54 protein-coding genes and 1 pseudogene (2 of these 55 only partly in view) are annotated in these 55,330 nt (G+C 70.6%); 30 read left to right on the forward strand and 25 right to left on the reverse strand.

The window, feature by feature from the left end; genetic code table 11:
* From ABFX54_RS00915 to ABFX54_RS00935, 5 genes are all read right to left on the reverse strand, one after another.
* Positions 1–456 carry the 5' portion of an NAD(P)H-binding protein gene (locus ABFX54_RS00915; RefSeq protein WP_346100917.1) on the reverse strand. It extends 363 nt beyond the left edge of the window, so the window shows 456 of its 819 coding nt (coding positions 1–456); its start codon is at positions 454–456; its stop codon lies off the left edge, out of view.
* 29 nt (positions 457–485) lie between these two features.
* Positions 486–1,397, reverse strand: a complete 912-nt coding sequence (locus ABFX54_RS00920; protein ID WP_245956153.1) for a Rieske (2Fe-2S) protein — start codon at positions 1,395–1,397, stop codon at positions 486–488.
* A 30-nt stretch (positions 1,398–1,427) separates the two neighbouring features.
* The gene (locus ABFX54_RS00925; RefSeq protein WP_346100918.1) at positions 1,428–2,039 is read right to left on the reverse strand and encodes an HD domain-containing protein; all 612 of its coding nucleotides are present in this window, start codon (positions 2,037–2,039) and stop codon (positions 1,428–1,430) included.
* 1 nt (position 2,040) lies between these two features.
* Positions 2,041–4,221, reverse strand: a complete 2,181-nt coding sequence (locus tag ABFX54_RS00930; RefSeq protein WP_346100919.1) for a molybdopterin-dependent oxidoreductase — start codon at positions 4,219–4,221, stop codon at positions 2,041–2,043.
* Between the two features lie 133 nt (positions 4,222–4,354).
* Positions 4,355–5,005, reverse strand: a complete 651-nt coding sequence (locus ABFX54_RS00935; RefSeq protein WP_346100920.1) for a hypothetical protein — start codon at positions 5,003–5,005, stop codon at positions 4,355–4,357.
* Positions 5,006–5,872: 867 nt separating this feature from the next.
* Here ABFX54_RS00935 and ABFX54_RS00940 point away from each other — a divergent pair.
* Both ABFX54_RS00940 and ABFX54_RS00945 read left to right on the forward strand, forming a co-directional pair.
* Complete coding sequence (locus ABFX54_RS00940; RefSeq protein WP_346100921.1) at positions 5,873–6,736, forward strand: helix-turn-helix domain-containing protein; 864 nt, start codon at positions 5,873–5,875, stop codon at positions 6,734–6,736.
* Between the two features lie 52 nt (positions 6,737–6,788).
* Positions 6,789–7,013 carry a DUF397 domain-containing protein gene (locus ABFX54_RS00945; RefSeq protein WP_106246091.1) on the forward strand — a complete coding sequence of 75 codons (225 nt, stop codon included), beginning with the start codon at positions 6,789–6,791 and terminating at the stop codon, positions 7,011–7,013.
* Between the two features lie 371 nt (positions 7,014–7,384).
* Here ABFX54_RS00945 and ABFX54_RS00950 read toward each other — a convergent pair whose 3' ends face one another.
* Both ABFX54_RS00950 and ABFX54_RS00955 read right to left on the reverse strand, forming a co-directional pair.
* Positions 7,385–8,830, reverse strand: a complete 1,446-nt coding sequence (locus tag ABFX54_RS00950) for a catalase (protein ID WP_346100922.1) — start codon at positions 8,828–8,830, stop codon at positions 7,385–7,387.
* Positions 8,831–8,974: 144 nt separating this feature from the next.
* A complete protein-coding gene (locus ABFX54_RS00955; RefSeq protein ID WP_346100923.1) occupies positions 8,975–10,384 on the reverse strand; it encodes an MFS transporter in 1,410 nt (469 codons plus the stop codon).
* A gap of 103 nt (positions 10,385–10,487) precedes the next feature.
* On the opposite strand from ABFX54_RS00955, the gene ABFX54_RS00960 reads away from it, so the two are divergent.
* The 4 genes from ABFX54_RS00960 (at position 10,488) to ABFX54_RS00975 (ending at position 14,990) form a co-directional block, all read left to right on the forward strand.
* A complete protein-coding gene (locus ABFX54_RS00960; protein ID WP_346100924.1) occupies positions 10,488–11,315 on the forward strand; it encodes a helix-turn-helix transcriptional regulator in 828 nt (275 codons plus the stop codon).
* 59 nt (positions 11,316–11,374) lie between these two features.
* A complete protein-coding gene (locus ABFX54_RS00965; RefSeq protein ID WP_346100925.1) occupies positions 11,375–12,463 on the forward strand; it encodes a CapA family protein in 1,089 nt (362 codons plus the stop codon).
* A gap of 123 nt (positions 12,464–12,586) precedes the next feature.
* A complete protein-coding gene (locus ABFX54_RS00970; RefSeq protein ID WP_346100926.1) occupies positions 12,587–14,329 on the forward strand; it encodes an SDR family oxidoreductase in 1,743 nt (580 codons plus the stop codon).
* 19 nt (positions 14,330–14,348) lie between these two features.
* The gene (locus tag ABFX54_RS00975) at positions 14,349–14,990 is read left to right on the forward strand and encodes a TetR/AcrR family transcriptional regulator (RefSeq protein WP_428834473.1); all 642 of its coding nucleotides are present in this window, start codon (positions 14,349–14,351) and stop codon (positions 14,988–14,990) included.
* Positions 14,991–15,072: 82 nt separating this feature from the next.
* Here the strand turns inward: ABFX54_RS00975 and ABFX54_RS00980 are convergent, their stop codons facing one another.
* Positions 15,073–15,393 (reverse strand): hypothetical protein, encoded by a 321-nt coding sequence (locus ABFX54_RS00980; RefSeq protein WP_346100928.1) that lies wholly within the window; start codon positions 15,391–15,393, stop codon positions 15,073–15,075.
* Positions 15,394–15,565: 172 nt separating this feature from the next.
* Here ABFX54_RS00980 and ABFX54_RS00985 point away from each other — a divergent pair, with 172 nt between their 5' ends.
* Complete coding sequence (locus ABFX54_RS00985) at positions 15,566–16,096, forward strand: tetratricopeptide repeat protein (RefSeq protein ID WP_346100929.1); 531 nt, start codon at positions 15,566–15,568, stop codon at positions 16,094–16,096.
* 255 nt (positions 16,097–16,351) lie between these two features.
* On the opposite strand, the gene ABFX54_RS00990 is transcribed toward ABFX54_RS00985, so the two are convergent.
* The 8 genes and pseudogenes from ABFX54_RS00990 to ABFX54_RS01025 all read right to left on the reverse strand — a co-directional run bounded on the left by ABFX54_RS00990 (position 16,352) and on the right by ABFX54_RS01025 (position 25,233).
* Entirely contained in the window at positions 16,352–17,065 is a 714-nt protein-coding gene (locus ABFX54_RS00990; RefSeq protein WP_346100930.1) for a hypothetical protein, read from the reverse strand.
* Positions 17,066–17,279: 214 nt separating this feature from the next.
* Complete coding sequence (gene clpB / locus ABFX54_RS00995) at positions 17,280–19,853, reverse strand: ATP-dependent chaperone ClpB (RefSeq protein ID WP_346100931.1); 2,574 nt, start codon at positions 19,851–19,853, stop codon at positions 17,280–17,282.
* 31 nt (positions 19,854–19,884) lie between these two features.
* Positions 19,885–20,208, reverse strand: a pseudogene (locus ABFX54_RS01000) (heat shock protein transcriptional repressor HspR); the annotation flags it as partial.
* Between the two features lie 4 nt (positions 20,209–20,212).
* Positions 20,213–21,394 (reverse strand): molecular chaperone DnaJ, encoded by a 1,182-nt coding sequence (gene dnaJ / locus ABFX54_RS01005; RefSeq protein ID WP_346100932.1) that lies wholly within the window; start codon positions 21,392–21,394, stop codon positions 20,213–20,215.
* Between the two features lie 22 nt (positions 21,395–21,416).
* Positions 21,417–22,007: a nucleotide exchange factor GrpE gene (grpE, locus tag ABFX54_RS01010; protein ID WP_346100933.1), complete on the reverse strand. Its 591-nt coding sequence runs from the start codon at positions 22,005–22,007 to the stop codon at positions 21,417–21,419.
* Entirely contained in the window at positions 22,007–23,881 is a 1,875-nt protein-coding gene (gene dnaK / locus ABFX54_RS01015; RefSeq protein ID WP_346100934.1) for a molecular chaperone DnaK, read from the reverse strand. Before dnaK ends, grpE begins: the two co-directional genes overlap by 1 nt.
* Positions 23,882–24,201: 320 nt before the next feature.
* On the reverse strand, positions 24,202–24,549 hold the full coding sequence (locus ABFX54_RS01020) for a hypothetical protein (protein ID WP_346100935.1): 348 nt from the start codon (positions 24,547–24,549) through the stop codon (positions 24,202–24,204).
* A 240-nt stretch (positions 24,550–24,789) separates the two neighbouring features.
* The gene (locus tag ABFX54_RS01025; RefSeq protein ID WP_346100936.1) at positions 24,790–25,233 is read right to left on the reverse strand and encodes a hypothetical protein; all 444 of its coding nucleotides are present in this window, start codon (positions 25,231–25,233) and stop codon (positions 24,790–24,792) included.
* A 126-nt stretch (positions 25,234–25,359) separates the two neighbouring features.
* On the opposite strand from ABFX54_RS01025, the gene ABFX54_RS01030 reads away from it, so the two are divergent.
* From ABFX54_RS01030 to ABFX54_RS01050, 5 genes are all read left to right on the forward strand, one after another.
* Positions 25,360–26,241, forward strand: a complete 882-nt coding sequence (locus ABFX54_RS01030; protein WP_346101065.1) for a proline dehydrogenase family protein — start codon at positions 25,360–25,362, stop codon at positions 26,239–26,241.
* A 44-nt stretch (positions 26,242–26,285) separates the two neighbouring features.
* Positions 26,286–27,080, forward strand: a complete 795-nt coding sequence (gene proC, locus ABFX54_RS01035) for a pyrroline-5-carboxylate reductase (RefSeq protein WP_346100937.1) — start codon at positions 26,286–26,288, stop codon at positions 27,078–27,080.
* Between the two features lie 180 nt (positions 27,081–27,260).
* On the forward strand, positions 27,261–28,607 hold the full coding sequence (locus ABFX54_RS01040) for an efflux RND transporter periplasmic adaptor subunit (protein WP_346100938.1): 1,347 nt from the start codon (positions 27,261–27,263) through the stop codon (positions 28,605–28,607).
* Positions 28,604–29,332: an ABC transporter ATP-binding protein gene (locus tag ABFX54_RS01045; RefSeq protein ID WP_346100939.1), complete on the forward strand. Its 729-nt coding sequence runs from the start codon at positions 28,604–28,606 to the stop codon at positions 29,330–29,332. The genes ABFX54_RS01040 and ABFX54_RS01045 overlap by 4 nt, the downstream gene beginning before the upstream one ends.
* Entirely contained in the window at positions 29,329–30,513 is a 1,185-nt protein-coding gene (locus ABFX54_RS01050; RefSeq protein ID WP_346100940.1) for an ABC transporter permease, read from the forward strand. Before ABFX54_RS01045 ends, ABFX54_RS01050 begins: the two co-directional genes overlap by 4 nt.
* A 16-nt stretch (positions 30,514–30,529) precedes the next feature.
* On the opposite strand, the gene ABFX54_RS01055 is transcribed toward ABFX54_RS01050, so the two are convergent.
* The 4 genes from ABFX54_RS01055 to ABFX54_RS01070 form a co-directional block, all read right to left on the reverse strand.
* Positions 30,530–31,273 carry an ABC transporter permease gene (locus tag ABFX54_RS01055; protein ID WP_346100941.1) on the reverse strand — a complete coding sequence of 248 codons (744 nt, stop codon included), beginning with the start codon at positions 31,271–31,273 and terminating at the stop codon, positions 30,530–30,532.
* Positions 31,270–32,160 (reverse strand): ABC transporter ATP-binding protein, encoded by an 891-nt coding sequence (locus ABFX54_RS01060; RefSeq protein ID WP_346100942.1) that lies wholly within the window; start codon positions 32,158–32,160, stop codon positions 31,270–31,272. The genes ABFX54_RS01055 and ABFX54_RS01060 overlap by 4 nt, the downstream gene beginning before the upstream one ends.
* 81 nt (positions 32,161–32,241) lie before the next feature.
* A complete protein-coding gene (locus ABFX54_RS01065; protein WP_346100943.1) occupies positions 32,242–32,910 on the reverse strand; it encodes a response regulator in 669 nt (222 codons plus the stop codon).
* Positions 32,907–34,043 (reverse strand): sensor histidine kinase, encoded by a 1,137-nt coding sequence (locus tag ABFX54_RS01070; protein WP_346100944.1) that lies wholly within the window; start codon positions 34,041–34,043, stop codon positions 32,907–32,909. The genes ABFX54_RS01065 and ABFX54_RS01070 overlap by 4 nt, the downstream gene beginning before the upstream one ends.
* 177 nt (positions 34,044–34,220) lie before the next feature.
* Here ABFX54_RS01070 and ABFX54_RS01075 point away from each other — a divergent pair, with 177 nt between their 5' ends.
* From ABFX54_RS01075 to ABFX54_RS01115, 9 genes are all read left to right on the forward strand, one after another.
* Positions 34,221–35,384 carry an acetoin utilization protein AcuC gene (locus ABFX54_RS01075; RefSeq protein ID WP_346100945.1) on the forward strand — a complete coding sequence of 388 codons (1,164 nt, stop codon included), beginning with the start codon at positions 34,221–34,223 and terminating at the stop codon, positions 35,382–35,384.
* A 13-nt stretch (positions 35,385–35,397) separates the two neighbouring features.
* Positions 35,398–36,186: a phosphatase gene (locus tag ABFX54_RS01080; RefSeq protein WP_346100946.1), complete on the forward strand. Its 789-nt coding sequence runs from the start codon at positions 35,398–35,400 to the stop codon at positions 36,184–36,186.
* A gap of 306 nt (positions 36,187–36,492) precedes the next feature.
* The gene (locus ABFX54_RS01085; protein ID WP_043629748.1) at positions 36,493–36,696 is read left to right on the forward strand and encodes a helix-turn-helix domain-containing protein; all 204 of its coding nucleotides are present in this window, start codon (positions 36,493–36,495) and stop codon (positions 36,694–36,696) included.
* Positions 36,697–36,870: 174 nt separating this feature from the next.
* Positions 36,871–36,969, forward strand: a complete 99-nt coding sequence (locus ABFX54_RS01090) for a 30S ribosomal protein bS22 (RefSeq protein WP_018654693.1) — start codon at positions 36,871–36,873, stop codon at positions 36,967–36,969.
* A gap of 22 nt (positions 36,970–36,991) precedes the next feature.
* Positions 36,992–37,987 (forward strand): NAD-dependent epimerase/dehydratase family protein, encoded by a 996-nt coding sequence (locus ABFX54_RS01095; RefSeq protein WP_346100947.1) that lies wholly within the window; start codon positions 36,992–36,994, stop codon positions 37,985–37,987.
* The gene (locus tag ABFX54_RS01100; RefSeq protein ID WP_428834474.1) at positions 37,984–38,883 is read left to right on the forward strand and encodes a lysophospholipid acyltransferase family protein; all 900 of its coding nucleotides are present in this window, start codon (positions 37,984–37,986) and stop codon (positions 38,881–38,883) included. The genes ABFX54_RS01095 and ABFX54_RS01100 overlap by 4 nt, the downstream gene beginning before the upstream one ends.
* A gap of 98 nt (positions 38,884–38,981) precedes the next feature.
* Complete coding sequence (locus tag ABFX54_RS01105; protein WP_346100948.1) at positions 38,982–39,767, forward strand: SDR family NAD(P)-dependent oxidoreductase; 786 nt, start codon at positions 38,982–38,984, stop codon at positions 39,765–39,767.
* 58 nt (positions 39,768–39,825) lie between these two features.
* Complete coding sequence (locus ABFX54_RS01110) at positions 39,826–40,404, forward strand: RNA polymerase sigma factor (protein WP_346100949.1); 579 nt, start codon at positions 39,826–39,828, stop codon at positions 40,402–40,404.
* A 2-nt stretch (positions 40,405–40,406) separates the two neighbouring features.
* Complete coding sequence (locus ABFX54_RS01115; protein ID WP_346100950.1) at positions 40,407–41,408, forward strand: LCP family protein; 1,002 nt, start codon at positions 40,407–40,409, stop codon at positions 41,406–41,408.
* 112 nt (positions 41,409–41,520) lie between these two features.
* Here the strand turns inward: ABFX54_RS01115 and ABFX54_RS01120 are convergent, their stop codons facing one another.
* The 3 genes from ABFX54_RS01120 to ABFX54_RS01130 are packed head-to-tail and all read right to left on the reverse strand — an operon-like array spanning position 41,521 to position 43,754.
* Complete coding sequence (locus ABFX54_RS01120) at positions 41,521–42,393, reverse strand: HAD family hydrolase (RefSeq protein WP_346100951.1); 873 nt, start codon at positions 42,391–42,393, stop codon at positions 41,521–41,523.
* Between the two features lie 30 nt (positions 42,394–42,423).
* Entirely contained in the window at positions 42,424–43,056 is a 633-nt protein-coding gene (locus ABFX54_RS01125) for a DUF5667 domain-containing protein (protein WP_346100952.1), read from the reverse strand.
* A gap of 59 nt (positions 43,057–43,115) precedes the next feature.
* Positions 43,116–43,754, reverse strand: a complete 639-nt coding sequence (locus ABFX54_RS01130) for a sigma-70 family RNA polymerase sigma factor (RefSeq protein ID WP_346100953.1) — start codon at positions 43,752–43,754, stop codon at positions 43,116–43,118.
* 179 nt (positions 43,755–43,933) lie between these two features.
* Between ABFX54_RS01130 and ABFX54_RS01135 the strand changes: the two genes are divergently transcribed.
* A complete protein-coding gene (locus ABFX54_RS01135) occupies positions 43,934–45,481 on the forward strand; it encodes an antibiotic biosynthesis monooxygenase (protein ID WP_346100954.1) in 1,548 nt (515 codons plus the stop codon).
* 83 nt (positions 45,482–45,564) lie between these two features.
* On the opposite strand, the gene ABFX54_RS01140 is transcribed toward ABFX54_RS01135, so the two are convergent.
* Positions 45,565–45,801 carry a glutaredoxin family protein gene (locus ABFX54_RS01140; RefSeq protein WP_346100955.1) on the reverse strand — a complete coding sequence of 79 codons (237 nt, stop codon included), beginning with the start codon at positions 45,799–45,801 and terminating at the stop codon, positions 45,565–45,567.
* Positions 45,802–45,917: 116 nt separating this feature from the next.
* On the opposite strand from ABFX54_RS01140, the gene ABFX54_RS01145 reads away from it, so the two are divergent.
* From ABFX54_RS01145 to hemL, 7 genes are all read left to right on the forward strand, one after another.
* Positions 45,918–46,595: a redox-sensing transcriptional repressor Rex gene (locus tag ABFX54_RS01145; protein ID WP_346100956.1), complete on the forward strand. Its 678-nt coding sequence runs from the start codon at positions 45,918–45,920 to the stop codon at positions 46,593–46,595.
* Positions 46,592–47,848 carry a glutamyl-tRNA reductase gene (locus ABFX54_RS01150; protein WP_346100957.1) on the forward strand — a complete coding sequence of 419 codons (1,257 nt, stop codon included), beginning with the start codon at positions 46,592–46,594 and terminating at the stop codon, positions 47,846–47,848. The genes ABFX54_RS01145 and ABFX54_RS01150 overlap by 4 nt, the downstream gene beginning before the upstream one ends.
* Positions 47,845–48,765, forward strand: a complete 921-nt coding sequence (gene hemC, locus ABFX54_RS01155; RefSeq protein ID WP_346100958.1) for a hydroxymethylbilane synthase — start codon at positions 47,845–47,847, stop codon at positions 48,763–48,765. The genes ABFX54_RS01150 and hemC overlap by 4 nt, the downstream gene beginning before the upstream one ends.
* Positions 48,756–50,306 (forward strand): bifunctional uroporphyrinogen-III C-methyltransferase/uroporphyrinogen-III synthase, encoded by a 1,551-nt coding sequence (locus tag ABFX54_RS01160; protein WP_428834478.1) that lies wholly within the window; start codon positions 48,756–48,758, stop codon positions 50,304–50,306. The genes hemC and ABFX54_RS01160 overlap by 10 nt, the downstream gene beginning before the upstream one ends.
* Positions 50,303–51,289, forward strand: coding sequence for a porphobilinogen synthase (gene hemB, locus ABFX54_RS01165; RefSeq protein WP_346100960.1), 987 nt, complete (start codon positions 50,303–50,305; stop codon positions 51,287–51,289). Before ABFX54_RS01160 ends, hemB begins: the two co-directional genes overlap by 4 nt.
* Positions 51,290–51,419: 130 nt before the next feature.
* On the forward strand, positions 51,420–52,049 hold the full coding sequence (locus tag ABFX54_RS01170; RefSeq protein ID WP_346100961.1) for a bifunctional DNA primase/polymerase: 630 nt from the start codon (positions 51,420–51,422) through the stop codon (positions 52,047–52,049).
* Positions 52,050–52,071: 22 nt separating this feature from the next.
* On the forward strand, positions 52,072–53,361 hold the full coding sequence (hemL, locus tag ABFX54_RS01175; RefSeq protein ID WP_346100962.1) for a glutamate-1-semialdehyde 2,1-aminomutase: 1,290 nt from the start codon (positions 52,072–52,074) through the stop codon (positions 53,359–53,361).
* A gap of 158 nt (positions 53,362–53,519) precedes the next feature.
* Here the strand turns inward: hemL and ABFX54_RS01180 are convergent, their stop codons facing one another.
* Positions 53,520–54,395, reverse strand: coding sequence for an EamA family transporter (locus ABFX54_RS01180; RefSeq protein WP_346100963.1), 876 nt, complete (start codon positions 54,393–54,395; stop codon positions 53,520–53,522).
* Positions 54,396–54,588: 193 nt separating this feature from the next.
* On the opposite strand from ABFX54_RS01180, the gene ABFX54_RS01185 reads away from it, so the two are divergent.
* Positions 54,589–55,330, forward strand: partial view of a LysR family transcriptional regulator gene (locus ABFX54_RS01185; RefSeq protein WP_346100964.1) — the 5' portion only. Its footprint extends 179 nt past the window's final position; only the first 742 of its 921 coding nucleotides appear in the window; the start codon lies at positions 54,589–54,591; its stop codon lies off the right edge, out of view.

Genomic DNA, 55,330 nt, shown 5'->3' on the forward strand with positions numbered 1-55,330 from the left:
GGACGCCTCCCCGTACGGCCAGCGCACCACGCCCTGCCTGACCTGCCCCGCCCAGCCCAGCGTGTTGGCCGCGAACCCGCCCGGCCGCAGGAACGTCCACCCGAGCCCGGAGCGCCTGATCAGCTCCTCGATCTCCGCGTAGTGCGACGGAGCGCCGTCGCCGCCCAGCGCGGACAGGTACACCACCCGGCGCGCGTGCCGCGCGACGGCCGCGACCACCTCGGCGGCGTTGCCGGTCGTGAAGCCTGGCCAGAGCAGGAACACGCTCTCGACGTCCTTCAGCGCGGGCTCCAGCGTCTCGGGCTCGTACAGGTCGCCCTGGACGACCTCCACATCCGCCCGCACCCGCTCGGGGCGCCTGGCGAACGCCCGTACCTCCAGCCCCGCCCCGGCGAGCTGGGACACCACATGACTGCCGACGTTGCCGGTCGCGCCGGTCACCAGAATCTTGCTCATGGCCCCGACCGTAGGACCTCAACCAAACTTCAGGTCAACCCCGGCCGCACCTGGATGGTGCCGTCCCTCCTGATCCGCGTCTCGAACACCGGCGCGGGCGCGGTCGCGGGCCCGTGCCTGACCGATCCGTCGGACAGCCGGAACGTGCTGCTGTGCCACGGGCACACCACACACGCCTCGCCGTCCTCCATCACGAGCCTGCCCTGGTGCAGCGGACCCGCCAGATGTGGGCACCGGTCGGCCAGCACGGTGACGCCCTCGCCCTGGCGCAGCACGAAGAGCTGGATGTAGCCGAGCCGCCTGGCCACGGGCCGGCCGTCGGGCAGGTCCTTGAGCGGGCACAGGTCGTGCCAGCCCAGCGGCACCAGGTGCGTCACCTGCGGCGCGTGGTTGGCGCCCGCCGCCTGGCGATGGGCCAGGTGCCCGCCGAGATAGGCGCCGAGCCCGCCGACGGCGAGCCCCGCGTACGACATCATCCGGCCGGGCCGCTCGTGCCCGCGCAGGCGCGCCAGCAGGGAGGCGGAGAACAGGCCGAGCGCGGCCGCGTTCGCCAGCATGTGGACGAAACCCACCCGCTGCTGCTCGCGGTGGAGCGAGGACCAGTCCGTGAGCCCCGCCGCCGCCGTGGGCAGCGCGTTGATCAGGCCGGTGGCCAGCAGCAGGCGCGAGGCGCGTGGATCGGCGTCGGCCAGGTCCAGCACGGCCGTGGAGAGCCAGCAGCCCAGGGAGACCGTCGCCAGCGGCGGGTGCACGGGCTCCCCGAGGGGTACGCCGTGCAGCACGTCACGCAGCCGGCCCTGGCGCAGCCGCCGGCGCACGGCCTTGGCGAGTCCCCTGATCGGCGAGTCCATGGCCTTCGACTTCTCGAGCCGATCGGCGATGGCGACCGGCCCGGCGAAACCCCGCAACTGCCGACGTCTCGCTCGTACTGTCTCTTTCACGACAAGTCCCCTACCCCGGCCTTGCGGGGGTCACTCGGGCAGGTGCCCCCTGGCCACGGAGAGTTCGACCAGCTCCAGGGCGTACGCGCCCAGCGAGGGCGAGCCCTCCTCGATGATCCGGACCTTCTCCTTCACCTGTGTGGCGGTGACCTTGAACAGCGGCCAGGTGCCGCCCTCGTTGTGGTGGTTGGCCAGGATGGGGGCGAAACGGTCGAGCGCCTTGGCGAATCTCGCCTCCGGCGTCTTCCTGTCCTCGAACTCGGCCCACAGCTCACGCATCAGCGCGCCCTGCTCGGCCGGCAGCAGCCCGAAGATGCGGTCGGCGGCGGCCCGCTCGGCCTCGGCCTGCGCGGCCACCGCCACGGGGTCGTAGATGAAGGTGTCACCGGCGTCGATCTCCACCAGGTCGTGCACCAACAACATGGCCACCACCCGTTGCAGGTCGGTTCCGGGTGGGGCATGCTCGCCGAGGACCATCGCCAGCGTGCCCACGTACCAGGAGTGCTCTGCGGTGTTCTCCCGCCGCGAGCCGTCCATCAGATGGTTGCGGCGGATGACCCGCTTCAACTTGTCGATCTCGATGGCGAAGGCGATCTGGGCGTTCAGGCGGTCCTCTTCTGGCGCGATAGTCACGCGCGACACCCTATTGTGCGGTGATCACCCCGGTTGGTGAAATCGTGACCGGAACTCCGTTGAACACTGCGTTACCACTTGGAACATCAATGGTGGTTTCGTCCGTCAACGCGTTGGCGCTGACGCCCGCGTGCCCGGCCGCCACGCTCTGCGTGCTGCCCGCGTGGCCCCAGCCGTGGGGGAGGCTCACCACGCCGGGCATGATGCTGTCGGTGGGCTCGACGGGCACCGTGACCTGGCCCTTCGCCGAGCGCACCACGGCCTGGCCGGCCAGCCCCAGCCGTTCCGCGTCGGCCGGGTTGATCTGCAGCGTGCACGTGTTGCTGCCACCGACCAGCGGGCCCACGTTGTGCATCCAGCTGTTGTTGGAGCGCAGGTGGCGCCGGCCGATGAGGACCATCTCCGGCGGCTCCTCCTCCAGTCGGCCGCGCAGCCGTTCCACGTCCTGCATGAGCTGTGGCGGGGCCAGCTCGATCAGCCCCGAGGCCGTCCTGAGCACCTCGCCGAGGCGCGGCTCCAGCGCGCCCAGGTCGACGCCGTGCGGGTTGTCGAGCAGCTTGCGCAGCGACAGGTCACCCTTGCCGGCCCACTCGCCGTACGGGCCGAGCCTGAGCATGAGGTCGAGCCGCCGTTCGCCGCCCGACTCGCCGTCCAGCAGCTCCCGCAGCTCCGCCACGTCGCGCCCCTCGACCCCCGAGCCGGGCGTCTGCGTGGCCTTGCGCAGCGTGTCGTCGATGACGAACGCGTCGAGGTCACCTTCCAGCCCCGAGGCGATCACGGCCAGCCTGGCCAGGATCTGCGCCTCCGACGGCCGCTCGTCCAGCGGCAGCAGGGGCGGCGAGTAACGCGCGTAGTTGCGCACGGCGAACCCGAGCAGCGCGAAGTCGAAGTGCCCCGACTGCAGGACGCGGGGCGGGGGCAGGATGACGTGCGCGTGCTTGGTGGTCTCGTTCAGGTACGGGTCCACGCTCACCATGAAGTCGAGCCGCCCGAAGGCCGCGTCCAGCCGATCCCCGTTGGGCGCGGAGAGCACCGGATTGCCCGCCACCGTGAACAGGACCTTGATCTGCCCTTCACCGGGTGTCTCGATCTCATCGGCGAGGGTGGCCACCGGCAGCTCACCGTTCGCCTCGGGCAACTCCCTGACCCGGCTGCTCCACCGCCCGACACCGTACGGCCGTCGCCGCGCGCGCATTTCGGTGGCGGCCTTCGGGAACATCGCGCCACCCGGCCGGTCGAGATTGCCGGTGAGCACGTTGACGACGTCCACCAGCCACTGGGCCAGCGTGCCGAACTCGGTGGTGCAGGTGCCGATCCTGGCGTACACGGCGGCCGTACGCGCCGCCGCCAGCTCCCTGGCCAGCCGCACGATCACCTCGGCGGGCACCCCGGTGCGCCGGGCCACGCTCTCAGGCGGGAAGTGCTTGGCCGCCTCGCGCACCTCAGCCAGCCCGTTGACCTCGGCGAGCGGCCTGGCCAGGTCCTCGGCGAACAGGGTGTGCACGATGCCGAACAGCAGGTAGGCGTCCGTGCCCGGGCGGACGAACAGGTGCTCGTCGGCCAGCGCGGCCGTACGCGTGCGGCGCGGATCCACCACCACGAGCCGCCCCCCGCGCCCCCGCAACGCCTTGAGCCGCCCGGGGAAGTCGGGCGCGGTGCACAGCGAGCCGTTGGACTCCAGCGGGTTGGCGCCCAGCATCAGCAGGTAGTCGGTCCTGTCGAGATCGGGCACGGGGATGGCCAGCGGATGGCCGAACATGAGCCCGCAGGCCACGTGCTTCGGCATCTGGTCGGCGGTGCTGGCGGAGTAGACGTTACGGGTGCCGAGCGACTTGATCAGCGGCGCGCCGTACAGGGCGCCTGCCATGGTGTGGGCGCTCGGGTTGCCCAGGTAGACGGCGACGGAGCGGCGGTCGGAGACCCGGTCCAGCCCCGCCCTGACGGCCTCGAACGCCTCCTCCCAGCCGACCTCGCGCCACAGCTCGCCCTCCCTGATCAGCGGCTTGCGCAACCGGTCGGGATCCTCGTCCAGCCGCCCGAGACTGGCCCCCTTGGGGCAGATGAACCCTTTGCTGAACGGGTCGTCCTTGTCGCCCCTGACGCTGGTCACGTGCCCGCCAGCGTCGAGGGTGAGGGTCAGGCCGCAGACGGCCTCGCACAGGGGGCAGGTCCGGTGGACGGTCGAGGTCATCACGACTCCTGAGTTCGCCAGCTGAACTCATCTTCGCGCGCTCCCCGCCCATGGGGAAGCCCCGGAGCCCCCGCGGTCTCCGGGGCTTCGCCCCCCGGGGAATTTCCCGGATTCCCCAGGTCTCAGGTGGGTCTCATCGGCCCATCAGGGGAAGCGCCAGCTCGGTGCGCAGATCGGGCGGCTCCTCGAGGTCGGGTCTCATGGAGATCCAGGCGCGGCGGCCGTACAGGCGCTCCAGGCCGGGGGAGAGCGCCCCCGGCACCTCGTCACGCCGGACGATCTCCACGATCAGGAGCTGGGCCCGCGTGCGGTGCCGGTAGACGTTGACGCTGCGCGCCCAGCAGGCGGCGGCGATCTCGGCGCTGTAGGCCTCGAACTCCTCGGCGCTGATGCCCGCCCTGACCAGCACCAGCGCCTTCTCGCCGGTGGCTGTAGGCGTGATCCACAGCACCAGCGGGATGCGACCGGCCCTGGTGTGCATGGTGGTCTCCAGGCAGACCCGGTGCAGGCGGTGCCGGGAGATGACGCACCAGACGTGGGCCGTGATCCAGTTGCGGCCCGTCCTGGTGGCGGCGGGCACCGAGACGGCGCCGGCCAGCAGGATGAACGGCATCCAGCGACCCTCCTGGGCGGCGCTCATGAGCGTCAGCGTGAACAGCGCCAGCCCGGCGAGCAGCAGCAGCTCGGCGCGGGCCCGCCAGAGCCTGACCAGCGGCCCGCCGCCCCCGGCGGCCGGGAGGTCCTCGTTGGCGGGGAAGATCTGGTTACGCGGATTCCTCGGCATCGTCAGGACACCTCCTCGGTCACCTTGCGTGGGAGGCGGAGCTGGTCGAAGCGTGGGTCGCGGTAGCGCCGGGAACCGAAACCGGTCCTCGTCACGGTCCAGCCCCTGCGGATTGCGAATTCGTCGGGCTCGACGCAGATTCGGTAGTCGGCCGGCGCCATGAGTTCCTGGATCCAGGACTTGATTCGGCTGAGTCCCTTGGTACCTTGTGAGTACATAGAAGACCCCTTTCGCGGCATTTTAGAGGTGGCTTCTTGGCCGGTCCGACGGCTGATGACCGGTTCTTCCGCAGGGTGGCAGCCCATATGCGGTGAACCGGTGGTCAGCCTCGGTCCGGCTTTTTTGGTGCTCGAATGAGCAGACTCGCGCGGTGTTTTCTAGGCGAATGCGCGATCCTTCCGGCAAGTGGCCTCCCTGGGGTGGAGTTTCGTATCCGGGACGGCGACGTTGCCGGAGAGGCGGCCCCTGCGGGGGCTCGCCAGCGGAAGCGGAAGGCTCGGTGTGGGCGGCCGTGTCGTCATCTCAGGCCTCCTCACCACGTCGAGCTCCCTCCTGGCTCTGATCGTCCCCCGAGGTCGTCGATGCTGCAATACTTTCAGCAAGGGAAGATTTAAGAATCTTGCGGCTTGCCGTGCAACTTGCAGGAGAAGTGTCGGCCACGGGGGCCCCTCGGGAGATCTTTGCCCGTTGTAGACCACTTAGCGGAGCTTGTCTTGCTCCTACGCTCTACCCATGAAAGCCTTCTGGCAAGGCTGTGCGGCAATGTACGTGCAACTTGCAGGGTAAGATTGGCTGGACGGCCCAGAAAGCCGGGCTCCAAACGGTCCCTTCCGGCTACACCTCCATTCCCGAGAAGGAGCGTGGACGGTGCCAACGCAGCAGGGCAGTCCAACAGTACGGCGACTCCGTCTGGGGCAGGAGCTCCGCTTCCTCCGCGAGCGGCGCAAGCTCACCGGAGCCAGGGCGGCCAGGGATCTTGGCTGGTCGGCCAGCAAAGTCAGCCGCATCGAAGCGGCCAAGACCATGCCCAGCGCCGACGACATCAAGGCCATGGCCAAGCTCTATCGCGTTGACGGTGACAAACTTGACGAGCTCGTTGGCCTGTTGCGTGATGCGGAGCAGCGGGGGTGGTGGGAAGATTACGAAGACTCCCTGCCTGAGGAGTACACAAGATTCCTCGGGCTGGAGGCGGAGGCCACCTATCAGCGCAACTGGGAACCCCAGGCTGTGCCCGGCCTCCTGCAGACCGAGGACTACGCGCGAGAGGTCATCCTGGCCACCCGCGGCATCGCGCGCATCACGCACAGCGGTGTCCGCAGCCGGGTGGAGGCCCGACTCGACCGGCAGAAACGCGTCCTGCACAGGAGCGATCCCTGCCGGATGAGCGTGGTGCTCGACGAGGCGGCGCTGATGCGCCGGTTCGGAGAGCCCGCGGTCATGCGTGAGCAGATGGAGCATCTCCTGGAGATATCCCTGCTGCCGCATGTCAGCGTGCACGTCCTGCCGTTGGACGCACTACATCCGGTCAACACCGGTGCGTTTATTCATCTCAAGTTCACGGCATTCGACGATGTCGTGTATTTGGAACAGCTGTACACTGCTCACTTTGTCGACGACCTGGAGCGGGTGGCCGGTTACGAGTTGGCTTTCGACCACATCAGGTCGGAGGCCCTGGACGTGGACGAGTCGCGTGTCCTCATCCAGCGTAAGGCCATGCTCTGGCGGCGTTGACAAGCTACCTCAACAAAGAGGCAACGAAGCCTCTGCACCCTTTGGGGAGACAATGCACAACGACATCACGAAGGCGGCCTGGCGCAAGGCCAGCTACTGCAACGGCGCCACGGCGTGCGTCGAGGTCGCTCCGCTGGCGGACGGCAACGTCGCGCTGCGTGACAGCAAGCAGGAGGACGGGCCCGTCCTCGTGTTCACGCCCGCCGAGTGGACCGCCTTCGTAGCCGGCGTCATGGACAACGAGTTCGACCTGGCCACACTGGTCGCGCGCGCATGACGAACGGCTCTGGCGTGTTGCTGGCACAACCGTCCAGAGCCGTCCTGTAAGAGGCCTGGGGTGCGCCTCTGTCGTTGGGGACACGCCGTCCGGCGTGCCGCAGAAACCCGCATATCGTGGCATCGATGATCTGTGCGCGCAACTCAAGTGATCTTCGCCTGAGAACGCCACGGGCCCCGTCCGCCACACCCGGGTGCCCCCATGCCTCGTCTTGACGATCGTCTTCGGGTCCCGCGATATGGCCATCGAGTGAACAGCCTTTTCGTCGGCGATTCATCAGGGCGCGGAAATGGCCCTTCTCGGGCCCCGCCGCGGGAAATCTCTTATGACGTGGCCGTGGCAAAGAAAGCCGGGACGGTCGAATTCCCGGCTCAGTTCAGGCCGAGGCCCTTGCGGACGCGGGCGCCGAGGTCCTTGTGGATGTTGGTCCAGTAGTCGGCGACGCGCAGCTTCATCGTGGACGTCACCTCGGGGGCCGAGGCGTGGCCGACGATGTTGCGCACCATGTTGGCGCGGTCCCCTTCGGACAACACGTTCTCCCAGAGCGCGCGCGGCTGCACGAAGTCGTCGTCCTCCGCGTGCCTGCGGTACGCCGAGCGCACGATCTCGCCCGTGACGTGGTAACGCTCGCCCTCGTACAGGGACGGGTCGGCGGTGGGGCCGCCCGCGGAGTTGGGGGCGTACACCGGGTCCGAGGGGTTGGCGAAGGTCATCGGCCCGTCGAAGTTGTAGGAGTTGACGGTGCTGCGCGGCTGGTTGATGGGCAACTGCAGGTAGTTGGGCCCGATCCGGTAGCGGTGGGCGTCCGGGTAGGAGAAGAGCCGGCCCTGGAGCATCTTGTCGGGGGAGGCGCCGATGCCGGGCACCAGGTTCGACGGCTCGAAGCCCGCCTGCTCGACCTCGGCGAAGTAGTTCACCGGGTTCTTGGTCAGCGTGAGCCGGCCGATGGTGAGCTCGGGGTAGTCGGCGTGCGGCCACACCTTGGTCAGGTCGAACGGGTTGAACCGGTAGTCGGCCGCGGCCTCGAACGGCATGATCTGCACGTTGACCGTCCACGACGGGTGGTCGCCCTTGGCGATGGCCGTGTGCAGGTCGCGGACGTGGTGGTCGGGGTCGGCGAGCAGCGCGGCGGCCTCGTCGGCCGTGTAGTTCCTGATGCCCTGGTCGGTCTTGAAGTGGTACTTGATCCAGAACCGCTCGCCGGCCGCGTTGTACCAGAGGAACGTGTGCGAGCCGAAGCCGTGCATGTGCCGCCAGGAGGCCGGGATGCCGCGGTCGGTCATGAGGAAGGAGACCTGGTGCGCCGACTCGGGCGACAGCGTCCAGAAGTCCCACTGCATGTTGTTGCAGCGCAGGTGGTTGTCGGCGCGGCGCTTCTGGCTGTGGATGAAGTCGGAGAACTTCGACGGGTCGCGGATGAAGAAGATCGGCGTGTTGTTGCCGACGAGGTCGTAGTTGCCGTCCTCGGTGTAGAACTTGATCGCGAAGCCGCGCGGGTCACGCGCCGTGTCGGGGCTGCCGAGCTCGCCGGCGACGGTGGAGAAGCGCAGGAAGAGCGGGGTCTGGGCGCCCTTCCGGAAGAGCTTGGCCTTGGTGAACTGGCTGACGTCCTCGGTGATCTGCAGGAGGCCGTGGGCGCCGCCGCCCTTGGCGTGCACGACCCGCTCGGGGACGCGTTCCCGGTTGAAGTGGGCCATCTTCTGGATCAGGTGGTGATCCTGCATGAGCAGGGGGCCGTTCGGGCCGACGGAGAGCGAGTGCTCGTCGCTCGGCGCGGGGATGCCCGCGTCGTCGGTGGTGATGGGCCTGTTCGTCATGATCACGCTCCTCCGGTTCGGCGTTGCCGCTGGTGAGACCGGTCTCCCGCGCCCGTCGCGTACGACCGGCGGCGCGGGGGACGGCCGCCGTCACGTCAAGCTACCTCCTTAACTTGAATCATTCAAATTATTGAGTGATCCAAATCAGGCCAGGGCCGGGGTGCGCCGCCGTACCAGCAAGATCGCGCTCAGCCCGGCCAGCGCGGCCAGCCCCGCCATCGCGGACGCGGTCGGCAGCGCGGCCGCCACGGACGCGGACTCCAGGGCCATGAACAGCGTGCCCACCGTGGAGACGCCGATGACCTGGCCGAGCTGCATCACCGTGAGCAGCGCGCCGCTGGCGTCGGCCGCGTACGCCCGGTCCACCTGCTCGGTCACCATGGTGGTCACCGCGATCTGCACGCCGAGGCCCGCTCCGATGAGCGCGCTCATGACCGCGTACGGGACCCCGCCCCCGGCGGCGAGGCCGAGCCCGAGATAGGCCGGCGCGGCCACCAGGTAGCCGACGGGGACGAGCGAGCGCTGCAACCGCTGGGGCAGACGCGGCCAGGCCAGCCCGACCAGGCCGAACGCCAGCGCACACGGCACCAGCATCATGCCGGAGGCCAGCGGCGTCATGTGCAGGTCGCCTTGCAGGTGCAGCGCCGAGGTGAACAGGAACGCCCCCCACGTGGCCGGGCCGAACAGCAGCACCGCCAGCCCCGGCCGCATGCCGGGCGCGCGCAGGACGCGGGCGTCCACCAGCGGACGGCCGCCGCTCGCGGTGACCCACCGCTCGACGCGGACGAACGCGAAGAAGGCCACCACGCTCAGCGCCATCGAGATCCAGCCCCAGACGGGCCAGCCCAGATCCCGCCCGAGCACGAGCGGCACCACGAACAGCAGCGCGGCCGCCGACAGCGTGGCCAGCCCCCACGGGTCGAGCCCGGTCCTGCCGCCGCCCGTGTCGGCGGGCAGCACCCGGATCCCGGCCACCAGCAGCAGCGCCGAGACCGGCACCAGCACCAGGAATACGAGCCGCCAGCCCAGGCCGACGCCCAGCAGGATCCCGCCCAGCGCCTGGCCCACCACGATGCCGCCACTGATCATCAAGGACCACAGGCCCATCGCCCGGCCTCTGGCCGCGCCGTGGTAGTTGCGCTGGAGCAGCGTCAGCACCTGCGGCACCATCATCGCGGCCCCGGCGCCCTGCAGCAGCCGGCTGCCCACCAGCCACCCGGTCGAGGGCGCCAGGCCCGCGGCGAGCGTGGTGAGCGTGAAGACCGCCAGGCCGCCGAGGAACGCCCGGCGATAGCCGAACAGGTCTCCCACCCTGGCGCCGGTGATCAGGAGGACGGCGTAGACAATGGTGTAACCGGCGATGATCATCTGCAGCCCCGCGCCGGACGAGTGCAGGTCGGCCTCGATGGTCGGGGTGGCCACGTTGACGATGTTGACGTTCAGCACGGCCAGGAACTGCCCGACGAGGATGATCGTCAGCAGCAGCCCGCTGGCCTTGGGAGTCTCCTGCGCCTTTGTGCGCGCAGGAGCGGAGAAAGCGGCGGTTTGCGACATGCGGATGAGTCTGCCGCCGATCCAGTACCAGTAACGAGAGCCCATTTATACTGGTACTGGGGATAACTGGCTAAGTGTCGCCCTGTCGCCCCATAGTGGAGGAATGACGGTGGCAGATGAGAGACGTGCCGACCTGTCCGCGTTCCTGCGTTCGCGCCGGGAACGGATCACGCCGGAGATGGTCGACCTCGCGCCCGGCCCGCGCCGGCGCACCCCGGGGCTGCGCCGCGAAGAGGTGGCCCAGCTGGCCGGCGTCGGCGTGACCTGGTACACGTGGCTGGAGCAGGGCCGGCCGATCAACGCCAGCGGCCAGGTGCTCGACGCGGTCGCGCGCACGCTCAGGCTGGACAGCGCCGAGCGCCACCACCTCTACCGGCTGGCCGGGCAGCCCGCCGAGCCGGTCCCCGCCGACTCCGCCCAGGTGGCGCCCGAGCTGCGGGTGATCCTCGACCAGCTCGGCGACCTGGCCGCGTGCGTGACCAACAGCAGGTGCGACGCCCTGGCCTGGAACGACGCCTACGCGGCGCTGTTCCCCGAGATCGTGAACGCGCCCGACGGGGAGCGGAACTCGCTCTGGCAGGCATGCCTCAACCCCTCGCCCACCACGGCCCTGCTCGACCGGGACCAGGATCTGGGCCGTGCCGTGGCCGTCTTCAGAAGCGCCTACAGCCGGCACGCCGACGACCCCTGCTGGCAGGACTTCCTGCGCCGGCTCAGCTCGGAGAGCGCCGAGTTCGCCCGGCTCTGGGCCAGGCAGGAGGTGGCCGAGCCGGGGCCGAGGGTGAAGGCGTTCAAGCACGTCGAGCACGGGATTCTGCGCTTCAGCACGACCAACCTCATGGCCGCGCCCGAGACCCGGCTCGTGGTCTACACGCCCATGGACGACGACACCCGTGAGGTGATGGCAAAGCTCAGGGGGGCTACGCGGTAATACGACCTGCATGGCATGCTCGATCCCTGAAAGTCAGAATTCGAGCGGAAGTGCCGCAGATGAGACTCCCCCATGTCCTCCCGGTGGTCGCCGCCGTCCTGGTGCCGCTGGCCGCGTGCTCGTCCGTGCCGGAACGGGAGCAGTTGCGCAAGCAGGTCGAGCAGCCGGCGACCGCCACACCGTCGAAAACGAAGTCGAAGAAGCCGACGCCGCAGCGCCGGCCGTACACGATCGCGTTCGGCGGGGACGTGCACTTCGAGGGGATGCTGCGCGGACGGCTGAGCAACCCGCGCACCACGCTCGGACCGATCGCCGGCGTGCTGCGCGCGGCCGACTTATCGATGGTCAACCTGGAGACGGCCGTCACCACCGGGGGGACGCCGGCGCCGGGCAAGCAGTTCACGTTCAGGGCGCCGGCCAGCGCGTTCACCGCGCTCAAGGCCGCCGGGGTGGACGTCGCCTCCATGGCGAACAACCACGGCATGGACTACATGGAGACCGGTCTGGCCGACTCGCTGGCGGCGATCAAGCGCAGCAAGTTCCCGGTGGTGGGGATCGGGAAGGACGCGGCGCAGGCGTACCGGCCGTGGCGGACGACCGTGAACGGCAACCGCGTCGCGATCATCGGCGCCACCCAGGTGATGGACGCCGAGTTCATCCAGGCGTGGACGGCCACGGCGGACAAGGGCGGGCTGGCCTCGGCCAAGGACGAGCCGGCCCTGCTGAAGGCCGTACGCCAGGCGCGCAAGAGCTCCGACACCGTGATCGTCCACCTGCACTGGGGCACCGAGCTGCAGAAGTGCCCCAACGAGGCGCAGTTGTCGCTGGCTCCCAAGCTGGTCAAGGCGGGGGCCGACGTGGTGGTCGGCGGGCACGCGCACATCCTGCTGGGCTCCGGCTACCTCGACGACGCCTATGTCAGCTACGGCATGGGCAACTTCGTCTTCTACAACTCCAACCCGGCCACCACCGGCAGGACCGGGGTGCTGACGCTGACGATCAACGGGCGGAAGATCCTCAAGGACACGTGGACGCCGGCCACCATCCAGGGCGGCGTCCCGATCCCGATGACGGGCTCCGCCAAGACCGAGGCCGTGGCGGACTGGAAGGAACTGCGCGGCTGCGCGGGACTGGCCGCGCGTCCCTGACCTGGGAGCTGCGGGGTGGCCGTGCGACCCTGAGGTCGCGGTCGTGCGGGGCTGGCCGCGTGAACGTGATCGATCTATCCTGCGGACAGCCCTGCTGGACGGGGCGTCCAATAGGAGGTCGCGATGCGATGGGTCAAGTCCGGTGACGTACGGCTGGCGGTGCACGAGGAGGGCGACCCCGGCAACCCGGTCGTGCTGCTCCTGCACGGATACCCCGACACGCACCGCGTCTGGGACGAGGTGGCCGCGCTCCTGCGCGACCGCTTCCGCGTGGTGCGGTACGACGTGCGCGGCGCGGGCGCGTCGTCACCGCCCCACGACCGCCGCGACTACGGCTTCGACCGCCTGATCGCCGACCTCGGCGCGGTGATCGACTCCCTGGACGTCCCCCGGGTGCACCTCGTCGGGCACGACTGGGGCTCGCTGCAGGGGTGGGAGGCGCTCGGCAGGGAGGGGGTCGGCGGCCGGCTGGCCTCGTTCACCAGCCTCGGCGGGCCTGGGCTGCGGCAGGCGGGGGACTTCTTCCGGCACGGGCGGCGCCGCGACGTCGCCGCGCAGCGGCTGCGGTCCTGGTACATCGGCGCGTTCCTGCTCCCGGTGCTGCCCGAACTCGCCTGGCGCTCGATCATGCCCCGGCTCGTCTCCCGTACGCTGCGGCGGAGCGAGGGCGTCACGCCGCGGCCCGGGCATCCCGCGGACACCATGGCGGCGGACGGACGCAACGGGCTCTGGCTCTACCGGCGGAACATGCCGGACACGCTCGGCGATCCCGGGCTCGATCCGTGCCTGCCCGCCGTACCGGTGCAACTGATCGAGCCCACGCGCGACCCGTTCGTCACCCCGGCGCTGACGGCCGTGGCCGGGCGGTGGGCTCCTGAGCTGTGGCGGCGGAAGATCGTGGCCGGGCACTGGGTGCAGCGCAGCCATCCCGAGACCGTCGCCGGGATGATCGGCGAGTTCGTCGAGCACGTCGAGGGCGCGCCGGCCGGGCGGGAACTGCGCCGGGCGCGGGCGCGCGGGGCGTTCGGCGGGCGGCTGGTGGTCGTGACCGGCGCCGGGTCCGGGATCGGGCTGGCGACCGCGCGGGCGTTCGCGGCTCACGGGGCCGAGGTGGTGTGTGCGGATATCGACCTTGACGCGGCGAAACAGGCCGTGGATGCCATTGGCCGGGATCTCGGGGGAACGGCACACGCGGTACGGGTCGATGTCGCGAATGCGGATCAGATGGAGAACTTCTCGCGAAATATCATCTCCGAATATGGAGTGCCGGACATTGTGGTGAACAATGCCGGGATCGCGGTCGCCAAGCGGTTCTTCGATCACAGTCTGGACGACTGGCGCAGGACGATCGACGTCAATCTCTGGGGCGTGGTCCACGGCTGCCGGCTCTTCGGCGCCGCCATGGCCGAGCGCGGCCAGGGCGGCCACATCGTCAACGTCGCCTCCCTGGCCGCGTTCGCGCCGTCCAGGGTGCTGCCCGCGTACTCGGCCTCGAAAGCGGCCGTGAAGATGCTCAGCGACTGCCTCAGGGCCGAGCTGGCGGGCCAGGGCATCGGGGTGAGCGCCATCTGTCCCGGTTTCGTGTCGACCGCCATCGCGCGCAACGCCGCGTACCCGACGGAGCGCATGCGCGAGGAGGCTGTCAGAGGGCTCGCGCGGCGCGGGTATCCGCCCGAGCGGGTGGCCGCGCACATTCTCCGGGCGGTGCACGGAAATGAAGCTGTGGTGCCAGTGAATCTGGAGGGAAAAATCGGATATGTCCTGTCACGGGTTTCACCTCGTGCGATGCGGGGCGTTGCCCGATTGAGCGTGGTTGCCGAGAATCGGGAAATCATGGGTAACGATCGCTCATACAGGAGAAGATGAATCCGTGTCTTCGCCGCAAATGGATGATGAGTGCGTCCAACCCCAAGCCCTCAGGCGGCAGCCCGCACAGCGCCGCAGCGCACGACGTGTCGAGCGCATGCTCGACGCCTGCGCCGAACTGCTCGACGAGATCGGGTACGAAGCCCTGTCCACCACCCGCATCGCCGAACGGGCGGGCGTGGCGATCGGATCCGTCTACCAGTTCTTCCCCGACAAGCGGGCCATCACCCAGGAGCTCACCCGGCGCAACGTCGAGGAGTTCGTCCGCAGAGTCGATCGCACCTTCCTGGAGGAGGACTACCGCGGCTGGTGGGAGGCCGTCGACGCGATCATCGACATCTACGTCGACATGCACAGGACGGTCCCCGGCTTCCGGAGCCTGCGCTTCGGCGACGCCGTCGACCTCAATCTGCTCGACTCCGACTCCGACAACAACGCGGTGATCGCGGGGCGGCTGCGCGGGCTGTGCCTGAAGGAGTTCGGGCTGGCCGACAGCGCCGAGCTCGACCTGGCCGTGCTGGTGGCGGTCGAGGCGGGGGACGCCGTGCTCAAGCTGGCCTTCCGGCACGATCCCGGGGGTGAGCCCGAGCTCGTCGAGGCGGCCAAGCAGCTCATCAGGAGCTTCCTTGCCCGCCGGCTCCGCTCCTGGTCACCGCTCTAGCACCGCCGAGCCGCGCGTCCTCGGGGTCGCGCGTCCCGCACCTCGTGCTGGATACCCGGCCTGCCGTACGAGTCAGGCCGGGTCAGTTGTGGCCGCCGCCGACGGCGTCGCTCAGATCCCGAGACGGGCCGGCCAGCCAGCCGGGCACGTCATGGAGCCAGCGTTCGCCCTGTTCGGTGGTGGGGGTCTGTTCCTCACCCGGTGTGCGTACGCACGGGGCTCGATAGGAGGCAGGTCTCGCGTCCCTGGCCTCGCGCACGTTCAGCCTGGCCTCCAGCGCCCGCAGGTTGCTCTCCGCGGCCTCGATCGCCTCCAGGCGGGCCGACAGATAGCCGGCGACGCCTGGGCCGAGGGCCGACAGAACGACGGCACAGGCCAGCGTGAAGGTCATCTGCTTGGACATGCCCATCACAGTCCCTCCGCTCGCATGGCGGCTGAGGACTCGTATATGCCCGATGACCTGCGCTGATAGGCATTCCGTGACCAGGAATGGACAAGTCGTTACCGAATTTGCACGTGACCGGCGATGCGGATTGACCGGGCAAAGGCCAACCAGGGTCGGTAGTCTCGGCGTTGTGGCGCATGTGACCCGTGAGCACCTTGATCGTCTGCTTGAGCAGGCCCTGCTGGCCGACGACCACAGTTCCTTGGCCAGTCGGCTGTACGACGTGGCGCTCGACTACTCCTCCGGTGACGTTTCGAGGGCATCCATCCTGGTCCTCGCCGCCGAGGAGTGGCGAGCGGCGGGCCAGCCCGCCCGCGCGATGGAGTGTTTCCAGCGCGCGGTCGAGGACGGCGGCGAGGCCGGGTTCGATCCGCGTGCCGGCATCGCCGACACGCTCTTCGAGCTGGACCGGCCGGACGAGGCCAGGGAGGTCATCGAGACGATCCGCAAGGAGGGCGACGTCTCCACGGCGACCGCCCATACGATCGCCGAGACCCTCGTCGCCTACGGTGACCTGCGAGGGGGGCTCGAATGGGCCACCCAGGCCGCCCTGCGGTGCGAGGAGAACGATCCTGAGCAGGTGGCGCTGCTGCGCACCCGCTATCGGATCAGGGTCGATCTGGGGCTGCCCGAGGACGAGCTCGACGAGCTCGTCTCCTGACGGCGGAGGCCCCCGCCGGAGCGTCCGTCTCCGGCACGGCTCGCTTCATCATGCCCGCGTACGCGCGTGCGGATGGTGGGAGGGGCCGCGGCGGCTGACCGCGGCCCCTCCGCTGTGGGGAGGTCCGGGCGCGACAGGCACGATCCGCGCCCGGACGGATGGCTCATCGCCCGGAGCGCCCAGTCACGGGCCCAGTCACGGGCCCAGTCACGAGCCCAGCAACAGGCCCGGTCGCAGGCCCGGTCGTGCGCCCGGTCACAGGCCGAGGGCCTGCTTGAGGCCGGTGAAGCCGGTCAGCGCGGTCTCGCCGCCGGGCAGCATCGAGGTGCCCTCGACGCTCTCCACGGCCTTGGGCAGCAGCACGCCGATGACGTCCTCGCCGATCTCGCGTACCGGCTGCTGCAGGTCTGTCGGCGACTGGATCCCGGTGCCCCCGACCGAGTTGTGGTGCGGCGCCTGGGCGCGCCGCGCGTCGCCCTCCAGCGGCGTGCGCGCCAGCGGGGGCAGCTCGGGCAGTGACGGCAGCGAGGGCAGCGCCGGCAGAGGGGGCACGCCCGCCGCCGTCGAGAGGTCCTTCATCGACATCGGCCCCGGCATCACGGGGATCGCCGGCGAGGCCGAGGTCAGCGACGGCATGCCCCACGTGGCGGCCGTCCCGCCCAGGTCGGCCGAGCCCAGCACCGCCCGGCCCGTCGCGAGGCCGGTCAGGCCGAGCCGCCTGGCCAGCTCCCCGGCCGCCATGGCCAGCTTGTTGCTCTCCGACGCGACCATCCGGCTGCTGCCCGAGCCGTTGTCGTTCACGCGGAGCTTCGTGTGCTCGTCGCAGTACGTGGCGACCGAGCGGGGCGACAGCAGCGCGGGCTCGTCGCCCTGGCAGGTCGCGGCCGTGGCGGGACCGGCGACCAGCCAGATGACGCCCGTGGACAGAGCGGCCACCGCGATCATGCTCCGCGTTCTCTGGAATGACACCTGCACGTCTCCCTGATCGACTTCGGTGATCTCGCTGAACGTAGTCACCCGTGCGGCCGGGGAGCGGCGGCTTGTCCGAAGAGTGGGGCGAACCTTACCGAAGACGGGGCCCGATGACCTTGCCATGACACGCCGGAGCCCGGAGATCTGCGGGATCCCCGGGCTCGGATGCGGCCGTTGTCGACAGCGCGCCGGTCGTCAGCGCGCCGGTCGTTCAGGACGCGCGCTGGATGAGCAGCTCGTCGTCGCCCAGCTCCACCTGGACGTGGTCGCCGTCGGAGACCTCGCCAGACAGCACGGCCCTGGCCAGCTTGTCGCCGATGGCGGACTGGACGAGGCGGCGCAGCGGGCGGGCGCCGTACATCGGGTCGTAGCCCGTCAGCGCCAGCCACTCGCGGGCCGCCGGCGTGACGTCCAGCGTCAGCCTGCGGTCGGCCAGGCGCTGCGCCAGCCGCTCGACCTGGAGGTCGACGATCTGCGCCAGCTCCTCGGTGCCGAGCGCGTCGAAGAGGATCACGTCGTCGAGCCGGTTGAGGAACTCCGGCTTGAACGAGCCGCGCACCGCCCCCATGACCGCCTCGCGCTTCGCGCCGTTCTCCAGCTTGGGATCGACGAGGAACTGCGAGCCGATGTTGGAGGTCAGGATCAGGATCGTGTTGCGGAAGTCGACCGTGCGCCCCTGGCCGTCGGTCAGCCGCCCGTCGTCGAGCACCTGCAGCAGGATGTCGAACACCTCGGGATGGGCCTTCTCGACCTCGTCGAGCAGCACCACGGTGTACGGGCGCCGCCTGACGGCCTCGGTGAGCTGGCCGCCCTCCTCGTAGCCGACGTAGCCGGGAGGCGCGCCGACGAGCCTGGCCACGCTGTGCTTCTCGGAGTATTCGCTCATGTCGATGCGGGTCATCGCCCGCTCGTCGTCGAACAGGAACTCCGCCAGCGCCTTGGCCAGCTCGGTCTTGCCCACGCCGGTCGGCCCGAGGAACAGGAACGACCCGGTCGGCCGGTCGGGGTCGGCGATGCCGGCCCGGCTGCGGCGTACGGCGTCGGAGACGGCCTGTACGGCCCGCTGCTGCCCGATCAGGCGCTTGCCCAGCTCCTCCTCCATCCGCAGCAGTTTGCTCGTCTCAGCCTCAAGCAGCCGCCCGGCGGGGATGCCGGTCCACGACGAGATCACCTCGGCGATGTCGTCGGCCCCGACCTCCTCCTTGACCATGGCGTTGTCGGGCGGCGCCGCCTCGGAGGCCGCCTTGAGCGCCTGTTCGAGCCGGGGCACCTCGGCGTACATCAGCCGGGACGCCGCCTCGAAGTCGCCGTCGCGCTGCGCCCGCTCGGCCGCGCCACGCGCCTCGTCGAGCTGCTTCTTCAGCTCGCCGACCTTGTTGAGCCCGGCCTTCTCGTGCTCCCAGCGGCCGACGAGGGCGTTGAGCTCCTCCTGCCGGTCGGCCAGCTCCTGGCGCAGCCGCTCGAGCCGCTGGACGGAGGCCTCGTCGGTCTCCTTCGACAGGGCCAGCTCCTCCATCTTCATCCGGTCGACGTTGCGCTGGAGCTGGTCGATCTCCACCGGGCGGGAGTCGATCTCCATGCGCAGCCGCGAGGCGGCCTCGTCGACCAGGTCGATGGCCTTGTCGGGGAGGAACCTGCTGGTGATGTAGCGGTCGGACAGCGCCGCCGCGGCGACGAGCGCGCTGTCGGCGATCTGCACCTGGTGGTGGGCCTCGTAGCGGCCCTTGAGCCCGCGCAGGATCGCGATCGTGTCCTCGACCGTGGGCTCGCCGACGTAGACCTGCTGGAAGCGGCGCTCCAGCGCGGGGTCCTTCTCGATGCGCTCGCGGTATTCGTCGAGCGTGGTCGCGCCGATCATGCGCAGCTCGCCGCGGGCCAGCATGGGCTTGAGCATGTTGCCGGCGTCCATCGCGCCCTCGGCGGCCCCGGCGCCGACGACGGTGTGCAGCTCGTCGATGAACGTGACGACCTGCCCGTCGCTCTCCTTGATCTCCGAGAGCACGGCCTTGAGCCGCTCTTCGAACTCGCCGCGGTATTTCGCGCCCGCGACCATCGCGCCGAGGTCGAGCGCGATCAGCCGCTTGTTGCGCAGCGACTCGGGCACGTCGCCGGCCACGATGCGCTGGGCCAGGCCCTCGACGACGGCGGTCTTGCCGACGCCGGGCTCGCCGATGAGCACGGGGTTGTTCTTGGTGCGGCGGCTGAGGACCTGGACCACGCGGCGGATCTCGGAGTCGCGGCCGATCACCGGGTCGAGCTTGCCGCCCCGGGCCCGCTCGGTGAGGTCGACGCCGTACTTCTCCAGCGCCTGGTAGGTGTCCTCAGGGGTCTCGCTGGTGACCCGGGCGTTGCCGCGCACCTTCTCGAACGCGTCGAGCAGCGCCTGCGGCGTCGCGCCCTGCGACCTGAGCAGCTCGGCCGACTGGCCCCCGTCGGCGGCCAGGCCGACCAGCAGGTGCTCGGTCGAGACGTAGAGGTCTTCGAGGCGGTTGGCGTGCTGGGCCGCGGTGTTGAGCACCGTCAGCAGCTGGCGCGAGCTGGACGGCGCCCCCACCGTCGAGCCCTGCGCCTTCGGCAGCGTCGCGAGCTGCTCCTCCGTGCGGGCCCGCAGCGTGCGCCAGTCGGCGCCCACGGCTTCGAGCAGCGGCACGGCGGTGCCGCCCGTCTGGGAGAGCAGCGTGGTCAGCAGGTGAGCGGGGGAGATCTCCGGGTTGCCCTCCGCGGCGGCGCGCCGCATGGCACCCGAGAGAGCTTCCTGGCTCTTCTGGGTGAGCTTGTAGTCCATCTTTCTAGGCCCCCGGTGGCAGCTCGTAGCGGATCAGCGCTCTGACCATGCGCATCTCGGCGCGCAGGCGGACGACCTCCTCACGCAGCCGCAGAGCTTCGTTCTCGAGCTCGAGAATCCGCTTGATGCCCGCGAGGTTGATGCCCTCCTCCTGGGAGAGCCGCTGCACCTCGCGGAGCTGGATGATGTCGCGTGTCGAGTAGAGGCGGCCGCGCCCGGCGGTGCGCCCGGGGCTGACCAGCCCGAGGCGGTCGTACTGGCGCAGGGTCTGCGGGTGCAGCCCGGAGAGCTGCGCGGCCACCGAGATCACATAGACAGGGGTGTCATCGGAAAGGTCGAAATAGTTGGCGTCCATCGGCTTACTCGCTTCTGGCTCGCTGAATGAGCTCGGCGCGCGGGTCCTCACTCGCGACCGCGGTGTTGAACTCGTTGAGCAGCTCGCGCGACTTGTCGTCGAGCGTCTTCGGCACGACGACCTCGACGCTGGCGAGCAGGTCGCCCTTCGTTCCGTCCTTGCGGGTGACGCCCCTGCCGCGCACGCGGAACGTGCGCCCGTTGGGTGTGCCCGCGGGAATGCGCAGCGTGACCGGCATCCCCTTGAGTGTCGGGACCTTGATCTCGGCGCCCAGGGCGGCCTCCGAGAACGTCACCGGCACGGTGATCGTCAGGTTGTCGCCCGACCTGCCGAACACGGCGTGCGGCTTGACGTGCGTCAGGATGTAGAGGTCGCCCGCCGGGCCGCCGTTCTCGCCCGGCGCCCCCTTCCCCTTGAGCCTGACCCGCTGGCCGTCGGCCACCCCCGCGGGGATGCGCGCCTGGATGGTGCGGGTGCTCTTGGCCCGGCCGCTGCCCTCGCACACGGGGCAGGGGACGTCCACGATCAGCCCGCGCCCCTTGCAGTCGCGGCAGGGCTCGGAGAAGGCGAAGTTGCCCAGGTTGCGGCTGGCCGCGCCGGTGCCCTCACAGGTGGGGCAGACCCTGGGGGTCGTGCCCGCCTTGGCGCCGGTGCCGCTGCACGAGGTGCAGGCGGCGGAGCTGGTCAGCCTGAGGGACACGGTGGTGCCCTCGACCGCTTCCGTGAAGGTCAGCGTGACCTCGGACTCGATGTCCTGGCCACGCCGCGGCCTGGACGTGGTCGTGGTGCGGGTCGCCCCGCCCCGGTTGAACAGCCCGCCGAACAGGTCGCCGAGCCGCTCGCCCGCGCCCCCGCCCTGGGCGCCGCCCTGCTGGGCGGTGCCGCCGAACAGGTCGCCGAAGTCGAACGGGAAACCGCCACCGCCAGGCCGCTGGCCGCCCACCCCTGACCCGAACAGCGTGCGCGCCTCGTCGTACTCCTTGCGCCGCTTGGTGTCGGACAGGACGTCATAAGCCTCGGAGACCTCCTTGAACTTGGTCTCCTTGGCCGAGTCGCCCTGGTTGGTGTCGGGGTGGTACTGCCTGGCCAGCTTGCGGTACGCCTTCTTGATCTCGTCGGCGGTGGCGGTCTTGGGCACACCAAGGACGGCGTAGTAGTCCTTTTCCAGGTAGTCCTTGGTGCTCATCTACGGCCCTTCGTCCTTGTGATCAGTTGTCGTCGTCATTGGACGCGGCTGGAGCGTCCTCGGGTTCGGCGACGGCCACCCGCGCCGGGCGCAGCACCCTGTCGCCGATGCGGTATCCGAGCTGCAGCACCTCGACGGCGGTCGGCTCGCTCACCTCGGTCGAGTAGCTGTGCATCAGCGCCTCGTGGACCGTCGGGTCGAACGGGTCGCCCTTCTGCCCGAAGGAGCTGAGGCCCAGCTTGGTGAGCGCCGACTCCAGCGACTCCGCCACCTTCGCGAAGCCGCCGGTCAGCTCGCCGTGGTCGCGGGCCCGGCCGATGTCGTCGAGCACGGGAAGGAGCTCCGACAGGGCCCCCGCGACGGCCTGCTCGCGGACCGCGACCCGGTCACGCTCGACCCTGCGGCGGTAGTTGGTGTACTCCGCCTGAAGTCGCTGCAGGTCGGCGGTCCGCTCGGCGAGCTGGGCCGCCAGCTCGCCATCCTGCGACTCCAGCACGTCGCCCGGCACCTCCTGTGGCGCCACGGGCGCCTGTCGAACCTGGCCCGTCTCCGGGTCGATCTTGCGGTTGTCGCGGATCACCGGCTCCTCGTGCCCGTTTTCACGCGCTGGCATCACTGGTCCTTCTTCGGCTGGTCGTCGTCGACGATCTCGGCCTCGACCACGTCGTCGTCGGCCTTCTGGTCACCCTGGCCGGCGGTGGCGTCCTGCGGAGCGCCCTCGGGACCGGCCTGCTGACCCTGACTCTGAGCGTAGATCGCCGAACCCATCTTCTGGCTGACGGTGGCGAGCTTCTCGGCCGAGGTGCGGATGACGTCGGTGTCGGTGCCCTCCAGAGCCTTCTTCAGCTCGGCCAGGGCGTCGTTGACCTCGGTCTTGATCTCGCCGGGGACCTTGTCGTCGTTTTCGCGGAGGAACTTCTCCGTCTGGTAGGCCAGACCGTCCGCGTTGTTGCGGACCTCGGCCTCCTCGCGGCGCTTCTTGTCCTCCTCGGCGTACGACTCGGCCTCGCGCATCATCCGCTCGATGTCGTCCTTCGGCAGCGCGGAGCCGCCGGTGATCGTCATCGTCTGCTCCTTGCCCGTGCCCAGGTCCTTGGCGGAGACGTTGACGATGCCGTTGGCGTCGATGTCGAAGGTGACCTCGATCTGCGGGATGCCGCGCGGCGCCGGCGCGATGCCGGTCAGCTCGAACGTGGCCAGCTTCTTGTTGTAGGACGCGATCTCGCGCTCGCCCTGGTAGACCTGGATCTGCACCGACGGCTGGTTGTCCTCGGCCGTGGTGAAGACCTCGGAGCGCTTGGTCGGGATCGTCGTGTTGCGCTCGATGATCTTGGTGAAGATGCCGCCCTTGGTCTCGATGCCCAGCGACAGCGGGGTCACGTCGAGCAGCAGGACGTCCTTGACCTCACCCTTGAGCACGCCGGCCTGGAGCGCGGCGCCGATGGCCACGACCTCGTCGGGGTTGACGCCCTTGTTGGGCTCCTTGCCGCCGGTCAGCTCCTTGACGAGCTCGGAGACGGCGGGCATGCGGGTCGAGCCGCCGACGAGCACCACGTGGGCGATGTCGGAGACCTTGATGCCGGCGTCCTTGATGACCTGGTGGAACGGGCCCTTGGTGCGCTCGAGCAGGTCGGCGGTGAGCCGCTGGAACTCGGAGCGGGTCAGCTTCTCGTCGAGGTGCAGCGGGCCCTCGGACGAGGCCGTGATGTAGGGCAGGTTGATGTTGGTCTCGGACTGGCTGGACAGCTCGATCTTGGCCTTCTCGGCCGCCTCGCGCAGGCGCTGGAGCGCCATCTTGTCCTTGGCCAGGTCGACGCCGTGGGCGTTCTGGAAGCGCTTGACGAGCTCGTCGACGACGCGCTGGTCCCAGTCGTCGCCGCCCAGGTGGTTGTCACCGGAGGTGGCCTTGACCTCGACGAAGCCGTGGCCGTCCTCCTGGCCGACGTCGAGCAGGGACACGTCGAAGGTGCCGCCGCCGAGGTCGAAGACCAGGATCGTCTGGTCCTGCTCCTTGTCGAGCCCGTAGGCGAGCGCCGCCGCGGTCGGCTCGTTGATGATGCGCAGCACGTTGAGCCCCGCGACCGTGCCGGCCTCCTTGGTGGCCTGGCGCTGGGCGTCGTTGAAGTAGGCGGGGACGGTGACCACCGCGTCGGTGATCTTCTCGCCCAGGTAGGCCTCCGCGTCCTGCTTCAGCTTCTGCAGCACGAACGCGCTGATCTGCTGCGGGGAGAACTTCTTGCCGTCGATCTCCTGGGACCAGTTGGTGCCCATCTCCCGCTTGACGGAGCGGATCGTCCGGTCCACGTTGGTGACGGCCTGCCGCTTGGCGACCTCACCGACCAGGACCTCGCCGTTCTTCGCGAAGGCGACCACGGACGGCGTGGTCCGCGAGCCCTGCGCGTTGGCGATGACGGTGGGCTCACCGCCCTCGAGGATCGAGACGACGGAGTTGGTCGTCCCAAGGTCGATACCTACCGCACGTGCCATGAGTACGTCCTTGTAGTCAAAGTTGAGTCTGTTGGACTCAACCTATGGATGCGTGTCGTCTTTGTCAAACGACTTGAGCCTACCCGACTCAACCCTCGTGAGCGTGAAAGCATTCCCGAATTCCCCGGGCAAGAACGGGCATGACGGTGCACAACTCACGTAACGGACCCGCGCGATCAGGGGTTCCACCTGATCTCTTCGGCGCCCACTTCGCGAGATCCACCGCTACATCGCGCGCGGGCCCACCGCGGCCGACGCCGCCGCGATGGGCGCGGTCAGACCATGGTTGTACGGGATCGCGACCAACCTGGTGGCACGGCTCAGCGGGCCGTGCTCATCCGCCTGCCGGCCGCCTCGCCCCACGTCAAGGTCGTGGGAGAGGTGGCGGGACCCCTGGGAGGAAAGGGGCCGGCGCTGGGCTTCGGGGAGCTCGACCACGTCTTCGACGGGAGGCTGACCCGGGCGAAGTTCCCCTGCCGGCGGCGGATCGTCGACCTGTCCACGGGCCGGTGGCTCGCCGGCGTCTCCTGCCGGGGCCGCGCGATCGGCGGCGTGGCCAAGGGGACGCCGCCGATGTTCGCCGTCCGCCACGTGAGCACCGGCTGGGCCGAGGGGCCGCCCGTCCCGCCGAACAGACATGGGCGGACCCCGGCGCGGTGGGCGCGCACCGGGGTCCGCGTAGGAGATGGCTCACGTGACCCGGGCGTTCACGCCCTCCATCGGAGCGGGATCTCACCGGCGGAGGGCCCGGCGGCGGGGTGTTCTGATCGATGTATCGCAACAAATCGATCATTTGTCACTACGGTTGTCCGTAAGTGGACAAATGAGGAAGTGGGCATATCAGGACTTGACGCCGCCACCGGGCACCGCCCTGTCACGCCGCCCTGTCACGCCGCCCTGTCACGCCGTCACTTCGCGCCGTCCACGAGCTTCCGCTTGCCGAGGGCCTTCTTCAGGGTGACCGTCGTGGTCTTCTCGATCGCGATCATGATGCAGGACACGTTCTTCGCCTTGCTGCCGGTGCCCTCGTACAGGGTGACGGTGACCCGCTTGGACGTCTCCTTCACCTTGACCCGGTCGAGCACCGTGCACGGCTCCACCCCCGACCACCAGGTGAGCTGGATCTTGCGGCCCTTCGAGACCGGCTTGGCCTTGGTCCAGCGGACCTTGTGGACGTTGATGGCGTCACCCGTCGGCTTGACCGTCTCGGGCGGCTTCGTGGGAGAGGTGGTGACCGGCTCCGACACGACGGGAGGCTTCTCCGGGGTCGAGGACGAGGCCCGCTCGACCGGCGGGGTCGTGCCGCAGCCCGCGGCGAACACCAGGCATCCGGTCAGGAGAGTCGCTGTCATTGTCCGCATACCCCTACGACGGACCGCGCCCGCCGCCGGTTCAACTCCCCGGCCGGATCCTGGTCAGGGCAGGAGTCGCGAGGTGGCGGCGCACGATCGGCAGGCCGACTGATTAGTGTGGATCGTGTGCTCCGTCAGGCCATGCTCGCCCTCTCCAAGAGCCCCCGAGCCGAGCGGCTCGTCACCACCTCACCGCTGACCGCGGACGTGGTCAGGCGCTACGTCGCGAGCGACATCGGCGCCGTCGTCGACCGGCTGACCCGCCAGGGGCTGCTCGTCAGCGTCGACCACCTCGGCGAGGAGGTGACGGACGAGGCCCAGGCCGAGGCCGCCGTTGACACCTACGTGTCGCTGCTCGACCTGCTGCCCGCCGGCGCCGACGTGTCGGTCAAGCTCACCGCGCTCGGGCTGCGGCTGTCCCAGCGGCTCGCCACCGCCAACGCCGCGGCCATCTGCGCGGCGGCCGAGGCGAAGGGCGTCACGGTCACGCTCGACGCGGAGGAGCACGACACGATCGCCGGGCTGCACGCCGTGCACGCGGCGCTGCGCAGGGAGCATCCCGAGGTGGGCGTGGTGGTGCAGGCCTACCTGCCCGACTCGCTCGACCGCTGCGAGAAGATCGGGTCCGCCCGCGTACGGCTGTGCAAGGGGGCCTACACCGCCCCCGGCGGTTACCGCAGGGCCCGCGACATCGACCGCTCGTTCGTACGGTGCCTGAAGGTCCTCATGGCCGGCCCCGGCTACCCCATGGTCGCCACGCACGACCCCAGGCTGCTGCGCATCGCCTCCACGCTGGCCGTCCTCGACGGCCGCGACCCGACGGGCTACGAATACCAGATGTTGTACGGCGTGCGCCCAGAGGAGCAGACCCGCCTGGCCGGGCTCGGCTCCCGGGTGCGCGTCTACGTCCCCTACGGCGCCGACTGGTACGCCTACCTCATGCGCCGCCTGGCGGAGCGCCCCCGCAACCTGGCCTTCTTCCTGCGTTCCCTGGTCTCCCGGCGGTAGCGGATAGGCTGCCAGACCAGCGTTCCATTCATCGAGGGGCCGAAATGATCGCGATTCTGGGCACGGGCAAGATGGGCGAGGCCCTGCTGTCCGGGTTGCTGCGCGCCGGGCTCAAGCCGGGCGACATCATGGCGACCACCCGCAGGGCCGAGCGCGCGCAGGCGCTGCGCGACGCGTACGGCGTGCGCATCGTCTCCAACGCCGAGGCGGCCCAGTCCGCCGACACCCTCGTCCTCGCGGTCAAACCGCAGGACATGGCGACGCTGCTGGCCGAGATCGCCCCCTACGTGCCCGCCGGGCGGCTGGTGATCAGCGCCGCGGCCGGCATCACCACCTCGTTCGTCGAGCAGCGGCTCGGCGTCCAGGTGCCGGTGGTGCGGGTGATGTCCAACACGCCGATCAGGTTCGACGAGGCGATGAGCGTGATCTCGGCGGGGGCGCACGCCACCGAGGAGCACCTCAAGCTGACCGAGGGCCTGCTTGAGCCGGTCGGCAAGGTGCTGCGCATCCCCGAGTCGCAGCAGGACGCCGCGACGGCGCTGTCCGGCAGCGGCCCCGCCTACTTCTTCTACCTGGTCGAGGCCATGGTCGACGCGGGCATCCTGCTCGGCATGCCGCGCGCCGCCGCGCTCGACATGGTCACCCAGTCCATCGTGGGGGCCGCGGTGATGCTGCGTGACTCCGGCGAGCATCCGGTGATCCTGCGCGAGGCCGTCACGTCGCCCGGCGGCACGACGATCGCGGCCATCGCCGAGCTCGAACGCCACAGCGTGCGCGCCGCCTTCCTGGCCGCCATCGAGGCCGCCCGCGACCGCGGCCGCGAGCTCGCCTCCGGCTGACCACCCGGCCTCCGGCCGACACCCGCGTCCGGCCGGCCACCCGACCTTCGGCCGACATCCGCCTCGGCCGGCCGCCTGGCCTTCGGCCGACCTCCGCGCCCGGCCTGTGGCTGAGCACCCGGCAGCGGTGGCCGAGCGGGCGCTTGTGAGGGCGGCGGGCCCGGCTCCTACGATGGGGCGGTGACGGTCCGACGCGGGCTGGCCCCGCTGCTCGTCCTGTTAGCTCTGACCGGCTGCACGTCCGAGGAGCCCCCGGCCGTCCAGCTCGCCGAGGTCCGGCGCGCCCCGGTCACCGAGGTCGTCGAGGCGCCCGCCACCATCGGCGCGCGCGCCTCCGCGACACTGCGCTCTCCCGCCCAGGGCACGATCGCCAAGCTGTACGTCAGCGAGGGCGACCGCGTCCGCAAGGGCCAGATCCTGGCCAGGATCCGCTCGCCCCAGGCGGAGGACCAGCTCAGCCAGGCCCGCCGCGCGTCCAGGATGCCGGCCCCGGCGAGCTTCGGCGCGAACGTCCGCCTCCCGTCCCTCGACACCGGCGCGTTCGACCGCAAGGTGGCCGCCCACTTCGCCAAGGCCAGGAAAGAGGCGAAGAAGATCGAGGACCGGCAGGCCCGCAGGCAACTGCTCACCGCGATCGAGCTGGCCCAGACCCAGCACCGGGCCCAGACGAAGGCGCTGGCCTCGATCACCGCCCAGCTCAACCGCTCGATCAACGGCGTGCTATCCGGCGTGACCAGCGGCCTGTCCAGCTCCATGGCCTCGCTCCAGGCCGCCTCGCGCACCCAGGCGAAGGCCGCGGTGAAGGCGGCAGAGAGCACGGTGAAGTCACTGACGATCAAAGCACCGTTCTCCGGCGTCGTCAGCCTGGGCCGGGTGTCGGGCGGCGGCGCGGCGGGCGGGGTCGAGAGCCTGCTCGGACGGCTGCCCGGCGGCGGGCAGCAGCTCCCGTCCGTGCCCTCGGGCGGATCCGCCTCTGGCGCTCCCGTCGCGATCGGCGTCCCGGTCTCGCCCGGCGACTCCATCGTCACCGTGACCGACGTGTCCAGGCTCACCCTGGACGCCGACGTGGACGAGACGGACGTCCTGCTGGTACGCGAGGGCGTCGAGGCCGCCGTCGAGCTGGACGCGGTGCCCGGCGCCACGTACACCGCCGTGGTCACCGGCATCGGCGTCAACCCCATGGAGGGCACCACGGGCGGCGTCAGCTACCCCGTACGCCTCAGGCTCGGCCCGGGCGCGTTCGACGACGGCGCCAAGGCGCCCGCCCCCAAGCCGGGCATGAGCGCCGTCACCAGGCTGACCGTGCGCGAGTCGCCGTCGGCCGTCGCGGTGCCGGCCTCGGCCATCGTCTCCAGCGGGCGCGAGAGCGTGGTCTGGGCGGTGGCGGACGGCGTGGCGCGGCGGCGCGTGGTCAAGCTCGGCGCCCAGGGCGACGCCGTGGTGGAGGTGCTGAACGGGGTGTCCGTGGGCGAGCGGGTCGTGGTCAAGGGTGCGGACTCCGTACGGGAGGGGCAGCGGCTGCCATGAGCGCTCCCGCCATCGAGGCGGTGGACCTCACCCGCCGCTACCAGCTCGACGGCGTGGCCGTCGAGGCGCTGAGAGGCGTCTCGCTCCGGATCGACCAGGGCGAGTTCGCCGCCGTCGTGGGCCCGTCGGGGTCGGGCAAGTCCACGCTCATGCACCTGCTGGGCTGTCTCGACCGGCCCTCTTCCGGCGTGCTGCGGATCAACGGGGTGGACATCTCCCGGCTGTCCGACGGCGCGCTGGCCGAGCTGCGCAACCGGACGATCGGCTTCGTCTTCCAGTCCTTCCACCTGCTGGCCAGGACCACGGCGCTGGACAACGTGGCGCTGCCGCTGGTCTACCGGGGGCTGAGGCGGGCCGAGCGGCGCGCCAGGGCCCGCGCGGCGTTGGAGTCGGTGGGGCTGGGGCACCGGATGGACCACCGGCCCTCGCAGATGTCCGGCGGGGAGCAGCAGCGGGTGGCCATCGCCAGGGCGCTGGTCGGCGAGCCGAAGGTGCTGCTGGCCGACGAGCCCACCGGCAACCTCGACACCGCGAACGGGGCCGAGGTGATGGCCATACTCGACCGGCTCAACGCGGGCGGCGGCGTCGCCGTGGTGCTCGTCACGCACGAGGCCGAGGTCGCGGCCCACGCCAGGCGCCAGATCCACGTACGGGACGGCCTGATCGAACGGATCGACGTACGGGACGGATCGACCGGGCGGACCGACGGACAGGACGGGCGATGAACGCGACCGAGGCGCTGGTCATGGCGATGGAGGCGCTGCGGGTCAACCGGCTGCGCAGCGTGCTGACCATGCTCGGCGTCATCATCGGCGTGCTGGCCGTGGTGATCCTGGTGGCGATCGGCACCGGCGCCAAGGACGAGATCGAGCAGCAGATCTCCGGCCTCGGCACGAACATCATCCTCGTCGTCCCCGGCCGGATCAGCCTGGGAGCGGCGCCGACGCAGAGCAAGCTCGGCCTGGCCGACGTGGCCTACGTGCGGCGGGTGGTGGGCGACCCGGCGAAGGTGACGGTCTCGCTGCAGTCGGGCGAGACCGTGCGCGTGGGCAGGACCGAGGTGTTCGTCACGGTGATCGGCACCGATCAGAACCTGGTCAACATCTTCGAGCGGCCCGTCGGCAAGGGCCGCCCGCTGAGCGAGACGGACGTGGACACCCGCCGCCGGGTCGCGGTGCTCGGCTCGGAGGTGGCCGACCGGCTGTTCGGCGACCTGGACCCGATCGGGCGGCAGGTGACGGTGGCGGGGGCCAGGTTCAGGGTGGTCGGCGTGTACGCGACGGTGGGGCAGACGTTCGGGCTGTCGCGCGACCAGGAGATCCACGTCCCGGTGACGACGGCGCAGCGGCTGCTCGGGATCGAGCGGATCAACGGGCTCGCGGTCGGCGCCTCGGGCCCGGACGAGATCGACCCGCTGTCGGACCGGGTGACGGCGGCGCTGCGCGACCGATATCCGGGCGAGCAGTTCTCCGCCGTCACGCAGACCGCGCTGCTCGGCACGATCGGCAGCGTGCTGGGCATGCTCACCGGCGTGCTCGCGGCCATCGCCGGCATCTCGCTGCTGGTCGGAGGCGTCGGGGTGTCGAACATCATGCTGGTCAGCGTGCGCGAGCGCACCCGCGAGATCGGGCTGCGCAAGGCGCTGGGGGCCAGGCAGCGCGACATCCTGGCCCAGTTCCTCATCGAGGCGGTGCTGCTGACCACGATCGGCGGGCTCATCGGGATCCTGCTCGGGGTGGGCGGCGCGCTGGCCATCGAGGCGTTCACCGAGGTACCGGCCTCGATCACCTGGTGGTCGATCGCGCTGGCTTTCGGGGTGTCGGCGGCGGTCGGAATGTTCTTCGGCGTGGCGCCGGCGCGCAGAGCGGGCCGGCTGGATCCGGTGATCGCCCTGCGCGCCGAATGATGGGAAGAACGCCCTGTCAGGCGTCGCGGCGCTGCAGCAGCACGGCGCCCGCGGCGACGGTGACGGCGATCCACACCAGGTAGACGCCGAACCCGCTCCACGGCCCCAGCGCGCCCTCGCCCCGGACGGGCATCACGATCAGCATGCCGGCGTTGGTGGTGAAGTAGTCGGCCACGGTCCTGCCCCACTGCCCGGGCAACTGGTACATCAGCTGCGGCAGCACCAGCATCAGCGCGATGGCCGACACGATGGCCCCTGGCGTGTGCCGGATCAGGACGCCGAGCCCCAGCCCGAACAGACCGCAGGCGGTCAGGTAGAGCGCGGACCCGAGCGCCGCCCCCGCGACCGCGCCCGGATCGACCGACGTCGGCTGAGCGATGAGCACGCCCACCAGGATCGCGACGGCCGACGCGGCCGCCGAGACGACCAGCGCCAGCGCCGTGAAGACGACGATCTTGCCGGTGAGCAGCCGCAGCCGCCTGGGCACGGCCATGAGCGAGGTGCGGATGCCTCCCGTGCGATATTCGCTGGAGATCACCAGCACGCCCAGCGTGGCCATGGCCAGTGAGGCGAACATGTTGCCCACCAGGCTCAGCTGGATCGCGTCCTGGCCGGTGATCGGCCCGTCGGCGCTGCCCTTCTGCGCGGTGACGATGAGCGCGCCGAGGCCGATCAGCAGGATCGCGGTGGCGACCAGCGTCCAGACCGTCGAGCGCACAGAGCGGATCTTGGTCCATTCGGACCTGAGGATGTCGGTCATGAGGAGAACTCCAGGCTGTCCTTGGTCAGCTCCATGTACGCCGCTTCGAGCGAGGGACGCACGAACGTCAGCTCCTCCAGCGGAATGCCGGCCCGCGCGGTGAGCGTGCCGATCTCCAGCGTGCTCATCGCGGTGACCCGCAGGTGGTCGGGATGCGGCTCGCCCACTTTCACCAGGTCGGCGACCTCGGCCAGCCGAGGCGAGCGGACCCGTACGTAGCCCTGGGAGCTGCGCCCGATGAACTCGGCCACGCTCGTGTCGGCGATGAGCCGCCCCTTGCCGATCACGATCAGGTGGTCGGCGGTCTGGGCCATCTCGCTCATGAGGTGGCTGGAGACGAACACCGTCCGCCCCTCGGCCGCGAGCTTGCGCATGAACGTGCGGATCCACAGGATGCCGTCGGGGTCGAGCCCGTTGACGGGCTCGTCGAACAGCAGGATCTCCGGGTCGCCGAGCAGCGCCGCGGCGATGCCCAGCCGCTGCGACATGCCCAGCGAGAACCCGCCGACCCGCCGCCCGGCGACCTCGCCCAGGCCCACGGCCTCCAGCACCTCGCCCACCCGGGAGGAGGGGATGCCGTTGCTCTGCGCGATGGCGAGCAGGTGGTTGCGGGCGCTGCGCCCGCCGTGCACGGCCTTGGCGTCCAGCAGCGCGCCGACCTTGCGCAGGGGATGCCTCAGCTCCGCGTACGGCCGCCCGTCCACGAGCACCGAACCGCCCGAGGGCCGGTCGAGGCCGAGGATCATGCGCATCGTGGTCGATTTCCCTGCGCCGTTGGGTCCGAGGAAGCCGGTCACCTGACCCGGCTCGACGTCGAACGACAGATCCGCCACGGCGACGGTGCCGCCGTAGCGCTTGCTCAGGTTCGTTGCCCGGATAGCGGTCATGGTCACAGCGTGCCGTCGTACGGCGCCGGTTTCTTCCTGCCCCGGGACCGTTTCGCGCAGCCGCGATCTAGGACCCTGGTCCTACTCTCCTGGGTGGATCAAGCCCGCCTCGTACGCGACGATCACGGCCTGCGCCCGGTCCCGTACGCCGATCTTGGCGAACAGGCTCGTCACGTGGTTCTTCACGGTCGAGGGGGAGACGGACAGGCCGGCCGCGATCTCCGCGTTCGACCTGCCCCGGGCGATCAGCACGAGGATCTCCCGCTCGCGCTCCGTGAGCCCGGTCAGCGCGGCGGGCGCCTGGCGCGGGGGCGAGGTGCGGACGAAGGTGCCGATGAGCCGGGTCAGCAGGCGCGGCGCGACGGCCGACTCGCCTCGGTGCACCACCCGTACGCCCTCGATCAGCTCCTCGGGGGAGACGTCCTTGGGCAGGAAGCCGTCCGCGCCCGCGCGCAGCGCCGCGACCACGTTCTCGTCCAGGTCGAACGTGCTCAGCGCGAGCACCCGCACGCCGGGCAGTTCGGCGGTGATCAGCTCGGTCGCGCGCACGCCGTCCATGCCCGGCATGTGCAGGTCCATCAGCACCACGTCGGGCCGCAGCCGCCGGCTCAGGTGCACCGCCCGCTCGCCGTCGCCCGCCTCGCCGACCACGCTCAGGTCGGGCTGGGCGTCGAGCATGAGCCTGAAGCCCTTGCGCACCAGCTCGTGATCGTCGACCAGGAGCACTTCGATGGGATCTGCGGCGATCATGTCCCCTCCAGCGGGATGCGGGCGTGCACGCGGAATCCACCCTCCTCGCGCGGGCCGGTGGACAACTGGCCTCCGCACAGGGCCACCCGCTCGGCCATGCCGCCGAGCCCGAACCCCGGCGCGCCCTGGCCCTTCGTCAGGCCGTCGTCGAGCACCTCGACCTCGACGGCGGCGGGCTGGTAGGCGAGCAGGACGCTGGCCCTGGCGCTGACGGCGTGCTTGCGCGTGTTCGTCAGCGCCTCCTGCACGATCCGGTAGACCGCGTGGTCCACGGTGGCGGGCAGCGCGACCGGCTCGCCCGTGACGGTCAGGCTGGCCGGTAATCCCGCCGACCTCGCCTCCTTGATCAGCGCGGGCAACCGCTCGGCGCCGACCCCGGTCGCCGCGTCCGGGCCCTCGTGGCCGTCGGCCCTCAGCACGTCGAGCAGGCGGCGCATCTCCGACATGGCCTGCCTGGCGGTCTGCTCGGCGCTCTCCAGCGCGTTCCTGGTGACCTCCTGCTCCGGCGGCAGCGTCGCCCGCGCGCCGCCGACCAGGGCGTTGATCACCGTGATGTGGTGCGCCACCACGTCGTGCAGCTCCCTGGCGATGCGCCGCCGCTCGGCCCTGACGGCGGCGTCGGCGGCCTCGCGCATGCCCCGCTCCTTGAGCTCGGCCCGCAGCCGGACGAGCTGGCCGAGGCCCACGGCGGCGCCGACGGTGAACAGGGAAACCAGCCAGAGCCCCTGGCCCTCCACTCCCAACGTCATGACGGCGGCGCCGGCGACGCACGCCGCCGCCGAGGCGATCGCGGTGGTCCGGCCGCTGGTGTAGCGGCCCAGGCTGTACAGGGCGACGAGCGTGGGGATGTTGGTGTTGTCCACAGTCCCGCTCAGGATGAACACCGCGTCCACGGCGATGACCAGCGCGACGGTCGGCACCGGGCGGCGGCGGCGCACGAGCAGCAGCGCCGTTCCGAGCAGGTAGTGCAGGGTGGCGGCCTGGAACCACCACTGGCCCTGGACGATCATCAGCAGAGGTCCGATGAGCGCGGGCACGGCCAGCACGATCACCAGCGTCCGGTCGAAGACGACCGGACGTCTGAAGAATCTGGGGATCCGCCCGATCTTCCGAAAGATCCGCGCGATGCGCACGGTAAACACCATAAGTCACGACTTCTGGGTGGAGCTCGGACGTTTCCCACCGTCGGCGGCACCACCGGACCCGCGCCACAGCCCGTCGGCGGCGGCGCCGGACCCGCGCCACAGCAGGAGGGCCGTGGCTGCGGTAACGTCGGCGCCAAGGCGAGGGCAGCGTGTGGAGGGGTTGGCATGAGCCGGTCGGCACGGGTGATCTGGGACGACGCTCTCACCTCCTACGACTTCGGCCCGAGCCATCCGCTCGCCCCCGTGCGCGTCGAGCTGACCATGGCCCTGGCCCGCGAGCTCGGCGTGCTCGACAAGGTCGAGCTGGCCGGCTGTGAGCCGGCGAGTGACGACGATCTGGCCCTGGTCCACGAGCGGCCCTACATCGAGGCCGTCAAGCGCGTGTCCGCCTCGGGCCGGGCCGACCTCGGCGTAGGTCTCGGCACCACCGACAACCCCGCGTTCAAGGGCGTCCACGAGGCGTCCGCGCTGATCGCCGGCGCCACGCTGGCCGCCGCCCGCGCCGTCTGGGAGGGCTCGGCCGAGCACGCGCTCAACATCGCGGGCGGGCTGCACCACGCGATGGCCGCCTCGGCCAGCGGGTTCTGCGTCTACAACGATCCGGCGCTGGCCATCGCCTGGCTGCTGGAGCAGGGCGTGAGCCGGATCGCGTACGTGGACGTCGACGTCCACCACGGCGACGGCGTACAGGCGGCGTTCTACGACGACCCCAGAGTCCTGACGATCAGCCTGCACGAGAGCCCGCGCACGCTGTTCCCCGGCACGGGCTTCCCCCAGGAGACCGGCGCCGAGGGCACGGCCGTCAACGTCGCGCTGCCCGCGGGCTGCGGCGACTCCGGCTGGCTGCGTGCCTTCCACGCGGTCGTGCCGCCGCTGCTGCGCGAGTTCGGGCCGGAGATCCTGGTGACCCAGCACGGCTGCGACAGCCACGCGCTCGACCCCCTGGCCAACCTGATGCTCAGCGTGGACGGCCAGCGGGCCGCGTACGCCGCCCTGCACCGCCTGGCCCACGAGACGGCCGGCGGCCGGTGGCTGGCGACCGGCGGAGGCGGCTACGAGCTGGTCCAGGTGGTGCCGAGGATCTGGACCCATCTCATCGCCGAGGCGGCAGGTCACCCGATCGATCCGGCCACGCCGACGAGCGAGGAATGGCGCCGGTTCGTCCGCGAGCGGACGGGGGAGACGCCACCGCTCACCATGACGGATGGGCGCAAACCGGAATTTCATCACTTCTCTGATGGTTATGATCCTGCGGACCCCATTGACCGTGCGGTCATGGCGACCCGGCACGCGGTGTTCCCCCTGCACGGCCTCGATCCGATGCCCTGACGAGGAAGATGCAGTGCTCAGTCGCGACGAACTCCGTGAACAGCTTGTCCAGACCCGCATCGCGGGTGACGTCGCGACCTCCCGCGAGAACAACCTCGACCACTACAGCAGCCTGGCCAACGGCGACGCCTACTACGCGCTGGGCCTGACGTTCGAGCAGCCGTGGTCCTACCGCGACATCCTGGCGCTGATGGCGAAGTCCGCGGGCGTGGTGGCCGACCCGAGTCACCGCTGGGGCCAGGACACCATCGACCCCGAGCTGACGATCGACGCGATCGACGCGATGGCCGAGCGCATCGCCGCGGTGCTGGCCCGGCCGGGCGCGCGGGTGATGTTCGCCACCGGCCACCCCACGGGCCTGCTGGCCGTGCACCTGCCGCTGGCGGCCCTCTGCGTGGCGAAGGGCGCGCGGCTGCTGACGCCCGGCGAGGGATGGACGTACGCGGGGTCGGGTTTCGGTCGGCCGCGGCGGATCCGCTACCTCCAGGACGTCGCCATGCTCGACGACAAGGGCGCGCTGGTGCACACCCACGACGCCGACCCGATGCGGCACATGCTCGACGAGCTCGCCGGCGACCTTCCCGACCTCGTGATCGCCGACCACGGCTGGGCGGGAGCGGCCGGAGAGGCGGGTGCGCCGACTGTGGCCTTCGCCGACTGCAACGACCCCGGGCTCTTCGTCGGTGAGGCGGAAGGCAAGATTGACGTGGTCGTGCCGCTCGACGACAACGTGCTACCCCGCTACTACGCTCCGTTGACAGAGCGATTGGTCACAAGAGTCTCACAAGCCCTTCCCGTCTAATTCGGTCATCCCCATACCGTCTTTTCGCGCCTGCATTCCAAGAGGCTCGCTGTCCCTTTGCCAACTTTTGACAGGGCTCCGGCGACTCTTATGTGTGGCAACTTGGACAGTTCCAACGTCCGAGTGAGGTGCTCGGCCGGGCTGCTGGCCAGCGTTTTTGCTGGTTCGGCTGACAGGCGGCTCCGGCAACTGAGAAAATAGGGGGTTTGCGCACTCGGAGTCCCGACTTACGCTGACGGCAGTACACGTGCGTGAGCAATGGCACCAGTGGGGATAACCCGGAAACACGTGCGGAAGAGGCGTCCGATGGCTGCAGGCGAAAGACCTCTCAGCGAGGTGAAGTTCCTGACCGTCGCAGAAGTGGCGACGGTCATGAGGGTGTCCAAGATGACGGTGTACCGGCTCGTCCACTCCGGCGAGCTGCCGGCCATCAGAGTCGGCCGCTCGTTCAGGGTGCCTGAGCAGGCGGTACACGACTATCTGCGGGAGGCCTACATCGAGGCAGGTTGATGTAGCGACACGCCCGGTCGTGTCGTGAATGCTGTCGCGGGAGAGGCCCGGTTGCCGCTGATGCGACCGGGCTCTCGCCCCCCGATGGGCGATCTACCGTGGATCGCCGGTAGTCTGTGAGCCGGTGTGCGCTCGCACATCGATTCAGACTTGCTATCAGTACCTGGGGGTCCCGTGGGCTCTGTGATCAAAAAGCGCCGCAAGCGGATGGCTAAGAAGAAGCACCGCAAGCTGCTCAAGAAGACGCGCATCCAGCGGCGCAACAAGAAGTAACCGACGCAGCTGCGAGGCGCTGATGACCCACACCGTGCTTGTCACCGGGGTCTCGCGCCACATAGGCGCCCGGGTGGCGAGTGCCCTGGCGGCAAACCCGGACATCAGCCGTGTCATCGGAGTGGACACCGTACCGCCCCCCTCGCTGACGCGGGACGGTGACAGCTCCCTCGGCCGGACGGAGTTCGTCCGGGTGGATCTGCGCAGCCCCGACATCGCTCAGGTGATCGCGGCCGCGGACATCGACACCGTTGTGCACATGAGCCTCGTCAGCGCTCCCTCGCGGAGTGGTGGCAGGGCCGCCATGAAGGAGCACAACGTCATCGGCACCATGCAGTTGCTCGGTGCGTGCCAGCGGTCGGCGACCGTGCGACGTGTGGTGGTGCGTTCCACCACCGCCGTCTACGGCTCGTCGCCCCGCGATCCCGCGGTGTTCACCGAGGATCTGGAGCCCCACGACGGCCCCGTCCACGGTTACGCCAAGGACGCGGCCGAGGTCGAGGGCTATGTGCGGGGTTTCGCGCGGCGCCGTCCCGACGTGACGGTGTCGTTGCTGCGCTTCGCCAACTTCATGGGCCCTGGCGTCGACTCGCCGCTGACCCGTTACTTCACCCAGCCGGTGCTGCCGAGCGTGTTCGGCTTCGACCCGCGGCTGCAGTTCATCCATGAGGATGACGCGGTCGAGGTGTTGCGCCGGATGGCCACCGAGCATCACCCCGGCACGTTCAACGTGGCCGGGGCCGGCGTGCTGCTGCTGTCGCAGTGCGCGCGCAGGGCGGGGCGGCCGTCACTGCCGCTGCCCTCGTCCGCCTTCAGGGTGCTCGGCGGAGCCGTGCGCCGGGTCGGCCTGGTCGAATACTCGCCCGAGCAGGTCAGGCTGCTGTGCCACGGCCGCGCGGTCGACACCGCCAGGCTGGAGGCCGAGCTGGGCTGGAAGCCCAAGTTCACCACCGGCGCGGCCTTCGACGACTTCCTGCGCTCCCACGAGCTGCGGCCGCTGGGAGGTGCCTGGCCTTGAGCGTTCCCCAGGAGGAGGAGGGCCGGGTGATCCCCATCAGCGCGGCGCCCTCGTTCGAGGAGCCCGACCCCATGGCCAGGCTGCTGGCCTTCCTGCGCAGGCGCGTGACCGGCGACTACGAGGTCGACGAGTTCGGCTACGACCCCGAGCTGACCGACAAGGTCGTCCTTGAGCTCATCAGGCCGCTCTACAACCACTGGTTCAGGGTCGAGCCCGTCGAGCTGAAGAACATCCCCGACGACAGCGGCGCCCTGATCGTCGCCAACCACTCGGGGACGCTGCCGATGGACGCGCTGATGCTCCAGGTCGCCCTGCACGACGAGGCCGGCCGGGCGCTGCGGCTGCTCGGCGCCGACCTGGTCTACCAGCTTCCCTTCCTCAGCCACCTGGCCCGCAAGACCGGCCACACGCTGGCCTGCCCCGAGGACGCCGACCGGCTGCTGCGCAAGGGCGAGCTGGTCGGGGTGTTCCCCGAGGGCTTCAAGGGCGTCGGCAAGCCCTTCTCCGAGCGCTACAAGCTCCAGCGCTTCGGCCGCGGCGGCTTCGTGGCCTCCGCCATCAGGGCCGGGGTGCCCATCGTGCCCACCGCGATCGTGGGGGCCGAGGAGATCTATCCCAAGATCGGCGATCTGAAGACGGTGGCCAGGCTTCTGGGCCTGCCCTACCTGCCGATCACCCCGTTCTTCCCGCTGCTCGGGCCGCTCGGCCTGGTGCCGCTGCCGTCGAAGTGGATGATCGAGTTCGGCGAGCCGATCAGGACCGACGAGTACGACCCGTCGGCCGCCGACGACCCCATGCTGGTCTTCAACCTCACCGACCACGTACGCGAGGTCATCCAGCAGCTGCTCAACGAGCTGCGGCTGCGCAGAGGCCACGCCTTCCCGCCCTTCCTCTGACAGCCGGCCGGGGCTGACGGCCGGGCCGGGGCGCAACCGGAGCGGCCCCTTCGGTGTTCTGCGGATCGATCGACTGAACACCGAAAGGGAGAATCCCCATGGATCTGCAGCTTTCCGGCCGCGTCGCCGTCGTCACCGGCGCGTCCAAGGGCATCGGCCTGGCCGTCGCCCGCACGCTGGCCGACGAGGGCGCCCACGTGGTCGCCGCCTCCCGTACCGTCCCCGACGCGAAGGTGAGCCACGTCGCGGTGGACCTGATGGACCCGCAGGCGCCCGCTCAGGTCGTCGCGCACGCGGTCGAGGAGTTCGGCGGGGTGGACATCCTGGTCAACAACGCCGGCGGCCCGCCGCCAGGGGTGACGCTGCCGCGGGCCGGGTTCCTGACGCCCGACGACGCCGACTGGCGGGAGATGTTCGAGTTCAACCTGTTCGCGGTCGTCCGGATGATCCGCGCCGCGCTCCCGGTGATGCTGGAGCGGGGCGGCGGCTCGATCGTCAACCTGTCCTCCACCATGGCCAGGCAGCCGAGCGCCATGAACGTCGACTACGGCGCCGCCAAGGCGGCCGTGCTGGCGATCGGCAAGTCCCTGTCCGAGGAGTTCGGGCCGCGCGGGATCCGGGTCAACACCGTCTCGCCGGGTCCCGTGCTGACGGACTGGTGGACCAAGGACGGCGGCGCCGCCGAGGTGTTCGCCGGGTTCGTCGGCTCCGACAGGGACAGCGTGATCAAGGAGGTGGCCCCTGCGATGATGAACCTGACCACCGGCCGGCTGGTGCACCCGCAGGAGATCGCCGACGCGGTCGCGCTGCTGGCCTCGCCCCGCTCCGGCGGCACGGCCGGCGCCGAGTTCGTCATCGACGGGGGCCAGCTCAAGGAGATCTGAACCCGCTGGGCGGGTTGTGGAGAGACATCCGTGACCGATCCCCCACAGAAGGGCGGAGATGATCACGCAACCCGCCGTCAGGGGTGTGGACTCCGAGCTGGTGAGCGCCTCGTGGACCGACCCCGAGGCGTTCGCCGAGCTCTTCGACCGCTACTCCGCCATGCTCTACAGGTACGTCTCCAAACGCCTCGGCCCCGGGCCGGCCGAGGACCTCGTCGGTGAGACGTTCCTGATCGCCTTCTCCAGGAGGAGGAGCTACGACCTGGCCTACCCGGACGCGAGGCCGTGGCTGTTCGGCATCCTGACCAAGCTGATCGCCCGGCACCACCGCTCCGAGGCGACGCGGTACCGGGCCCTCCTGCGCGCCCCCGTCGAGTCCGAGGTGGAGTCGCCCGCCGACCGGGTGGCGGCCGGGGTGAGCGCCCAGGCCGTCCGCGGTGAGCTGGCCGGCGCCCTGGCCGCGCTGCCCGCCAAGGACCGCGACGTGCTGCTGCTGATCGCCTGGGGCGATCTCACGTACGAGGAGGTCGCGCGGGCGCTCGGTATCCCCGTCGGAACCGTACGTTCCCGCCTCAACCGGGGCAGGCGGAAAGTACGCGCCGCGCTCGGCGACACCAACCCCATGGAGGAGGAGTGACGATGGACGACCTTAAGCTGCTCCGCGACCTCGGGGCCGAGCTGGAGCACGGGCCGCCGCCCACGCTCGTCCGCCAGCGCACGCGCTACCTGCAAGAGCGGCCCCGCCGCCGCTGGAACGCCTGGTGGACGGCCGGCCTCGTCGCGGTCGCGACCGTCTGCGCGGTCGCCGTGCCCACGGTGCTCGTCTCGCCGAGCCACCTGGCGGGACCACTGGCAGGGGGCGAGGCGGTGGACGTGAGCGGCGCCATGAACGTGCTGCTGATCGGCTCGGACACCCGCAAGGGCGAGGGCAACGCGAAGTACGGCCCGCGGAGCCAGGACGGGGGCCAGCGCGCCGACACCATCATCGTCGTCCACGTGCCGGCCGACAGGAGCCGGGCCACCGCGGTCAGCGTCCCGCGCGACTCGCTGGTGCGGGCCGCGCCGTGCACGTCGGGCCCGGCCAGGACCGTCATGATCAACGCGCTGTACGACGAGGGCGGCGCCGCGTGCCTCAAGAAGACGCTGGAGAAGCTGACCGGCCTGCCGCTGCGCCACACGATGGCGGTGGACTTCGCCGGGTTCGAGGACATGGTGGACGCGCTCGGCGGCGTCACCGTCAAGGTGCCGAAGCCCGTGAACGAGCCGAAGGCCAAGCTGCGGCTGCCCGCGGGCGAGCAGGTGCTCGACGGCGAGAAGGCCCTCGGGTACGTGCGGCTGCGCTACTCCGGCGACGGCTCCGACCTGTCCAGGATCAAGCGGCAGCGCACGGTCGTCATGGCGCTGCTGAAGAAGGCGCAGGCGGCCGTCGCGATCCCGGGCAAGCTCCAGGAATTCCTCGGGGTGGTGCGCAGGACGGTGAAGACGGACCTCACCGTCGAGGAGATGTACGCGCTGGCCGTCCAGCTCGCGGAGACCGAGGTCAGCCTCACGGTGGTGCCCACGGCCGAGCATCCTGAGGACCGCAACCGGCTGCAGTGGAAGCAGCCGGAGGCGGGCAGGCTGTTCGCGTCGCTGAAGTAGGAGCGGAGCCTGCCCGGGCGGGGAGGCTGTACGCGTCGCTCGATCAGGAGCGGAGTCTCTCCGGACGGGAGACTCATGGGGTGCCCAGGGGAGGGGCGCCTCAGGCGCGGTCTCAGGTGCGGCCGCGGTAGTGGCGGCGCAGGGCGATGCCCGCCGCCACCCCGCCCGCGAGCGCCCCCACGCCGGCCGCGATGGGCAGCGCCGTCATCGTGGCCTTGCGCCCGGTGCGGAAGTCCCTGATCGGCCAGTCGTGCTTCCTGGCGTGCTCGCGCAGCTCGCTGTCGGGGTTGATCGCCACGGCCTCGCCGACCAGGGACAACATCGGCAGGTCGTTGGCCGAGTCGCTGTAGGCGGTGCAGCGCGTCAGGTCGAGCCCCTCCCTGCGGGCCAGCGCGCGCACCGCCTCCGCCTTGGCGGGGCCGTGGAGCAGGTCGCCGACCAGCCGCCCGGTGTAGACGCCGTTGCTGGTCTCTGCGACGGTGCCGAGCGCGCCCGTCAGGCCGAGCCGCTGCGCGATGACCCTGGCCAGCTCGACCGGGGTGGCGGTGACCAGCCAGACCCGCTGGCCGGCGTCGAGGTGGCTCTGGGCGAGCAGCCGGGTGCCGCCCCAGATGCGGTCGGCCATCACCTCGTCGTAGATCTCCTCGCCGAGGCGTACGACGTCGTCGACCTTGGCCCCGGCCACGAACGCCAGCGCGGTCTCCCTGGCCACCGCGATGTGCTCGGGATTCTCGTTGCCGCGCAGCCGGAACACCGCCTGCCCCACGGCGAACTTGAACAGGTCGGACGTCGTGAACAGCCCGCGCGTGGCCAGCCCTCTGGCGAAGTGGTAGATCGAGGCGCCGCGCATCATCGTGTTGTCCACGTCGAAGAAGGCCGCGGCCTCCAGATCGGGCTCGACCGGCGTGATCGGCGCGACCGTGACCGCCGCCTGCGCCGCGGCCTCGCCTGCGACCTCGGGCTGCACTTCCTGTCGTCGTCGCATAAGCCGCCACATGGGCTTCAGCTTACTTACCTACTCGGGCGCGACCAGACCTTCGATGTAGTCGAGATAGTCCTCCGCGCGGGCCAGGTCGGCCTCTCCGAGCTGGTCCAACATGGGTTCGACGACCTCCTGCTGATCCCGCGCGAACTTCTTGATCTTCGGGGAGCGCGGCTCGGTCCGTTCGAGGCGTTCGATGCCCGCGCGCGTCGAGTCCTCCATGTCCTTCAGAGTCTTGTTGATCAGCGGGGCGTCGGCGGTGGTGGAGCCGAGCAGGGTGGCGACCTCCTTGGCGCGGGTCTTGGCCGAGTCGAGCTCGCGCTCGCCGCGTTCCGCGCCCGAGCTGAGCCGGACGAGCGTGGTCTCGGCGGCGCGCTTGAGCGGGTAGAGCGAGTCGCCCGGCACCGCCTGGTAGGTGGCGAAGGAGGAGACCATCATCGCCGCCACCAGCCCCACGGCGGCGAGCTGCGACAGCAGCGGGCGGCGCCGCGCGGGGCGGCTGCGGCGCGGGCGCTCGGCGACGGGCTCGTCCGCCTCCTGGGCGAGCGACAGCAGCTCTGCCCGCAGGCGTTCCTTGAAGGCCGGCTCGGGAGCGCCGAACGGCAGCTCCTGGAGTTCGGTGAGGTGATCGAGCACGCGCTCCCGCCGCCTGCGCGCACTACTCATGCCGGCTCCCGGACCTTCCCGCTCGTGACAATGGCCTAACGACGCGCGGTCGGCGTAGGTTACGCCAGGTCGTGCTTGAGAGCCCTGGCCAGCGACCGTACGGCCCGGAACTGCAGCGCTTTGATCGCTCCACTCTTCTTCCCCATGATCAGCGCGGTTTCCGCGAGCGAGAGGCCGTGCAGGAAGCGCAGGACGACGCACTCCTGTTGTTCGGGATTGAGATCGCGTACGGCACGCAGCACCCGGTCGTTGATGATGGCCGTGACCACGGCGTTCTCGGGGATGTGGGAGCCGTCGAGCGGGACGTCGATCACCTCTCCCGTGGTGACCTCCAGCCGGTAGCGCCCCGACTTGAAGTGGTCGGTCACCAGGTTTCTCGCGATGGTCACGAGCCAGGCGCCGAAGTCGCGGCCCTGCCAGGTGAAGTCGCCGATCCGGCGCAGCGCGCGCAGGAAGGTCTCACTGGTGAGGTCCTCCGCCAGCGGGTGGGACCCCACCCGGAAGTAGATGTAGCGGTAGACGAGGTCGACGTAGCGGTCGTAGAGCGTGCCAAAGGATTGCGTGCATCCGTTCTTGGCGTGCATCACCAGCGTGCGGAGGTCGTCGGGCACATCTTCGTGCACGACGAGCTCGCCCGTCCGGGCAGGTCCAGCGACGGCTGGAGCGAGCAGCCCGGCGAACGGCGACGAGTCAGGCATCCGGTATCCCTAGGGGTAAGGGGTGCGGCGTGCTCGAACACTCTAGAAATCAACCGGAAATTCCACAATCCACAGCGTGATGGCATGACTAGGCGTAATCGGCAGATACCGTGTTGGACCGACCCGTTCCCTCTTCGGCTACCGGCTGGGAGGCATCGTCCGGCAGCATTGGAGTCACCATGGAGATCCTCGTTGCTGTCATAGCTTTCGCCGGCGCGCTCCTGGCCGCCGTCGCGGCCGGTGCCCTGATCCAACGGCTGCGCGACGACCCTGAGGGATGGCTTGTCGCCTGGACCGTTGCAGTCGTGGCGCTCTGCCTCGCGTTGGGCGTGATCGGCCTCGGCTACCTCATCGGCTTCGGCGGCGTCACTTTCCGCATCTATCAGGTGACGGGATCGTTGCTGGCGCCGCTGTGGCTGGCGGTCGGGCTGGTGCAGCTGCTGTCGGAGAAGGCTCCGCCGAGGTTCCTGGCGTGGCTGGCGGGCATCGCGCTGAGCTTCGTGACCGTGGTCATCATGGTGTGGGACCCGCTGAAGAACGAGGAGATGGGCAGGTCGCTGCCGGCCGCGTCCAACCACTGGAACCTCTTCCCCGGCTACCTGCTGATCGCCGTGCACGCCGTGGCCGTGGTCCTCATGCTGGCGATGCTGGTGGTGGCCGGGATCAAGTGGCGCAACGGCGACGAGTACGACACCGACAACCTGCACGCGACCGTGGTCATCGTGCCGTCGGGGCTGGCGCTCGTGGGCGCGATGCGGTTCGCGGTGCCGCCGCTGTTCACGACGGCGTTGCTGGCGGTGGCGGGAGCGGCGGTCTGGTACACCGTGCTGCGGCCGCTGGCGCCGTACGAGGACGACGACGAGGACGACTTCGGTCCCGACGGCGACGAGCGCCTCTCGCGCCGCGAGGAGCGCTCTCAGCGCCGCGAGGAACGGGTGCCGCGTGACGAACGGATGCCGCGCGGCGACCGCGCCCCGCGCGACGAGCGCCCCATGCCGCTGGACGAGCGCCAGATGACGCCCGGCGACCGTCCCATGTTCCGCGACGAGCCGCAGGGCGACCGCCCGATGTTCCGCGACGAGATGCCGGGCGGCGGCGGGCGCAGGGGCATGCCCGAGCCGATGCAGGCGGCCGAGATGTCGCCCCCGCCGCCGCGCAGGGCGTCGGGTCTGGGGGATCTGGTGGCCGAATATCGCGCGGGCGACCAGGAGGTCGACTACGCGGCGCGGATGGCGCCACCGCCCGACGCGGGGCCTTCGACCGGCTACATCATGAACGGCGCGCCGCCCCAGCGGCCCGACTACACCCTGTCACCGTCGGCGCCCGGCACCGGCGCGGTCTTCCCCGGCGCCGACGTGTTCACCCCCGCCCCGCAGCAGCCCGGCTCCGGCCGGCTCTCGCCCACCATCTACGGCCTGCTCACCGTCTTCACCCTCATGGACGGGGCGGGAGACGCGTTCGACCGGCTGGCCGAGGCGACCGTCGAGGCCGTGCGCAGGGGCGAGCCGGACACGCTCGTGTACGCCTGCCACGCGGTGAAGTCGGCGCCGCTGCAGCGCATCGTCTACGAGCTCTACCGCGACGAGGTCGCCTACCGCGATCACCAGCGCCAGCCGCACGTGGAGCGGTTCGTCAACGAGCGGCAGACGATGGTGCTGGCCACCAACGTCATCGAGCTCGACGTCAACGCCGCCAAGGTGGTGCCGCTGCCCACCGTCCCGTACTGACCGCGGCCCTCGTTCCGCCGGCCGTCACGTCTCGGACGTGGCCTCCCGTCTCCCCGGCCGTCACGCTCCCGTTCGCGCCGCCGTCACGTTGCGAGCGCGGCCCTCAGCCTGGCCTCGTCGACCCGCCAGAAGTCGTGCTGGACCCCGTCGATCAGCGTCACCGGGATCATCTCCCAGTATTTCTCGGTCAGCTCCGCCGACGACTCGATGCTGACCTCCTCCCACGGCACGCCCAGCTCGCCCGCGACCCTGGCGATGACCTCGCGCGCGTCGTCACACAAGTGACACCCGGGCTTGCCGAGCAAGGTGATGCGATGCATGGAGCAACCGTACCGCCGCCGACTTTGTGCATCGGTTCACAAAGGGATTAACCTGAAAGACGGTTCGATTCCTATCACGCGGTCCCCAAGCCGCCCGTTCCCTGGAGCACCGGCACGTGAAGAGCCCGTCCCAGCCCCGCGACCGCGGCATCCCCGAAGCCACGGTGGCCCGGCTCCCGTTGTACCTTCGGGCGCTGCACGGGATGGCGGAGCGGGGGATCGCGACCGTCAGCTCGGAAGACCTGGCCGTCGCCGCAGGGGTCAACTCGGCCAAATTGCGCAAGGATCTGTCACACCTGGGCTCCTACGGCACGCGGGGCGTAGGATATGACGTCGAATACCTCGTCTACCAGATCTCCCGCGAGCTCGGACTGACCCAGGACTGGGCGGTAGCGATCGTCGGAGTCGGTAACCTCGGCCGCGCGCTGGCCAACTACGGCGGTTTCGTCTCCAGGGGCTTCCGGGTCGCGGCGCTCGTGGACGCCGACCCCGAAGTGGTGGGCGACACCATCGCGGGGTTGAATGTGGAGCACATCGACGAACTGGAAGCCGTGATCGGGCGGCGCGGAGTCTCGATCGTGGTTCTGGCGACACCGGCGGCAGCGGCGCAGGCGGTCTGCGACCGCGTGATCGGCGCGGGCGTCACCAGCATCCTGAACTTCGCCCCTGTTGTACTTTCCGTGCCGGACAGTGTCGATGTCCGTAAAGTCGACCTATCAATCGAACTGCAGATTCTCGCGTTCCACGAGCAACGCAAGGCTGGGGGGCCACTCATGGCGATGGACGGTCAATGAGTGTTCTGGCTGTAGGACTCAGTCACCGGACCGCGCCGGTGGCACTGCTGGAGCGCGTCTCGATGACCGGTGAGGCGCTGGTCAAGCTCCTGCACGACGTACGACAGGACTCCTGCGTCGCCGAGGCCATGGTGATCTCGACCTGCAACCGGGTCGAGGTGCTGGTCACCGCCGACCGCTTCCACGCCGCCGTCACCGCCATCACCGACCTGCTGAGCGTCCACTCCGGCGTGCCCGTCGAGGAGCTGCGGCCGCACTTCTTCGTGCACTACGAGGAGCGGGCCGTCGAGCACCTGTTCTCCGTCGTGTGCGGGCTCGACTCCATGGTCGTCGGCGAGGGCCAGATCCTCGGCCAGGTCCGCCAGGCGCTCAAGCTGGCCCAGCGGCAGGGCACCGTCGGCGCCACCCTCAACGAGCTGGTCCAGCAGGCACTGCGGGTCGGCAAGCGGGCCCACCACGAGACCGGCATCGACAAGCACGGCGCCTCGCTCGTCTCCGCCGGGCTCGCCCTGGCCGGCGACCTGACCGGGCGGCGCGCCCTGGTGGTGGGGGCCGGCTCCATGAGCTCCCTGGCCGCCGTCACGCTCGCCCGCGCGGGCGTCACCGACATCACCGTGGCCAACCGCACCTTCGAGCGCGGGGCCCGGCTGGCGGAGTCCGTCGGCGGGCGGGCGGTCGGGTTCGGCGCCGTGGCCGGCGAGCTGGCCGACGCCGACATCGTCATCACCTGCACCGGCGCCGGCCGCCACGTCGTCACCCCCGCCATGCTGAGCGGGCCCGCGTTCCTGCTCGACCTGGCGCTGCCGCACGACATCGACCCCGCCGTACGCGAGGTGCCCGGCGTCACGCTGGTGGACCTGGAGACGATCCAGGAGTCCGGCATCGGCTCCGCCGAGGGCGACGCCGTACGCACCGTACGCGACCTCGTGGCCGGCGAGCTGCGCGCCTACCTCGACGCCGAGCGGGCGGCGCAGGTCACCCCGACCGTGGTGGCGCTGCGCAGCAAGGCCGCGGGCGTGGTCGAGTCGGAGCTGGGCCGGCTCCTCATGCGCGTGCCCGAGCTCGACGAGCGGGCGCGCGACGAGGTCGCCATGACCGTGCAGCGGGTGGTGGACAAGCTGCTCCACGAGCCGACTGTGCGTGTCAAGCAGCTCGCCACCTGCCCAGGGGGCGATCATTATGCCGAAGCCCTGCGCGAGTTGTTCGACCTGGATCCGAAGATGCCCGAGGCCGTGAGGGAGGTGGAGCTGTGACGACCCGTGCGGGCACGCTGCGGCTCGGCACCCGCCGCAGCCTCATGGCGACCACGCAGTCCGGCATGGTGGCCGACGCCTACACCCGGCGCACCGGGCGCGCGATCGAGCTGGTCGGCGTCACGACCTTCGGCGACGTCACCAAGGCGCACCTGGCCCAGCTCGGCGGCACCGGCGTGTTCGTCAACGCGCTGCGCGACAAGCTGATCGAGGACGAGGTCGACTTCGCCGTCCACTCGCTGAAGGACCTGCCGACCACGCAGGACCCGCGCTTCGTGCTGGCCGCCATCCCCGCCCGCCACGACCACCGTGACGCGCTGGTCGGCACGCACAAGTTCGCCGACCTCGCGCCGGGCGCCAGGGTCGGCACCGGCTCGCCGCGCCGGGTGGCCATGCTCAGCGCGCTCCGCCCCGACCTGGAATACGTCCCGATCCGCGGCAACGCCGACACCCGCATCGGCAAGGTCACCTCGGGCGAGCTCGACGCCGTCGTGCTCGCCGCGGCCGGCCTGGAGCGGATCGGCCGCAGCCACGAGATCGCGCAGATCTTCGAGACCGAGGAGCTGCTGCCCGCCCCCGGCCAGGGGGCGCTGGCCGTCGAGTGCCGCGCCGACCGCGCCGACCTGATCGAGTTCCTGCGCGTGCTCGACGACCCGTCCACCCGCTCCGCGGTGATCGCCGAGCGTGCCGTGCTGAACGCGCTGGAGGCCGGGTGTTCCGCCCCGGTGGGTGCTTTCGCGGCCGATGACGGGCACACTCTGAACCTGACCGCTGTGGTCGTCTCCATCGACGGCCGCGAAGCGGTCCGCAAGTCCGCCGCCGGCTCTCCTTCGGAGGCTGCGAAACTGGGCCGCCTCCTAGCGGCCGAGATGATCGCCGAAGGGGCCGACAGATTGATGGGGGAGCAATCCCATTGAGCTCCGATAGTCCGACCTCCGGTTTCGTCGCGTTCGTGGGCGCGGGTCCCGGCGATCCCAACCTGCTCACGCTCCGCGCCGCCGAGCTGCTCGGCAAGGCCGACGCGGTGGTGCTCGACGACGAAACGCAAAGCCCGCTGCTGCGCCACTGCCGTGAAGGCGTCGAGATCGCCGAGCGCGACTTCGTCAAGCGTGCCGCCCGCGGGCAGCTCGTGGTGCGCCTGTGCGCGGGCGACCCGATGCTGTTCTCCTCGATCACCGAGGAGGTCGCGGCCTGCGCCGCGGCGGAGGTCGACTTCGAGATCGTGCCCGGCGTGCCGCCCGCGACCGCCGTGCTCACCTACGCCGGCATCCCGGCGGCCAGCGCCGTGCCCGAGTTCAGGATCGTCGACGCCGCCCAGGAACAGGACTGGGCCGTCCACGCCGCCTGCCGCGGCACGCTGGTCATCTACAACGGCATCGGCGACGCCGTGCCGATCGGCAAGGCGCTGATCGCGGGCGGCAAGCCCGACACCACGCCCGTCGCGGTCAGCGGCGGCGGCACCACCACCGAGCAGTACACCGTCGTGTCCACGCTCGGCCGGCTCCAGGCCGACCTCAAGCACGCCGGCTTCACCGAGCCCGCGCTGATCGTGGTCGGCGAGGCCGTCGGGCTGCGTGACAAGCTCTCGTGGTTCGAGACCAAGCCGCTGTTCGGCTGGCGGGTGCTGGTGCCCCGTACGAAGGAGCAGTCGCGCAGCCTCTCCGAGCAGCTCGTCGCCTACGGCGCGGTGCCCGAGGAGGTGCCGACCATCTCGGTCGAGCCGCCGCGCACGCCGCAGCAGATGGACCGCGCGATCAAGGGCCTGGTCACGGGCCGCTACGAGTGGGTGGCCTTCACCAGCGCCAACGCGGTCAAGGCCGTACGCGAGAAGTTCGAGGAATACGGCCTCGACGCCCGCGCCTTCGCCGGGCTCAAGGTGGCGGCCGTGGGCGACGCGACCGCGCGCGCCCTGGTCGAGTTCGGGGTCAAGCCCGACCTGCTGCCCTCCGGCGAGCAGTCGTCCGAAGGGCTCGTGGCCGAGTGGCCGCCCTACGACTCGATGCTCGACCCGATCAACCGGGTGCTGCTGCCGCGCGCCGACATCTCCACCGACACGCTCGTGGCCGGGCTCACCGAGCTGGGCTGGGAGTGCGACGACGTCACCGCGTACCGCACCGTGCGGGCCGCGCCGCCGCCCGCGCCCATCCGCGAGGCCATCAAGGGCGGCGGCTTCGACGCCGTGCTCTTCACGTCCTCGTCCACCGTGCGCAACCTCGTCGGCATCGCCGGCAAGCCGCACAACGTCACCGTGATCGCGGTCATCGGACCGCAGACGGCCAAGACCGCCGAGGAGTTCGGGCTCCGCGTCGACGTCATGGCCGACACACCGTCCGCCTCCGCCTTGGCCGCCGCCGTGGCCGAGTTCGGGGCCAAGCAGCGTCAGGCGGCACTGGCCGCGGGCGACACCCCGCGCCGGCCCTCGCAAAACCGCCGTGGCGCCAGGAGGAGAGCCAAATGAGTGCCGCGCAGTTCCCCGTCGCCCGTCCCCGCAGGCTGCGCCGCGGCCCGGCCATGCGCCGCCTGGTCCAGGGCACCCGGCTGCACGCCGCCGATCTGATCCTGCCCATGTTCGTCAAGGAAGGGCTCACCGAGCCGCAGCCGGTGGCCTCGATGCCGGGCGTGTTCCAGCACACACGCGACTCGCTGCGCAAGGCCGCCCACGAGGCCGCCGAGGCCGGCGTGGGCGGGCTGATCCTGTTCGGCATCCCCGCCGTGAAGGACGCCCGCGGCTCGGCCGGCGACGACCCCGACGGCATCCTGCAGCAGGCGCTGCGCGACGTGAACGCCGAGGTCGGCGACGCTCTCGTGGTGATGGCCGACACCTGCCTCGACGAGGTCACCGACCACGGCCACTGCGGCATCCTCACCCCGTCGGGCGACGTCGACAACGACGCCACCCTTGAGCGTTACGCCTCCGTCGCGGTCGCCCAGGCCGAGGCCGGGGCCCACATGGTGGCGCCGAGCGGGATGATGGACGGCCAGGTCGGCGCGATCCGCACGGCGCTCGACGCGGCCGGTCACTCCGGCGTCCCGATCCTGGCCTACTCCATCAAATACTCCTCCGCCTTGTACGGGCCGTTCCGCGAGGCCGCCGAGTGCGCGCCGCAGTTCGGCGACCGCAGTACCCACCAGCAGGACCCCGCGGGCCCGCAGGACGAGGCGCTGCGCGAGGTCCGGCTCGACCTGGCGGAAGGCGCCGACGCCGTCATGGTCAAGCCGGCGGGGGCCTACCTCGACGTCATCACCCACGTCCGCGCCGAGGTCGACGTGCCCGTGGCCGCCTACCAGGTGAGCGGCGAATACGCGATGATCGAGGCCGCGGCGGCCAACGGCTGGGTCGACCGGGACCGGATGATCCACGAGTCGCTGATCGCGATCAAGCGCGCCGGTGCCGACCTGATCCTCACCTACTGGGCCGTGGAAGTGGCACGAGGGCTCTAACCAAGGGGTTTCCCGTCAACTCCTGGGGCCCGTGGGTTAGAGTTGATGGACCAGTGCTGGTGTGTCCCGCGTGTGCGTACAGCCCGGGGTCCGGGACCTCCTCAGGCACTGTGAGGCGACGGGAGACACCATGGTGGGGGTACCACTGGCTCGGCGTACCAAAAAACGCGCGCGGCCGACACGCATCGACGCCGTGCTCGAATACGCCGCCCTGGGCTGGCCCGTCGTGCCCGGCGCCTACCCGCTGCGCACCGGGCCGCGTGCCTGCTCCTGTGACCGGGTCGGCTGTCCCGACCCGGGCGCCCATCCGCTGTCGCCCGCCTGGCATCTGCAGGCCACGACCGACCCGGCCCTGCTCACGCGCTGGTGGCAGGCCGAGCCCGAGGCCGGTGTGATTCTGCCCACGGGGCGCGTGTTCGACGTCTTCGACGTACCGCTCGCCGCCGGACTGTCGGCCCTCACCCGGATCGACGCCGCCGGCGCCCACCCAGGCCCGGTCGCCGCCAACGGCGACCGGGTCTTGTTCTACGTGGCCACGAGGGGCAATCCGGAGGACGAGGACGAGTGGTGGTCGTGCCACCTCGACTGCGACCCCGCGACCATCGACGACACGCCTGGGCTGCGCTGGCACTGCCGCGACAGCTACGTCGTGGCCCCGCCCTCGACGCTGCCCGGCGGCCAGAGCGTCACCTGGCTGCGCGCCCCCGACGGGCGCCCCCTGCCCGACCCGCTGCTCCTGCTGGAGTGGCTGGCCGACTGAGCGACGCGGCTAACCTGGATCGGTGAGCCGTACACAGAAGTCCGACGACCTGTTCGCCCGCGCCCGCCAGATCGTCCCCGGCGGCGTCAACTCCCCGGTGCGCGCGTTCGGCGCGGTGGGCGGCACGCCCCGCTTCATGGCCTCGGGGCAGGGCCCCTACATCACCGACGTCGACGGCAACCGCTACGTCGACCTGGTCTGCTCGTGGGGCCCGATGATCCTCGGCCACCGCCATCCCGCCGTCGTCGAGGCCGTCTCCGGCGCGGTGGCCGGCGGGTTCTCCTACGGCACGGCCACGCAGGGCGAGGTCGAGCTGGCCGAGGCGATCGTCGAGCGGGTCGCGCCGGTCGAGAAGGTGCGGCTGGTCAGCTCCGGCACCGAGGCGACGATGAGCGCGGTCCGGCTGGCCAGGGGCTTCACCGGGCGATCCAAGGTGATCAAGTTCGCCGGGTGCTACCACGGCCACGTCGACGCGCTGCTGGCCGCGGCCGGCTCCGGCGTCGCCACGTTCGGGCTGCCCGACACCCCCGGCGTGACGGGGGCGTCGGCCGCTGACACGATCGTGCTGCCGTACAACGACGTCGAGGCCGTCGAGGCGGCGTTCGCGTCGGCCGAGATCGCCTGCGTCATCACCGAGGCGTGCCCGGCCAACATGGGCGTCGTCCCGCCGCGCGACGGGTTCAACGCGCGCCTGCGCGAGTTGTGCACGGCGGGCGGCGCGCTGCTCGTCGTGGACGAGGTGCTGACGGGCTTCCGCGTCTCGGCGGCCGGCTGGTACGGCCTCGACCCCGTCGACGCCGACCTGATGACGTTCGGCAAGGTCATGGGCGGCGGGCTGCCGGCGGCGGCGTTCGGCGGCCGGGCCGACATCATGGGCCACCTCGCGCCCGAGGGCCCCGTCTACCAGGCGGGCACGCTGTCGGGCAACCCGCTGGCCTGCGCGGCGGGCCTGGCGACGCTGCGCGCCCTCGACGCGGAGGCGTACGCGCGGGTGGACGACGCGGCGCTGAAGGTCGGGCAGGCCGCCTCCGAGGCGCTGTCGGCCGCCGGGGTGCCGCACCGGCTGCAGCGGGCTGGCAGCCTGTTCTCGATCTTCTTCACGGACGCGGAGGTGACGAACTTCGCCGAGGCCAAGACACAGGACACCGCGGCGTTCACGGCCTTCTTCCACGCGATGCTCGACCAGGGCGTCTACCTGCCGCCGTCGGCCTATGAGGCATGGTTCCTGTCGGCCTCCCACGACGACGAGGCGCTCGGCCGCATCGCCGAGGCCCTGCCCGCCGCCGCCAAGGCGGCCGCCGCCGTCCTCTGACCCGACGAGACAGGGAAGGCCGCGACCAGGGGAGTCGCGGCCGATAGGACAGCGGGACCTGGGATCGGTCAGGCGGGCGCACGGGCCGGCGAGCGCGTGGTCGGCTCAGTGGGTGTGGGGCTATGAGGGCGTGGCCGCGGGCTCGGCGAGTGCGGGGTCTACGAGGGCGTGGCCGCGGGCTCGACGGACGCTGGGCGGCGGGGTCTGGTGCCGGCGTAGAGGACGCCGGAGACGATGAGCGCGGCGGCCAGCAGTTTGGGCCAGGACAGCGCCTCGCCGGTCACGAGGGCGGCCGACGACATGCCGAAGACGGGCACGAGGAGCGTGTACGGCGCCACGGTCGAGGCGTCGTAACGCCGCAGCAGCCAGCCCCAGACGCCGAAGCCGCCCAGGGTCGAGACGAAGGCCACATACAGGAGGGAGAGCCAGCCCTCCATGGCGGTGCTCAGCACCGGCGCCCCTTCCACCAGCACCGACAGGAGCAGGAGAGGCGGCGCGGAGAAGGCGCTCACCCAGACCATGAAGCGCAGGGAGTCGGGCGGTGCGGCGCGGCGCTGGACGACGTTGCCCAGCCCCCAAGCCGCGGCGGCGGCCACGCACAGGGCGAAGGCGCCCAGCGGGCCGGCGACGCCGAAGTCGAACGCGACCAGGGCCAGCCCGCAGAACGCGACGGCCAGCCCGAGCACGCGCCGGGCGGTGAGCCGCTCACCGAGCAGCGTCACCGCGAACAGCACGGTGAACAGCGCCTGCATCTGCAGGACGAGGGAGGTCAGGCCGGCCGGCATGCCCGCTCGCATTCCCACGAGCAGGAGCCCGAACTGGCCGACTCCCAGGGTGGCCGCCACCCCGGCGACCCAGCGCCACGGGACTCCCGGCCGGCCCACGAAGAGCAGGGCGGGGAACGCGGCCATGGCGAAGCGGACGCCGGCGTACAGCAGGGGCGGGAAGTACCGCAGGCCGACCTGCATGACCACGAAGTTGAAGCCCCAGACGGCCGCGAGGCCGACGGCGAGGGCGAGGTGGCGGGGGCTCACTCAGCGAGCTCAGCGAGCGGGCTTCTGATACCGGATCCGCTGGTCGCGGGCCTGCTCGGCGAGCACCTTGAGGTAGGAGACGGAACCGGTCTGCTGCTTCTTCGTCTTCAGGATTCTCATGCATCTATTTTCATCTGCTACACATTCAACGACAAGCGAGACTTTCTACGCTAAACCGTTTAGGCTGGCTTACATGTTGGACTTGAACCGGTTGAAGGCACTTCACGCAGTCCACGTCTACGGTTCTGTCGGGGCCGCCGCGGACGCTCTCATGGTCACGCCGTCGGCGGTGTCGCAGCAGATCGCCAAGCTGGAGCGCGAGACCGGCGCCAGGCTGATGGAGCGCAACGGGCGCGGCGTGCGCCTGACCGACGCGGCCGGGCTGCTCGCCGAGCACGCCGAGCGCATCCTCGCCCTGGTCGAGACCGCCGAGGCCGACTTCGAGGCGCTGCGCGGCGAGGTCGTCGGCCGGCTCAACATCGCCGCCTTCCCCACCGCCGCGCGCGGGCTCATGCCGGGCGCGCTCGTCTCGCTCAGGGGCCGCCATCCCGATCTGCAGGTGCAGCTCAGCGAGCGCGATCCCGAGCGGGTGGTGCGCGAGGTGGCCAGGGGCGAGCTGGACCTGGGTGTGATCCAGGACTGGCTCAACCGGCCCATGGCCATCCCCGAGGGCCTGTCCAAGGCGACGCTGCTGGACGACGTGGCCGACGTGGCCATCCCGGCCGCGCATCCGCTGGCCGATCGGCGCGAGGTCGAGCTGGCCGCGCTGAGCGGCGAGCAGTGGATCAGCGGCGCCCCCGGCACGGTCTGTCACGACTGGCTGGTCTACACGCTGCGCAGCGCCTCGCTGGAGCCGGAGATCTCGTGCATGGCCGACGAGTACCCGACCCAGCTCGCGCTGGTGGCGGCGGGCCTGGGATGCGCGATCGTGCCGC

Origin of the sequence: Nonomuraea maheshkhaliensis, assembly GCF_039529435.1 — a bacterium.
Taxonomy (GTDB): Bacteria; Actinomycetota; Actinomycetes; order Streptosporangiales; family Streptosporangiaceae; genus Nonomuraea; species Nonomuraea maheshkhaliensis.

Excerpts from the sequence above, each read along its gene's own strand:
- ABFX54_RS00930 (WP_346100919.1), bottom strand. The coding sequence starts at position 4,221 with ATGACCTCGACCGTCCACCGGACCTGCCCCCTGTGCGAGGCCGTCTGC.
- ABFX54_RS00935 (WP_346100920.1), bottom strand. The coding sequence starts at position 5,005 with ATGCCGAGGAATCCGCGTAACCAGATCTTCCCCGCCAACGAGGACCTC.
- ABFX54_RS00945 (WP_106246091.1), top strand. The coding sequence starts at position 6,789 with ATGCACAACGACATCACGAAGGCGGCCTGGCGCAAGGCCAGCTACTGC.
- ABFX54_RS00950 (WP_346100922.1), bottom strand. The coding sequence starts at position 8,830 with ATGACGAACAGGCCCATCACCACCGACGACGCGGGCATCCCCGCGCCG.
- ABFX54_RS00955 (WP_346100923.1), bottom strand. The coding sequence starts at position 10,384 with ATGTCGCAAACCGCCGCTTTCTCCGCTCCTGCGCGCACAAAGGCGCAG.
- ABFX54_RS00960 (WP_346100924.1), top strand. The coding sequence starts at position 10,488 with ATGACGGTGGCAGATGAGAGACGTGCCGACCTGTCCGCGTTCCTGCGT.
- ABFX54_RS00965 (WP_346100925.1), top strand. The coding sequence starts at position 11,375 with ATGAGACTCCCCCATGTCCTCCCGGTGGTCGCCGCCGTCCTGGTGCCG.
- ABFX54_RS00970 (WP_346100926.1), top strand. The coding sequence starts at position 12,587 with ATGCGATGGGTCAAGTCCGGTGACGTACGGCTGGCGGTGCACGAGGAG.
- ABFX54_RS00975 (WP_428834473.1), top strand. The coding sequence starts at position 14,349 with ATGGATGATGAGTGCGTCCAACCCCAAGCCCTCAGGCGGCAGCCCGCA.
- ABFX54_RS00980 (WP_346100928.1), bottom strand. The coding sequence starts at position 15,393 with ATGTCCAAGCAGATGACCTTCACGCTGGCCTGTGCCGTCGTTCTGTCG.
- clpB (WP_346100931.1), bottom strand. The coding sequence starts at position 19,853 with ATGGACTACAAGCTCACCCAGAAGAGCCAGGAAGCTCTCTCGGGTGCC.
- dnaJ (WP_346100932.1), bottom strand. The coding sequence starts at position 21,394 with ATGAGCACCAAGGACTACCTGGAAAAGGACTACTACGCCGTCCTTGGT.
- grpE (WP_346100933.1), bottom strand. The coding sequence starts at position 22,007 with ATGCCAGCGCGTGAAAACGGGCACGAGGAGCCGGTGATCCGCGACAAC.
- dnaK (WP_346100934.1), bottom strand. The coding sequence starts at position 23,881 with ATGGCACGTGCGGTAGGTATCGACCTTGGGACGACCAACTCCGTCGTC.
- ABFX54_RS01025 (WP_346100936.1), bottom strand. The coding sequence starts at position 25,233 with ATGACAGCGACTCTCCTGACCGGATGCCTGGTGTTCGCCGCGGGCTGC.
- proC (WP_346100937.1), top strand. The coding sequence starts at position 26,286 with ATGATCGCGATTCTGGGCACGGGCAAGATGGGCGAGGCCCTGCTGTCC.
- ABFX54_RS01045 (WP_346100939.1), top strand. The coding sequence starts at position 28,604 with ATGAGCGCTCCCGCCATCGAGGCGGTGGACCTCACCCGCCGCTACCAG.
- ABFX54_RS01050 (WP_346100940.1), top strand. The coding sequence starts at position 29,329 with ATGAACGCGACCGAGGCGCTGGTCATGGCGATGGAGGCGCTGCGGGTC.
- ABFX54_RS01055 (WP_346100941.1), bottom strand. The coding sequence starts at position 31,273 with ATGACCGACATCCTCAGGTCCGAATGGACCAAGATCCGCTCTGTGCGC.
- ABFX54_RS01060 (WP_346100942.1), bottom strand. The coding sequence starts at position 32,160 with ATGACCGCTATCCGGGCAACGAACCTGAGCAAGCGCTACGGCGGCACC.
- ABFX54_RS01065 (WP_346100943.1), bottom strand. The coding sequence starts at position 32,910 with ATGATCGCCGCAGATCCCATCGAAGTGCTCCTGGTCGACGATCACGAG.
- ABFX54_RS01075 (WP_346100945.1), top strand. The coding sequence starts at position 34,221 with ATGAGCCGGTCGGCACGGGTGATCTGGGACGACGCTCTCACCTCCTAC.
- ABFX54_RS01085 (WP_043629748.1), top strand. The coding sequence starts at position 36,493 with ATGGCTGCAGGCGAAAGACCTCTCAGCGAGGTGAAGTTCCTGACCGTC.
- ABFX54_RS01095 (WP_346100947.1), top strand. The coding sequence starts at position 36,992 with ATGACCCACACCGTGCTTGTCACCGGGGTCTCGCGCCACATAGGCGCC.
- ABFX54_RS01105 (WP_346100948.1), top strand. The coding sequence starts at position 38,982 with ATGGATCTGCAGCTTTCCGGCCGCGTCGCCGTCGTCACCGGCGCGTCC.
- ABFX54_RS01110 (WP_346100949.1), top strand. The coding sequence starts at position 39,826 with ATGATCACGCAACCCGCCGTCAGGGGTGTGGACTCCGAGCTGGTGAGC.
- ABFX54_RS01115 (WP_346100950.1), top strand. The coding sequence starts at position 40,407 with ATGGACGACCTTAAGCTGCTCCGCGACCTCGGGGCCGAGCTGGAGCAC.
- ABFX54_RS01120 (WP_346100951.1), bottom strand. The coding sequence starts at position 42,393 with ATGCGACGACGACAGGAAGTGCAGCCCGAGGTCGCAGGCGAGGCCGCG.
- ABFX54_RS01125 (WP_346100952.1), bottom strand. The coding sequence starts at position 43,056 with ATGAGTAGTGCGCGCAGGCGGCGGGAGCGCGTGCTCGATCACCTCACC.
- ABFX54_RS01130 (WP_346100953.1), bottom strand. The coding sequence starts at position 43,754 with ATGCCTGACTCGTCGCCGTTCGCCGGGCTGCTCGCTCCAGCCGTCGCT.
- ABFX54_RS01135 (WP_346100954.1), top strand. The coding sequence starts at position 43,934 with ATGGAGATCCTCGTTGCTGTCATAGCTTTCGCCGGCGCGCTCCTGGCC.
- ABFX54_RS01140 (WP_346100955.1), bottom strand. The coding sequence starts at position 45,801 with ATGCATCGCATCACCTTGCTCGGCAAGCCCGGGTGTCACTTGTGTGAC.
- ABFX54_RS01150 (WP_346100957.1), top strand. The coding sequence starts at position 46,592 with ATGAGTGTTCTGGCTGTAGGACTCAGTCACCGGACCGCGCCGGTGGCA.
- hemB (WP_346100960.1), top strand. The coding sequence starts at position 50,303 with ATGAGTGCCGCGCAGTTCCCCGTCGCCCGTCCCCGCAGGCTGCGCCGC.
- ABFX54_RS01170 (WP_346100961.1), top strand. The coding sequence starts at position 51,420 with ATGGTGGGGGTACCACTGGCTCGGCGTACCAAAAAACGCGCGCGGCCG.